Origin of the sequence: Massilia sp. CF038 (assembly GCF_900129765.1) — a bacterium.
GTDB lineage: Bacteria > Pseudomonadota > Gammaproteobacteria > Burkholderiales > Burkholderiaceae_D > Telluria_A.
On the sequence record NZ_FQWU01000001.1, the window covers coordinates 1249415 to 1306704 of the forward strand.

Here is a 57290-nt window from a genome sequence, read left to right on the forward strand (position 1 = left end):
ACCGAGTCGTCCGACGAAATGAAGATGAAGGGACGGGCGGCCGGCGCCAATGGCTGGCTGGTCAAGCCGTTCGACCCGCAACGTCTGATCGAGGTGGTCAAGAAAGTCATTGGTTAAGCCCAGTTGGGAGTACGCTAATGATGTATCGCGAAACTGACGGAGCCTCATCATGACGATCGATATAAGCCAGTTCTTCCAGGTCTTCTTTGATGAAGCCGAGGAGCTGCTGGCCGAAATGGAACGGCTGCTGCTGGCAGTGGACGTGGCCGCGCCGGATGCCGAAGACTTGAACGCCATCTTCCGCACGGCGCACTCGGTCAAGGGCGGCTCGTCGACCTTTGGCCTGAATGACATGACCGACGTGACCCACGTGCTCGAGTCGCTGCTGGACCGCATCCGCAAGGGCGAGATGGCGCTGACCGGCGTGCATGTGGACGCGTTTTTGGCGGCCAAGGACATCCTCAAGATGCAGCTGGACGGCCACCGCAACGGCGCCCATGTGAACCAGGATGCCGTGGCTGACGTGCGCATGATGCTGCAGGAGCTGTCGCAGGACGCCGTGCCGGTGGCCGCGCCGGTGGCGCCTTCGTTTGTGCAGACAGACGCGCCTGTCCATGTGGGCAAGGGCGGACGGCGCTTTCGCATCGAACTGCCGCCCGTGCCGCAGCGCGACATCAGCGCCTTGTCGGCCGAACTGGGGCTGCTGGGGCGTGTTTCGCTGGTGCCGCTGGGCGGCGAGCGGCACGCCATCATCGTTACCACCCACGAATCGCTGGAAGACATCATTGCGATTTGCTCGTTCGTGCTCGATCCCGAACAGCTGAAAGTATTCGAAGCACCGGCCCTCACGCCGGAGCAGCAAGCCATTGAAGACAAGGCCCGTGCCAAGGTCGAGAACGACCAGGGCTACGGCTTCTTCGACCCGATAGATGAACCGGTGCAGGATGACGTCAGCGACGACGAGCGTGGCTACGGCTTCTTCCAGCCGATCGAGCATATCCGCGCTGCAGCCGGCATCACCAGTACCCCGGTGGCGGTCAAGGCCGCGCCGGTGGCAGCGGCGCGCATCGAGCCGCTGGAAGTGACCGAAGACAAAAAAGGCAAGAAGGACGACAAGGCTGCTGCGGCTGCCGAATCGTCCTCGATCCGGGTGTCGATCGAGAAGGTCGACCAGTTGATCAATCTGATCGGCGAGCTTGTCATCACCCAGGCCATGATCGAACAGCGCAGCGACGGGCTTGACCCGATGGTGCACGAGCGCCTGCTCAATAGCGTCAGCCAGCTGACCCGCAACACGCGCGACCTGCAGGAAGCGGTCATGTCGATCCGCATGATGCCGATGGACTTCGTGTTCTCGCGCTTTCCGCGCATGGTGCGCGACCTGGCCGCCAAGCTGGGTAAAAAGGTCGACTTCATCACCAATGGCGCTGCCACGGAACTGGACAAGGGCTTGATCGAACGGATCGTCGATCCGCTCACCCACCTGGTGCGCAACAGCATTGACCATGGCATTGAAATGCCCGAAGCCCGGGTTGCCGCCGGCAAGACCGAAGCGGGGCGCCTGTTCCTGTCAGCCGGCCACCAGGGCGGCAATATCGTCATCGAAGTGTCGGACGACGGCGGTGGTTTGAACCGTGAACGGATCCTGGCCAAGGCCGCGCAAAACGGCCTGGCCGTGCACGAGAACATGAGCGACAGCGAAGTCTGGCAGCTCATTTTCGCGCCTGGTTTTTCGACTGCCGAAACCGTGACCGACGTGTCCGGGCGCGGCGTGGGCATGGATGTCGTCAAGCGCAACATCACTGCCATGGGCGGGTCGGTTGACATCCGTTCGGCCAAGGGCTTTGGCACCACCATTTCCATTTCACTGCCGCTGACCCTGGCCATCCTCGATGGCATGTCGATCCGCTGCGGCGAAGAGGTCTACATCCTGCCGCTCGGTTTTGTGGTCGAGTCGCTGCAGCCAGCGCCGGAAGACGTCAAGGAAATCAGCGGCAAGGGCCGCGTGATCAAGGTGCGCGGCGAGTACCTGCCGCTGGTGCCCCTGTACCAGATGTTCGAGATCACGCCGCGCTTTACCAACCCGTCCGAAGGCATTGTCGTGATCCTCGAAGCGGACGGACGCAAGGCTGGCCTGTTTGTCGACGACCTGGTCGGCCAGCAGCAGGTGGTGGTCAAGAACCTCGAATCGAACTACCGCAAGGTGACCGGCATTTCCGGCGCCACCATTCTGGGCGACGGCGGCGTGTCGCTCATTCTCGATGTGTCGGCCCTGATGCGCTCCTCGCGCCAGCTGGCTGACGACCCGATTTTTTCGTAACTGTATTGAACACATTTGAATAGGAATAATCATGTCCATGAACGCAGCAGCAAACAAATCGGGCGAAGGCAAGGATGCGGCCGGCCGCGAATTTCTGGCCTTTACTCTGGGCTCCGAAGAATACGGGATCGACATCCTGAAAGTGCAGGAGATCCGGGGCTACGAAGCCGTGACCCGCATCGCCAACGCGCCTGAATTCATCAAGGGCGTGATCAACCTGCGCGGCATCATCATTCCGGTGGTGGACATGCGCATCAAGTTCAAGCTCGGCACCCCCGTGTACGACCAGTTCACGGTCGTCATCATCCTGAACATCGGCGGGCGTATCATGGGCATGGTGGTCGACAGCGTCTCGGACGTGACCACCCTCACCAGCGACCAGATCAAGCCGGCGCCGGAAATGGGTACCGCGTTCAATTCGGACTACCTGGTTGGACTGGGAACGGTCGATGAGCGTATGCTGATCCTGATCGATATCGACAAACTGATGTCGTCCGGCGAGATGGGCCTGATCGACAAGCTGGCAGCTTAAAGCGCAGCGACTTCGTGGCATGTGCGATATCCGGGGGAGACAAAGATGAGCTTACGCGATTTTAAGATTGGGACCCGCCTGGCGATCGGTTTTGGCAGCATTCTGCTGATTCTGGTGGCCATGGTGGTGCTGACCAACGTACTCAATGGCCGCAACAAGAGCGAGCTGTTGGGCGGGTTGACGACGTCCAACGCCAAGAACCTGCATGCGGCCACCATGAAGAGTGCGATGCTCGAAACCGGGATCGCCATGCGTAACATCGGCCTGCAGTCGGACGTGGCGCTGATGCAGAAGGAGCAGGACAAGGTCAAGGCCCAGAGCAAGCGCTACGAAGAAGCACGCAACGCGCTGCAGGCCGTCGGCCTGAGCGACGAAGAAAAAAAGGTCCTGGCCGATGTGGCCGTCGTCGACAAGGAGCTTGACACCGCCTTCAAGGAAGCCATTGGCCAGGTACTGGCATTTAACACTGAAGGCGCCACCAAGATCATCGCGGGCCGCATCGATCCACTCAACCAGCAGACGCTGGCGCTGCTCAACAAGCTGGTCGACCTGCAGCAGTCGTCCCAGCGCAACTTCCTTGAAAGTTCGGTCAAGGCCGATTCGCGCCTGAAGACTCTTATGTACGGCCTGGGCGCGGTGGCGCTGGGGCTGGGCGTGGTGTTTGCCATCGTGATTACGCGCTCGATCGTGGCGCCCTTGCACGGCGCGGTGTCGGTGGCCAAAAAGGTCGCCGGCGGCGAACTGACCTCGCAAGTGCATGTGGAAGGGCAGGATGAAACGAGCGAACTGCTGCAGGCGCTCAAGGACATGAACGACAGCCTGGCGCGCACCGTCGGCGAAGTGCGCACCGGGACTGAAACCATTACCGTCGCGGCGCAGGAAATCGCCAGCGGCAATGCCGACCTGTCCTCGCGGACCGAGTCCCAAGCCAGCTCGCTGGAAGAGACAGCCAGTTCGATGGAAGAACTGACTAGCACCGTCAAGCAGAACGCCGACAATGCACGCCAGGCCAACCAGCTGGCGGTGTCGGCATCGTCGGTGGCACTGCAGGGCGGCACGGTGGTGGCCCAGGTGGTTGAAACCATGGGCTCGATCAAGGACAGTTCGCGCAAAATCGTCGACATCATCGGTGTCATCGACGGCATCGCCTTCCAGACCAACATCCTGGCCCTGAATGCGGCCGTGGAAGCGGCGCGTGCGGGCGAGCAGGGGCGCGGCTTTGCGGTGGTGGCCGCCGAAGTGCGCAACCTGGCGCAGCGCTCGGCCGGTGCCGCCAAAGAAATCAAGGCCCTGATCGGCGACTCGGTCGACAAGGTCGACAACGGCAGCAAGCTGGTGGACCAGGCTGGCCAGACCATGGAGCTGATCGTCACCTCGATCAAGCAGGTGGCCGACATCATGGGCGAAATCACCGCCGCTACTCAGGAACAGAGCAACGGCATTGAAGAAGTCAACCAGGCCATCACCCAGATGGACGAAATGACCCAGCAGAATGCGGCCCTGGTGGAGCAGGCCGCCGCTGCCGCCGAAAGCATGGAAGAACAGGCCGGCATGCTTGCTGCCGCCGTGAGCATCTTCAAGCTCAATGGCGACGAGAACAAGGTCCAGCGCGCAGCGCCGGCAGCGCGTGCCGTGCGGGCAGCACCGCCGGTGAAAGCGGCGCCAGCGCGGGTGGCGGTGGAAGCGCCGGCTGCAGGCAAAGCGCCCAAGAAGATCGCTGCGGCAGCGGCAGAGGACTGGGAAGAGTTCTAAGCAGTCCGGCGCAAGCCGGCCAGCGGATCCGACAGCATAACCTTAGGAACCAACGTGGCGCTACAGAAATCCGAGTCGAACAAAGAATTCAATTTCACGCGCAGTGACTTTGAACGGGTGCGGGCGCTGATTTACCAGAAGGCCGGCATCTCGCTGGCCGAGAGCAAGCAGGAAATGGTGTACAGCCGCCTGGCGCGGCGCCTGCGCGCCACCGGCATCGATTCGTTCGGGCGCTACCTCGACGACCTCGAAGCAGGGCGCCTGGGCGAAGAGTGGGAGTCGTTCACCAATGCCCTGACCACCAACCTGACCTCGTTCTTCCGCGAAGCGCATCATTTTCCGCTGCTGGCCGAGCACCTGAAGAAGCTGCGCGAGACGCCCATTACGATCTGGTGCTCGGCCAGTTCCACGGGCGAGGAACCGTATTCGATCGCGATGACCGCCTGCGAAGCGTTCAACACGCTCACCCCACCAGTGCAGATCGTGGCCACCGACATTGACACCAACGTGCTGGCCACGGGCGCGAACGGCGTGTATGGAATCGAGCGTATCGAAAAAATGGCCCCGGAACGGGCGCGCCGCTTTTTCCTGCGCGGGCGCGGCGACCAGGAAGGCATGGTCCGTGTGCGTCCCGAGCTGCGCCAGCTGGTGACCTTCCGCCAGCTCAATCTGCTGGGCGACAAGTGGCCGCTGACAGGCCAGTTTGATGTGATTTTCTGCCGTAACGTGATGATCTATTTCGACAAAGCGACCCAGCGCAAAATCCTGTCGCGCTTTGTGCCATTGATGAAACCGCACGCCCTGCTGTTTGCCGGCCATTCCGAGAACTTCCTGTACGTGTCCGAAGCGCTCAAATTGCGCGGCAAGACCGTGTACGAACTCGACGAACGCGGCGCAGCACGGCCTGCAGTCAAATGAGAACCGACTATGGCATCCGACAACGAACAATTCGCCACTAACGTTTATTACGACCGCACCTTCGATTGCGACGCGGCCAAGATCCTGCCGGGCGAGTACTATTACACGCCCAAGGACATGCTGATTGTGACGGTGCTTGGCTCGTGCGTATCGGCCTGCATTCGCGATCGCGTCTCGGGTCTGGGCGGGATGAACCACTTCATGCTGCCCGATGGTGGCGGTGACGCCAACAGCCCCGCCTCGGCTTCGGCGCGCTATGGTTCCTACGCCATGGAGATCCTGATTAACGATTTGCTCAAGTCCGGTGCCCGGCGCGAAAACATGGAAGCGAAAGTGTTCGGCGGCGGCGCCGTGCTGCGCGGTTTCACCGCCATCAACGTGGGCGAACGCAACGCCGCCTTCGTCATGAGCTATCTGAAAACCGAGAAGATCCGGGTGGTGGCCGAAGACCTGAACGATGTATTCCCGCGCAAGGTGTATTTTTTCCCGCGCACGGGCAAGGTACTGGTCAAGAAGCTGATGCAATCACATAACGACACGCTGGCCAAGCGTGAACTCGACTACGCCAGCCGCCTGAAAGAGCCGGTCGGTGGCGAGATCGACCTGTTCTGATCGGGGGATAACGTGAAAAAGATCAAGGTACTGATCGTGGACGACTCGGCGCTGATTCGCAGCGTCATGAGCGAAATTATCTCCAGCCAGGCCGACATGGAAGTGGTCGGCGTGGCGCCCGACCCGCTGGTAGCGCGTGAGCTGATCAAGCAGACCAACCCCGACGTGCTGACGCTGGACGTGGAAATGCCCAAGATGGACGGCCTCGACTTCCTGGAAAAGCTGATGCGCCTGCGCCCAATGCCGGTGCTGATGGTGTCATCGCTGACCGAGCGCGGGTCTGAAATTACCATGCGCGCGCTGGAACTGGGCGCAGTCGATTTTGTGACCAAACCGAAGATCTCGATCCAGAGCGGCATGCGCGAATACACCGAACTGATTGCCGATAAAATCCGCGCCGCCGCGCGCGCGCGCATCAAGGCGCGCACGGTGGGCCCGGCCGCGCCAGGCGCGCCAGTGCTGCCGGCGCTGCGCAGTCCTCTTACGTCGTCCGAAAAACTGATCATCATCGGCGCCTCCACCGGCGGCACCGAAGCGATCCGCGAATTTTTAATGCAGATGCCGTCGGACTGTCCGGGTATTCTGATTGCCCAGCACATGCCAGAAGGGTTCACCACCTCGTTTGCGCGCCGCCTCGATACGCTGTGCAAGATCAGCGTGCGTGAAGCGGCTGGCGACGAGCGCGTGCTGCCGGGTCACGCCTACATCGCGCCTGGCCACTCGCATCTGCTGCTAGCGCGTTCCGGCGCCAACTACGTCACCAAGATCGAGCAGACCGACCCGGTCAACCGGCACCGCCCGTCGGTGGACGTGCTGTTTCGCTCGGCGGCAGCGGCGGCCGGCAAAAACGCGGTGGGCGTGATCCTGACCGGCATGGGTAAAGACGGCGCGGCCGGTATGGTCGAAATGAAAACAGCGGGCGCTTACAACTTCGCGCAGGACGAGGCCAGCTGCGTGGTATTTGGCATGCCGCGCGAAGCCATTGCCCTGGGCGGCACCCACGAAGTGGGGCCATTGACGTCGCTGCCGGGCATGGTCCTTGGCTATCTGGCAACGCAAGGCAGCCGGGCGTTGCGTGTTTGAAGCGATTGCGTTGAATTCCGCGCCAACTTATTCGCTACAGGGCAACAAAAATGCTATCCTAAAGGCTGCTTCGCAAGTGGGGCAGTCACTTCAAACCACAGTACAGAATCAACGGAGTAATTCATGGCTGATCCAAAGATGCGTTTTTTAGTAGTCGACGATTTCTCGACCATGCGGCGCATTGTCCGCAACCTGCTCAAGGAACTGGGATACGCCAATGTCGATGAAGCAGAAGACGGCGTAATGGCCCTCGCCAAGCTGCGCAGCGAACAGTTCGACTTCGTCGTTTCCGACTGGAACATGCCCAACATGGACGGTCTGACAATGTTGCAAAACATTCGTGCCGATCCCGCACTGGCCAAGCTGCCGGTGCTGATGGTCACTGCCGAAGCGAAGAAAGAAAACATCATCGCAGCGGCCCAGGCGGGCGCCAACGGCTACGTGGTCAAGCCTTTCACGGCCGCCACGCTGGACGAAAAGCTGAACAAGATTTTCGAGAAACTCGAAAAAGTCGGAGCCTGAGATGGGCGACCAGAACACCGAGGTCGCGGTCCGCGCGGACGGCGCTTCGGCGGACATGGACACGCACGACGAATTCCTGAGCCGCATCGGGCACATGACGCGCGCGCTGCACGAGAGCTTGCGCGGGCTGGGCCTGGACAAGCTGATCGAAAAAGCGGCCAGCGACATCCCTGACGCGCGTGACCGGCTCGACTACGTTGCGCGCCTGTCCGAACAGGCCGCGCAAAAAGTGCTGAACGCGACCGACGCGGCCGGCCCCCTGCAAGACCGGATTGAAAGCGACGCGGGCGCCTTGAGCGCATCGTGGCAAACGCTGCTCGACCAGCCTGACACCACCGATGCGCAGTGGCGCGCCATGGCCATGCAGACCATGACTGCATTGCAGCAGGCGCGCACCGGTTCAGTCGAGACCAAGCGCCACCTGATGGACATTATGATGGCCCAGGACTTCCAGGATCTGACCGGGCAGGTGATCACCAAGGTGACCACCATCGCCCAGAACCTGGAGCAGCAGCTGGTGCAGATGCTGGTCGATTTCGCCCCCGCCGAAGTCAAGCGCGAGTACGACAGCGGCTTGCTCAACGGGCCGCAGATCAATCCCACTGGCGCCGACGTGGTCTCGAATCAGGGCCAGGTCGACGACCTGCTCGACAGCCTGGGGTTCTAATCCTGCCGCGCAGCGCACATGCTGGCTGCGCGCACCGCACCACAACCTGACACGAATATACAATGCACGAAACAAATTTCATCGTCCGCGAACCTCTGCTTGACCCCAAACAGCGCGTGATTGGCTACGAGCTGTCCTGGCACCTCGAACCGAATCAAGTGGTCACCGATGACGACCTCGAATCGCTGATCGGCTTCGTGGCCGAAAACGTCAACGATGAAGAACACGGCTGGCTGCTCAAGGACAAAATCCTGTTCCTCGATGCGGTGCCGAACATGCTCTCGACCGACGCCCTGTTCAACATGCCGCCCGAGCGCACCGTGCTGACCATGAAAGCGAAAGACCTGGCCGACCCCGACACCCTGTCGGCCGTGCAGGGCTTGCGCGCTGGCGGCGTGGGCATCTCGGTACGCGACGGCGACCTGGCCCACCTGGGCAGCAACCTGGCCATGAGCGCCTCGTACATCGAAGTGCGCTTTGCCGGTGCCGACGTGGCCGCGCAAGCGCGCACCTATGCCCAGGCCAAGCAATCGGCCGTGCGCATGGTGGGCCGTCCGGTGGCGACCTGGGAAGACTTTGACTCTTGCGCCGCGCTGGGGCTGGACGCGTTCGTGGGCAAGCTGCACCTGACCCCGCGCCCCGGCATTCCCGTCAAGGGCATGAACCCGGCCCAGACCATCATCCTGCAACTGATGCAGATGGTGCAAAAGAACGAAGACATCCCCAAGATCGAAAGCGTGCTCAAGCGCGATCCCGCGCTCTCGTACAAAATGCTGCGCTTCATCAATTCTGCCGGATTCGGCGCCACGCGCGAAATCCAGTCGCTCCGCCAGGCCATCACCATGATGGGTTACGCGCCCATGTACCGCTGGCTGACCCTGTTGCTGGCCACCGCCTCGACCTCGGGCTACTCCCCGGTGCTGATGGAAACAGCGGTGGTGCGCGGCCGCCTGACCGAGCTGCTTGGCATCAAAGTGCTGAAACGTGGAGAAGGTGAAAACCTGTTCGTGGCCGGCATGTTCTCCCTGCTGGACCGCCTGCTGGGCCTGCCGATGAAAGAAGTGCTCGACACCATCCAGTTGCCCGACGAAGTGGTCGAAGCATTGATGACACGCGGCGGCAAATACGGCCCCTTCCTGGCGCTGGCCGAAGCGTGCGAGCTCGACTCGAACCTGGTCGCCTCGCTGGCGAAGAGTCTGGAAATCGACCCGGTCGACGTCAACAAAGCGCACCTGTCGGCACTGGCCTGGGCCCAGAACGTCAGCACCTAAGCCCCCAAAAAGTTTTTTAATCGGGGTCAGACCTCAATACTGCAATTACTTGCAGTATTGAGGTCTGACCCCGATTTTATTTGGCGGTGGCGGATTGTGGCGGCGCTTATTCGGCGTCGGCTGGGTAGGTGACGCCGATCTGTTGGCGTATGGTGTCGAGCAATTGCATCAAGGATAGTGTATCGGCGTGCAGCATGTGCGGGCTTTCCAGCAGGCCCGCGCGCAGGCAGCGGCCCGCTTCGATCGCTTCGTGCACGTAGCCGTTGCCCAGGAAGGGCGTGGGAATCGTGCGTACGCTACCGTCGGCCAGTTTGACGGTGACGCTTTTGGCCAGGTGGAACATGGCGTCCATGCGCACACTGCCCAGGCTGCCGGAGACGGTCAGCTCGCACGGCGTGCGTGCGCGCAGCGAACAGCTGCAGATCGACAGCGCGCCGCTGGTGTGCTTCATGGAAAAGCCGGTGGTCAGGTCGATCCCGCCATCGCTCAGCACGGCCTGGGCTTGCACTGTGCTGACGGGACCGAGCAGGGCGCATGAAATCGAGAGCGGATAAATGCCCAGGTCCAGCAGCGCGCCGCCGCCCAGTTCGCGCTTGTTGACGCGGTGCTCGGGATCCTGCGTGGCCGCGAAACCAAAGTCGGCATGAACTTGGTGGACTGTGCCGATTTCGCCGGAGGCGACGATGCGCCTGACTTCCGCCAGCGCCGGCATGAAGCGCGTCCACATGGCCTCCATCAAGAACAGCTTCTTCTCGCGCGCCAGTTGCACCACGCGTTCGGCTTCGCGCAAATTCATGGTGAACGGTTTCTCGCACAGCACGGCCTTGCCGCCGTTCAGGGCCAGGATGGCGTTCTCGGCGTGCATGGGGTGCGGCGTGCCGATGTAGATGATGTCGACGTCGGGCGCAGCCGCCAGCGCCTCGTACGAGCCGTAGCAGGCCGGTGTGCCAAAGCCACTGCCGAACGCGCGCGCGCTGGCCATGCTGCGCGAGCCCACTGCGGCGAGCACCGCGCCTGGCGTGTCCATCAAGGCGGTGGCAAAGGCGCGCGCAATGCCGCCCGTGCCCAGAATGCCCCAGCGGACCGGTGGCGTGTCGTGTGCGTGCATTTACGGTTTCACTTTCAGATAGGCTTGCAGGGCGCGCACCACCAGCGCGTGGTCTTCGGGGCCGGGCAGGCCCGATACCGTGATCGTGCCAATCTGTCCGGTGCCGCGCAGCGTGAGCGGGAACGCGCCGCCGTGGGCGGCGTATTCGCGCGGATCGAGCGTGGGAATGGCGTCATAGTCGCCACCGCGGTTTTTTACTTCGGTATGAATGTAGAAGGAACTGTGGCCGCTGCGGTCGACCAGGTTGTTCTTGCGCCGGATCCAGTCCGCATGGTCGCTGCTGGTGCCCGGCATGCCGTGATAGAACAGCTGGGTGCCGTTGCGGCGAATGTCGACCGCCACCGACTGGCGTGCTTCACGGGCCAGCTCGATGATCTTCAGGCCGATCTCGAGCGCCATGTCGTTGCTGAAGCTGTCGAACTGCAGTGTGCTTTCCTGGCGCGCGATATCCGCCAGGGTGATCTCGGGTGCATCCATAATTTCTCGCGGCGCTTTCGTGGTCAGTTCCTTGAGTGCCGCTGTCACGTACAGCAGCGGCGCGTTCCAGTTGATCGCCACTTCATTGCTGGCGAAACTGCAGGCGTGGTCAAGGTAGGCCGTGGCGGCCAGGTTGGTTGGATAGGGCACAGGGCATTCTGCCTTGTCCTGCTGGCCAGGCTGCGGCCCGCCAGTGAGGAAGCCAGGCACCGGGGCCTCGATCCCGTCGGCCTGCGAGGGCCGGTGATGCGGATGCAGGGCAGGGCGGGTGCCAAAGCCGGTGACGAAGGAATAGCCTGTCGCATTGCGGCCCAACACGTAGTCCAGCGCCGACTGCGCTGCCGCCAGGTAGTCGCCATTGCCATTCATGCGGTAAGCCTGCAGCAGCATCATGGCCTGGTTCATGGCCACGGCATTGCTGCCCCATTCAAAATCCGGCTCGGTCATCGCTACGCGATAGCCGGACGCCTTCCATTGGCGGATCAGATTGGAAGCCAGACCGTCGATGCGTTTTTCGATCAGCTTGCGGTCAGCCAGCGGTGTCAGGCTGGCGCGGTGCTGGGCCAGCGAGATCCAGGCCAGCGAGCGCACGTCGCTCCAGGTGGGCACCGTGGCCGTGACCGATTCCGCCTTCATGCTGCGGTAGTAGCTGTCCTTGCCGCTGGTGATATACAGTTCGGCCGCGGCCCAGGCGCGTTCGTCCGCCACCTGGTCGTCGCCATATTCGCCAGTGACCACGTCAGACGGGTTCTTGAAGTAGCGCGCCGGATTGGCCTCGGCCCACTGCCATGCCGCTTCGGCCGCGGCCAGCATGCGTGCGGACAGGCCAGGGTGCTGCTTTTCGTAGGGGCGGAATACGCGGCTGGCGGCAGCCATGGTGGCGGCAAAGTCGAATGCTGCCGCTGTGCTTTTGGCCACCACGTAGCGCGGTGTTTTCATCGCGTCGACCGGCATCACCATGCCATCGAAGGTGAGGTTGGTCAGCTTGTGATAGACCCCGCCATCGTTCGGATCCTGCATCGCCAGCATCCACTCGAGATTCCACAGGGTCTCGTCGAGAATGTCGGGCAGAGCGTTGCCAGACTCGGGGATATTGGTGCCCAGTTTGTCGAAAAAGGCTGGGAAGTGTTCGTATGCCGCTAGCAGGGTGTATGTGGAGATGCCCGAGTTGGCGACATAGATATTGTAGTCGCCTGCATCGTACCAGCCCTTCGGTACCGCGATCACGGTGCCTGCCGGGCGTGCGCTGGATGCGGCCGAGGCGTGCACCACGGCCGCGCTGTTGGCGTGCCCTGCGGCGCGCGCGTACACGCCGGCGTGCGCCTGCGCCAATGCGGTGCCGGCCCGGTTGAAGTAGTAGGCCTTGAGCGCGGCAGTGGTCAGCGGCTGATAGACCTTGTCGCCGATGGTGAAGCGGTCAGACGGCGCCGCCCCGGCCACCTTGATGCGGTAGCTGCCAGGCGTCTTCAAGGCCGAGAAGTCGGCCAGGCGCACCGTCTCGCCGGACGGTGCCCACGCGGCCGGGGCGCGCAAGCTGCCCTTGAAGACTGGCTTGCCGCTGTCGGCGTCAATCACCTCGAAGGCGGTCGCTTCCAGCTGCGGCACCACTGCCAGCTTGCTGGAGAGGGGCAGAAAACCGAGCTGGTTGACCTTGATGGCAGGCGTTTGTGCATGGGCCGCCGCTGTTGCCAGCAGCAGCGCGATGGGCACCAGTCTCATGCCGGTACCGCCTTGGCCGGGCCGCTCGCATCATCCAGCGCTTCGTCGTGCGGGAATGGCGCGGTCCAGGTCGCGATGAACGACGGGATGGTGGCCACCATCACAAACACGAAATAGCTGACGTAACCCATGGCCTCTTGCAGGTGACCGCTAATGACGCCCGTGACCAGGCCGCACAGCCCCATCACACCGGTTCCGAAGGCATAGTGGGTGGTGGTGTATTTGCCCGGTGCCAGCTGCTGCATCAGGTAGATCATGAAGCCGACCGCGCCAAAGCCGAAGAAGAATTTTTCGATGACGACGCCCGCGCCAATCACCACCAGATTGGTGGGCAGGTACACGCTCATCAACAGGAAGGTCACGTTCGGGATGTTGATGGCGCAGCACAGGATGAACAGCGTGGCCTTGAGCCCGCGCCGCGCCACGAACCAGCCGCCCAGCAGGGAACCAAGCAGCACTGCCGCCAGGCCCCAGGTGCCATACACAATGCCCAGCAGTTCATTGGACAGCCCCAGGCCGCCCTTGGAAACCGGATCGACCATGAAGAAAGGACCGATTTTTTCCAGGAAGCCGACACTGAGGCGGAACAGGAAAGCAAAGGCCAGCATGCGCCACACGCCTGGTTTCTGGAACAGGGTGACAAAGGCGTCGAGCAGGATGCGGCCGCCTTCGGCCACGCTGGTGGGCGTATTTTCGGCGCGGGCGCCGTCCGGCATGGTGCGCGCATGCCAGGCCGCCATTACCAGCGTCAGGCCGCCGACCAGGAAGAAGATGATGCGCCATGAATCGATCCATTGCGGACCAAAGACAGTGGCATCATGGTGGAACACTTCCGTGTGCAAGCGTCCGCTCAGATACACCATGCCACCGGCGGCGACGATGGGGCCGACGTTCCACGACAGGCTCTGAATGCCGCAGTAAAGCGACTGGGCGCGCGCGTCGAGCGAGGTGACATACACGCCGTCGCTGGCGATATCCTGAGTGGCACCCACGAACGAGAGCAGGAAGAACACCACCATCAAAAAGGCCATGTAATTGGGTAGGGCCATGAGCAGGCCCACGCCGGCAAAACCTAAGCCGATCAGCACCTGGGCGCACAGCACGAAGAACTTCTTGGTGCGGTACATTTCGACAAACGGTGCGAACAGGGGCTTGATGGTGTAAGCCAGGATCAGAATGCTGGAGTATTGCGCCGCCTTGCCGTTGTCCATGCCCAGATTTTTGAACATGATGGCGGTCACGGTGGTCAGCATCACATAGCCAAGCGCCATCGTGAAGTAACCGGTCGGGACCCACAGCAGCGGGGATACCTTGCGCTCAAACGTGGACATGATTTGCTTCCGATCGGGTCTGGTTGGGTTGCATGGATGATGCCACAGGCACGCTCGAATCGAGATGGTCGGCCAGGATCGCGGCGGCGCCGGCCAGGGCGGGGCAGGCAGCCGTGATCAGCAAGGTGGGGATCTGTTTGGTAAAGCCGGAGAAGCGGCCCTTTTTCTCGAAGCGCGCGCGAAACGGCGATTGCTCGAAATAGTCACCCAGACGCGGCACCACACCACCGCCGATGTAAATGCCACCGGTGGCGCCCAGGGTCACGGCCAGGTTGGCCGCCACGGTGCCGAGCATGCCCGAGAAGCAGTCCAGCGTTTCGCGGCACAGCGCATCGCCCCCCTCGAGGGCGCGTTCGACGATGGCCGATGTCGACAAGGAGATGTCCGCCTGCAGCCCGCGGCTGTAGGCCAGGGCTTCGCGAATGAGAGCGATGCCGGGGCCCGACACCATGCGCTCGGCCGACACATGGTCGAAGCGCCGCCAGCAGTACTGCAGCACCGCCACCTCGCGTTCGTCCGAAGGCGAGAAGGCAACGTGGCCGCCTTCACTTTGCAGGGCCACCCAGCGTTCGCCAGCCGGCACCAGGCCCGACACGCCAAGGCCGGTGCCGGCGCCCACCAGGCCGATGGCGCCGTGGGGCCGGGCCTGGCCGCCGCCGATCTGGCGCAGTTCGGACGGCGCCAGGATGGGCAGCGCCATTGCCAGCGCGGTGAAGTCGTTTACCACCAGCAGGGTGTCAAGGCCCAGCTCACGCTGCGCCGCCGCGATGGAAAACGCCCAGTGATGATTAGTCATGCGGATGGCATCGCCGTCGACCGGGTTGGCAATGGCAATCACGGCGTGGCGGGCGCCGGCGCCGGGACCAGCCAGGTAAGCCCTGGCGGCATCTTCAAAGCGGGAATAGTCGGCGCAGGCCAGATTGTGCATGGCACTGATCCGTCCAGGCCCGTATTCAAGGGCGAAGCGGGCGTTGGTGCCGCCAATGTCAGCCAGCAGGCGTGGGCCGTCTGGGTAGGAACCGGAGATCATGAAGTGCTCCTTGTTTTACGCTGCGATTAACGCTGCGATGTAATCAGTTCGCGGTACCAGTGCGCGCTTTCTTTCGGGGTGCGCTGCTGGGTTGCATAGTCGACGTGGATGATGCCGAAGCGCTTGGCGTAGCCGGAGTTCCATTCGAAGTTGTCGAGCAGGCTCCAGAGGAAGTAGCCTTGCACGTTCACGCCCGCTTGCATGGCCGATTGAAGCGCTTCCAAATGGCTGCGCACAAAAGCGATGCGGGCATGATCAGGCGCGCCTGCTTCATCGGGATTGGCCATGCCGTTCTCGGTGATGTAGATTGGCGGCAGATCGTACTCGGCATTCAGCTTGAGCAGCAGCTCGGTCAAGCCTTGTGGGTAGATTTCCCAGCCCATGTCGGTGAAGCCATGCTTGCCCGGCGCCGGTAGCGGCGGGTTGGCGGCGCTGCACCAGGAACGGAAGTAGTAATTACAGCCGAGGAAATCGATACGCTGACAAATGATGCCCATGTCGCTGTCGTGCACCACTGGCGCATCGGCGCCATGCGCGCGCAGCGCCAGTTCGGGGTAGCGGCCCTTGAAGATGGGGTCCATGAACCACTGCACCGAGCGCGCATACTCCAGTTCCGCCATGTCGCGGTCGGCCTGCGAATCGGTGGCCGGATCGGCCGTCCATTGATTGAGCACGATCCCCAGCGCGGCCGAGACTTTGGCAGCGCGCATGGCCGACATGGCCAGGCCGTGCGACAGCAGCAGGTGGTGCGACACCTGAATGGCCTGCTTTGCGTTGGCCACGCCAGGTGCGAACTGCGCATTGCCGTAGCCCAGATTGGCGGTGCACCAGGGTTCATTGTGGGTGGCGATGGTGGCCACCCGGTTGCCGAAGCGGCGCGCCACTTCAGCGGCATAGTCGGCAAAGCGGTGTGCGGTGTCGCGATTGAGCCAGCCGCCGTCGTCCTGCAGACCTTGCGGCAGATCCCAGTGGTACAGCGTGACATGGGCCTTGATGTTCTTCGCTTCCAGTTCGCTCAGCAAGCGATCGTAGAAAGCAAAGCCGGCTTCATTCCAGGCGCCTTTGCCGGTTGGCTGAACGCGTGCCCAGGCGATGGAAAAGCGGTAAGCGTCCACCCCGAGGGAGGCGATCAGGCCAACGTCCTCGCGGTAGCGGTGATAGTGGTCGCAAGCGACGGTGCCGTCGCTGGCATCCTTGATATTGCCAGGCTTGCTGCAGAAGGTATCCCAGATCGAGGGGCCCTTGCCATCGGTCGCCCAGGCGCCTTCAATCTGAAACGCGCTGGTGGCGACGCCCCACGTGAAGTCCGCAGGGAAGTGAGTCGATTGTGTCATGTGGGGCTCTGCAAAGGATGGAAAAAGCGGGACAGGCGCGCTGGCGCCTGCCCCGGTACCGGCTTAGAAGTCGAAGCCGGTGTTCACACCGATAGTACGCGGTGGTTTGTATTGCGACAACCATGGACCGAAGCCATTGAACGCCGAGGTCTTGACCTTCTCGTCGCTGGCATTACGCACATAGGCGTCAGCGTACCAGCCGCGGGCGGACTGGTAGCGCAGGCCCAGATCGGCCGTACCGTAGGCTTTCTGACGGTCTGCCTCACCCAGATTGAATACCGACAGTTCGGCTTCGGTCTCGTAGTGCGCCGTGATGCGTGGGGTCAGCGTGCCGTCCGACAGGTGGAAGGTGTGCTGGTACTGGACCGTGGTCGAGAACTTCGGCGCATGCGGCAGCTTGTGGCCGGTGACATCGAGGCAGGTGGCGATGCTGGTATCGACCGTGCAAGTTGGCAGCGTGTAGTCGTTGGAACCGGCAATCAGTGCACCGAGCTTGGTCTTCAGGAAGGCCAGGGTCACCGAAACGCGATCGTCCGGCGTGATGCGGGCGGCGATTTCGGACTCGAAGCCGTAGACCTTGGCGCCATCGGCGTTTTCGATCGCCAGACCACGGCTGCCATCAGGGAAGCTGACCGGCGAATTGAACTGGAAGTCCTTGAAGTTCGAGTAGAACAAGGCGTTATTGACCTTGATCTTGCCGCCTGCGAAGGAGTGCTTCGAACCGATCTCGTAGTTGGTCAGCGTTTCAGGCGCATACGGCAAGCCGCGATCCTGCACACCGCCCGACTTGTAGCCGGTAGCGACGCTGGCGTAAGCCATCGTATCCTTGTCGAACTCGTAGTTGGCGCGAATCAGACCGGTGACCTTGCTGCCCTTGAAGACGCCATCGTTACCTGGCACGTCAGCTTCAAAGCCCTGGCCTGGTACGCGTGGATCCATGGATGGATTGAGCGGCAGTTGCGGCACACCCGGGGTATTGCGCCAGGTGTAGGCACGGCCGCCGACGTTCTCGCGGCGGTCCTGGGTGTAGCGCACGCCCCCGGTCAGATGGAAAGCGTCGCTGACGTTCCAGGTGGCCTGGCCGAAGGCCGCTTTCGAGTCCACGGTTTCTTCAGGCTGGATGAAGGAACCCTGCCAGCCCACGGTACCATCCTGGGTGCCGTTGAAGATCGGGATGTCGAAACGGATGTCGTTCTTTTCAGCCGCGTAGTACAGGCCGAGCTGCCAGTCGATGTCCTTCTTGCCGACCGATTGCAGTTCCAGTTCATGACTGTGGCTGCGGTAGTTCGAATCGGTGGTGGTGTGTTCCTGCCAGGTCGCGCCGGAGCGGATGCTGGTTGGTACACGCGCGCCGCCGTCCTGGTCGAAGCGCATCGAACCCTGGTACTTGGAGAAGCCGGCGATGTAATGCAGGGCCATGTCCGGAGCGACCTGGTATTCCAGGCGGCTGCGCACATTGTGGCTGTCGCGGTTGATCCATGGGGCGCTGTCCGACAAGATCGACCAGAAGTCCTGGCCAGCCCGTGGTACTTGCATCAAGTTGGCGCTTGGGGTGCCGCGGTCAGCAAATTTTTCGTAAGCGACGTTCCACTTCAACTGCGGCGTGATGTGCCACAGCAGGCTGGCGCGGAAGGCAGTCTGGTTCTGGGCGCTGTACTTCTGGTTGCCGACCGCGAACTGGTTCGGATTGATCGGACGGAAGGTCGCAATATCACCACCGGCAGCCACGTAAGCGGCTTGCTGGTCGGCGATCGCCACGCCAGGGAACTTCTGATAGTCGACGTAGCCGTCATGCTGCTCGTGGACGATACCGATGCGCAGGGCAGCGGTGTCGGACAACGGCATATTGAAGGCAGCGCGCGCGCCATAGCGGTTGTAGTCGCCAATGCCCGCTTCCACGGTGCCGGCGCGGCTGTTCAATTCAGGCTTGACGGTCTGGATGTTGACTGCGCCCACGGTGGAATTGCGGCCCCACAGGGTGCCTTGCGGGCCGCGCAGCACCTCGATTGCCTCGATGTCGAACATCAGCGCGGTGGCGCCTTCGGCACGTGGCGAATACACATTGTCGACGAAGGAAGCGACTTCCGGATCGGCGTACTGGGTCTTGGCGCTGTCGTTACCGATGCCGCGCAAAGTCATGGTGGTCACGCCGTGGTCGCCCTGGGCGGTGGCCTGGAAGCCTGGTACCAGCGAGACCACGTCAAGCATGGTTTGTACATGGTTGTCCTGCAGGGTGGCCGCATTGAGCGAGGTAATCGCGATTGGCGTTTTTTGCAGGCTGGTGGTGCGTTTGGTCGCGGTGACGACCACTTCAGGAATCAGGCCCGAGTCGCTGTTGGCGACTGCCTTCTCGGCTGCCGGGGCAGCAGTGGTCTGGGCATGCGCGCCATTGATCGAGGCGAGCAGGGTGAGGATCGCCAACTGGATCTGGGCGCCCGGACGGCGGAACGGCTTTGCTGCAGATGATTTCATGCTGTCTCCAAAGGGAAGTGTGAAGTTATTGCTTTTATAGTTTTCTACGAAATCGATTTCACGTCTTGTGAAAACGTTTTCATGGTACATTTCAGTGCAAGAGAAAGTCAAACGAAATATTGTGGTGCTGTAAAATTTACCACATTCACCATAGTGGGGCAGAGTTTATGAAAACTTTTCAAAATGTGTTGATCGTCGGTGGCGGCACCGCAGGCTGGCTCACTGCCTGTTTTCTGGCCAAGACGCTGGGGGCGGCACGCCCCGGCGGCGTACGCATAACCCTGGTCGAGTCGCCCCAGATCGGCATCATTGGCGTGGGCGAGGGTACTTTTCCTTCGATTCGCGGGACTTTGTCGGCGATTGGCGTTGACGAAGCGCGCTTTGTACGCGAATGCCACGCCACCTTCAAGCAAGGCGTCAAGTTTGCCAACTGGGTACGCCCGGCTGGCAGCTTTGGCAGCGACCATTACTTCCATCCGTTCAGCCACCCCAGCCAGCGCCAGGGCAGCGCCGAGCTGCTGCCGTACTGGCTGCGCGGCCTGGCGGGAGAGGGCGTCCCGTTCGCGCAGGCCGCGACCATGCAGAAGCGCGTGGCCGACGCCGCCCGCGCGCCCAAGCGCACCAGCGATGGCGACTATCTGGGGCCAATGAACTACGCCTACCACTTCGATGCCGGGCGCTTTGCCAAGCTGCTGGCTGAACATGGCGTGACCCTGGGCGTGCAGCACGTGCTGGGCAACGTGGGCCAGGTCGAGTTGAATGATGACGGCGCCATCGCACGCGTGCACACGGAAGAACACGGCGCACTGGAAGCGGACCTGTACATCGACTGCACCGGCTTTCGCGCCAGCCTGATTGGCCAGGCGCTCGGTTCACCGCTGCGCAAGCTGGACGACGTGCTGTTCGTCGACCACGCGCTGGCCATGCAAGTGCCGTATCCGGCTGCGGACACGCCGATCCCGTCATACACCATCTCCACCGCGCATGAAGCGGGATGGACCTGGGATATCGGCCTGCAGGAGCGGCGCGGCATCGGCTACGTCTATTCCAGCCGGCATACCAGCGACGAACGCGCTGAAGAAGTACTGCGCGCCTACGTGGGCCCGGCAGCCGCTGGCCTGACACCGCGCAAGCTCGAGCTGCAGCTGGGCTACCGCGAAGTGCAGTGGGTGAAAAACTGCGTGGCCGTGGGCTTGTCGGGCGGCTTCCTGGAGCCGCTGGAGTCATCCGGCATCGGTCTGATTGAAACGGCGGCCTACCTGATCGGCTTCCTGTTCCCGTTCAATGGCCAGACCGAGCCCGTGGCGCGCACCTTCAATGACTTGATGCGTCAGCGTTACGAGCGCGTGGTCGACTTCATCAAGCTGCACTACTGCCTGACCCAGCGCACCGATTCGGCCTTTTGGCGCGAGAACGCCGATGCTGCATCGATTCCTGCATCGCTGCAGGCCAAGCTGGCCATGTGGCAGGGCAGGCCGCCGCACCGGCTTGATTTTGTGACCGATCTGGAGATGTATCCACCGTCGAGCTGGCAGTACGTGCTGTACGGGATGGAGTTCCACAGCGCGCTGCACGCCAGCGCCGCCAACGCCGCGCTGGACGGACAGGCGCGTGACGAATTCAAGACCATCGCCATGCTGGCCGAGCGGGCCCTGGCCGACCTGCCGCCGCACCGCGATTTGGTCGATCATATGTGTGCCCGCGCCAGCGCGCGGTGATATAGTTCAGGCGATGAAAACAGAGAGCACCACCACCACATTGCAGCAGGTTGCCGACGCTGCCGGCGTCTCGCCGGCCACCGTGTCGCGCTTCCTGAACGGGACTGCCAAAGTCTCCGGCGTCAAGCGCCAGGCGCTCGAGCGCGTGATCGAAGAGCTGCAGTACAAGCCGAACCGGCTGGCGCAAAGCCTGAAGATGGGCACCACGCGCACCATTGGCGTGCTGACCCAGTCGCTCGAAAGCGGCTACTTCAACAAGACCATGACCGGGATTGAAGACGTGATGAAGGCCGCCGGTTATGCAATGCTCATCATGAGCGGGCACTGGCATGCTGACGAAGAAGCGGACCGGGTCGAACTGCTGATCGGGCGGCGCGTGGACGGCGTGGTGATCCTGACCGGGAACATGACCGACGGGCAGATCCTGAAGTTCTCCAAACAGGTGCCCATTATCGCGTTCGGGCGCAAACTCGAAGGCGAACGCGCGCGCGGCTTCTGTCTCGACAACTACGCGGCCGCGTGTGAAGCGATGGATTTGCTGGTGGAGCAGGGGCACCGCCGGATTGCTTTCGTGGCCGGCCCGCAGGAACAGGAAGATGCGCGCGCGCGTCTGGCTGGCTACCGCGACACGCTGAGTCGGCACCGGATCCCGTACGATCCCGCACTGGTGGTCGATGGCGACTTCCAGGAGTCGGCCGGTCTGCTGGCGGTGGACCAGTTGCTGGCATCGAAGCAGCGCTTCACCGCCATCTTCGCCGCCAACGACCTGATGGCCTACGGCGCCCGGCTGGCGTTGTACCGGCGCAGCATCCGGGTACCGGACGACATCTCGATCATCGGCTTCGACGACCTGCACAGTTCAATGTACACGACCCCACCGCTGACGACGGTGCGCCAGCCCCTGTACGAAGTAGGTACCTGCATCGGCAACATGCTGCTGCCCCTGATGGGCCAGCGCAGCGAACCGGCCCACATCCCGGCGCTGAGCCTGGTCGTGCGCGAATCGGTCCGCCGCATCGCCTGATTAAAATCAAACCGGGGTCAGACCTCATTTTTGCAATGGCCTCGGGCGGAGGTCTGACCCCAGTTTGACAAATATCAAGCCGCTTGCCGCGGTCCCCTCGTGGCGGCCGAAAGTTGCAAAAATGAGGTCTGACCCCAGCCCGGGCATGTTGCAGAAATGAGGTCTGACCCCAGTGTTGAAACGGGGGGGCGGGGCGTTAGATGCCTTAGATTTCGAGGTTGTCGATCAGGCGGGTGGTGCCGAGCTTGGCGGCGGCCAGCACGACCAGCGGCGTGCCTTGCGCCAGGTCGCCGGCCGACGGCGGCTGCAGGTCGCTTTGCTTGCGGATCGAGATGTAGTCCGGCTTCCAGCCGCGACCGGCAAGTTCCGTCATCGCTTTGTGTTCGAGCTGGAACACGTCGAGGTGGCCGGCACGCACTTCGTCAGCCACGGCGTTCAAGCTGCGGTACAGGGCCGGCGCTTCGGCGCGCTCGGCTTCCGACAAGTACATATTGCGCGACGACAGGGCCAGGCCATCGTCGGCGCGCCAGGTTTCGGCGGCAATGATTTGGGTCGGCAAGGCAAACTGGCGGCTCATGTTGCGAACCATCATGAGCTGCTGGTAATCCTTTTTGCCGAACACGGCCACCTTCGGCTGCACGCACGAGAACAGCTTGAGTACGATGGTGGTGACGCCGGTGAAGAAGCCGGGACGAAACTCGCCTTCCAGGGTGTTGCCCAGGTCGTCAGGCGGACGCACGCGGAACTCTTGCGGTTCCGGATACAGATCCTTTTCCGTCGGTGCAAACAGCACGTACACGCCTTCTTTTTCCAGCTTTTCCACATCAGCCTGGAAGGTGCGCGGGTATTTGTCGAAGTCTTCGTTGGGACCGAACTGCAGACGGTTGACGAAGATCGACGCTACCACCGGGTCGCCATGCTTGCGCGCCAGGCGCATCAGCGACAAATGCCCTTCGTGCAGATTGCCCATGGTGGGCACGAAGGCGGTGCGCAGTTGGCCACTGAGCTGGTCGCGCAGTTCTTCGACAGAGGAAATGATTTTCATGGGGGTCCTGAGGTTATGCGGGCGAGTAGGCCAGGCGCACGTAAATGGGCGCGAATGGCTCTGCCTGGGTAATTTCAATGAGGGTTTCTTTGGCCAGTTCGAGCATGGCGACGAAGTGCACGACCACGATCGGCACGCCGCCCTGGCCTTCAAACAGGTCGGCAAACTCGACAAAACGCGACGATTGCAGCTGGCGCAAGATGGCGGTCATGTGTTCGCGCACCGACAATTCCTGGCGGCTGATGCGGTGGTGCTGGGTCAGGCGCGCACGGCCCAGCACGTCCAGCCAAGCACGCTGCAGGTCGCTTACGTCCACGTCTGGCCAGGTGGGAATATTGCTTTGCTCGACAAACAGGGCAGGGCGCACGAAATCGCGGTCCACTTGCGGCACGGCATTCAGATCATAGGCGGCGACCTTGATCTGCTCGTATTCCAGCAGGCGGCGCACCAGCTCGGCACGGGGGTCGCCCGCTTCTTCGTCGTCGCTCTTGCGCTGCGGTAGCAGCATGCGTGATTTGATTTCAATCAGCATGGCGGCCATCAAGAGATATTCGGCAGCCAGTTCCAGATTGTGCAGGCGGATCTGGTCGACATACTTCAGATATTGCAGGGTGACCTGCGCCATCGGGATGTCGAGAATGTTGAAGTTTTGCTTGCGGATCAGGTAGAGCAGCAAGTCCAGCGGCCCTTCGAAGGCGTCGAGAAAGATCTCGAGCGCATCCGGTGGAATGTACAGGTCGGTCGGCATGCGCAGCAGCGGCTCGCCGTACAGGCGGGCGATGGCGGCAGCGTCGGCTGGCGCACTGGCAGGCGCCGCGGTGTCGGCGGGCGCGCTGTCTGCGGCTGGGGTGTCGGTGGCAGCGGCGTCATCGACGATCTGGTCGTCTGCCGTGCCTGCCACCTCATCTGGCAACATGATCGATCAACCGTGGGCGGATCAGAGTTTGTTCTGGTACACGTAAGCTTGCTGGCGCACGCGCGATTCGGCGGTGCGGTCCTGTTCCGCCAGCGGGGTTGGGGCTTTGTCCCACAGCAGGGAGCGGCCCACGCGCTGGCCTTCTTCGATGCCGGGATTCTTGGCCTTGAGCTCGGCGATGAACTTGGTGTGCTCGGATTCGTACAGGGAATGCTGTTTGGAGAATTTCATGATGTGAAATAGTAAGGCGGACACTGCTATTTTACCGCGTGCGCGCGGGGGCGGGGCTCCGGCCAGTCCGGCGCCGCGCAGAGCGGCACCGGCCAGGTCGGCTTAGTCCGGGTGCAGGGCGTTGAGCTGACGGGCGATGATGTCGTGGTTCAACCACAGCACCGGGCCAATCTGTTCGGCAGCGCCATGGAACATCAGCGGGCCGGCGCCTTCCAGCACCAGCGAGCTGAGGTGGTCGGTGATCAGGGCCTTTTTGTCCTTGTGCATCTTGGTGATCTCTTCGGACAAGCCGATCATCACGTCTGCCAGGGCCGGAGTGTTGTCCATCGGCCAGGCGCCAAAGTTGCGGAAGGCAGCGCTGGTATCGTTGTTGTTATAGGACTCGATCAAGTCCAGCAGGGTTTGCAGCTGCACGCCATCTTCCAGCAAGGCCTGGCAGGCATCCCATTGCTGCTGGGCCCACTTGCCGCCGTTTTCACGCTTCAAGGCATTCAGCAGCGGGAACAGGGGCAATTCCACGCCGACAAAAATGTCCGACGAGTTGGTGCGGATTTCCGGGCAGTTGAAGACGGTGGCATACACGCCCTGCGCCCAGGCGGCCGAGGCCACGCTTTCCAGGCGCATCTTGGCGTAGCCCTGGGTGTAGTTGGTGTAGGTTTGCCACTGGTATTTGCCATCGATCAGGATCTCGGTGCCGTGGTAGCCGTACGCCGTGTAACGCGCGCTGCCGCCAGTGGCGGTGACGCGTGCGCGGATTGCGGCGCTCGCGCTGATCAGGTAGCCCAGGGTGTTGGCGGTGACTTCGTCGAAGTTCATCAAAATCAGCTTGCCCAGGTCGCTGTCGAGCAGGGCGCGCGAGGACATAAAGCGCTCGCCACGGCCCTTGTAGATGCGGTTGGCAATGGCCAGGAAGGCCTTGATCTTCGGAATGCCGCCCGCCATGGTGTGCGCGAAGAACACGTTGGCGCCGTCCGGGATCAGCTTGTCGATCTCGGCCATGACGATGGCGGCGGAGTCCGTGAAGCGCTTGACGCCAGCTGCGCGGCAGGCTTCGATCTTGGCCCAGTCCAGCTTGTCTTCTTGCCAGCTTTTGAGGGTAATTCCAGACAGCATTTCAGTCGGGTTCTGTTCGCCAGCGGGGGCGTCCATGTCGAAACCGGCCATCATCGGCACATTGATGATCTTGCCGCCGAGCTTTTCTTCTGCTTCGGCCAGCTCTTCCGCATTCAGGCCGCGCAAGGCATTGTTCTCGTCGCGACGGCCGACGGTGATGCCGACAATGGTCATGCCAGCAGCGCGTGCCTCATCGATCAGACCGTTGACGTAACCACGGCCGAACAGTTCGCCGAAGAGGACAAAGACATCACCCTTCTTGAACAGGTTGGTTTTAGGAATGTGCCGAAGGGAAGTCAATTCGCTCATAGTGGATTTACCGCTCTGTAAGTGTTGGGATCGGGTGCCGGGCCCCGTCTTGTTGTTGTCTGTTATTTCGGTCAAACGCGACATTATAGCGCTGCCGCGTCCGTGAAAACCAGTTTGGCGCGCTAGTGGCGCAGGATGCGGCGCATGACCAGCGGCGCCGGTTCGGCCGGGTTGGCGTGGGAATATTCCAGTTCTTCGGCCAGTTCGAACGCATAGGCCGCGTACAGGTCCAACAGTTTGGGCTGATCGCCACGCACCGCCAGGCGCAATTCCTGCACGGCACTGGCCAGGCTGTGGTGAATCACCGCTTCCAGCAAGTGCTGCGACAGGTTGTTGCCGCGGCAATGGGGCAGTACGCCCATGCGCAGGATTTCCCATACATCCTGGTCCAGGTCGTGCGGGGCCCAGCGTACCGAGCCGACGGCTTCGCCGCCCTGCATCAATATAAAGGCGCCGCCGCGGCGCAGGTGAGCGTCCACCTGTTCGGCGGTTTCTACGTGGCCACTGGAAGTGTCGCTGACCTTGCCGGCCCACGCGGCGCGCGTGAGGGCGGCAATCAAATGGGCGTCGTCAGCGCTGGCTTCCCGGACCACGATGTTCATCGGCCGGCCTTAACGGATGCGCATGCCCGGCTGCGCGCCTGGCCACGGTTCCAGCACGTACAGGCCTGGATTGGCTTTTTCGTCGGCAGCCGAGGCGCACAGCACCATGCCTTCGGACACGCCAAACTTCATCTTGCGCGGGGCCAGGTTGGCGACCAGCACGGTCAACTTGCCGATCAGCTGCTCTGGCTGGTAAGCCGACTTGATGCCCGAGAAAACATTGCGGTGGCGGCCTTCGCCCACGTCCAGGGTCAGGCGCAGCAGCTTGTCGGAACCGTCCACCTGCTCGCAATTGACGATTTTGGCAATGCGCAGATCGATTTTGGTGAAGTCGTCGATCTTGATTTCGGGCGCCAACTCTTCGATGTCGCCCTTGGGCGGCGCGTCCAGGGCAGGGGCGGGCGCGGCGGCGGTTGGAGCGGCTGGGGCAGCGGCCACGACCGGCTTGTCGAACAAGTCTTCCACCATCTTGGCGTCGACCCGGGTCATCAGGTGGCTGTAGGCGCCGATGGTGCGGCCCAGCATGGTTTCGTAGACGGCAGCACCCTTGGTGTCGCTCCACGAAATTTGCTCGTCGTGCAGGAATTCGCTGACGCGGCTGGCCACTTGCGGCAACACGGGTGACAACAGAATGGTGAGCTGGCGGAACAGAATCAATGCGGCGGTGCAGACATCATGCAGTTCGGCCGTCTTGGCTTCATCCTTGGCCAGGATCCATGGCTTGTTTTCATCAACGTACTGGTTGGTGATGTCGGCAATTTCCATGATTTCGCGCAGCGCCTTGCCGAATTCGCGATTTTCGAAGTTGGCGGCAATGCTGGCCTGGCGCTCGGCGCCATCCACGGTCAAGGCGCGGCTGATCCATTGCTGGGCGCTTGGCGACAGCGTGGTGGCCAGCTTGCCGTCGAACTTCTTGGCGATGAAGCCGGCGCAGCGGCTGGCGATGTTAACGTACTTGCCGATCAGGTCGCTGTTGACGCGCGCCACGAAGTCGTCGCCGTTGAAGTCCAGGTCTTCGACCTTCGAATTGAGCTTGAAGGCAATGTAATAGCGCAGCCACTCCGGATTCATTTTCAGATCCAGGTAGCGCAGCGGCGAAATACCCGTGCCGCGCGACTTCGACATTTTTTCGTTGTTGACCGTCAGGTGGCCATGCACATTGACCTTCAGTTTGTCGATGATCGGGTGCTGGGCAAAATTCAGCATCGCCGGCCAGAACAGCAGGTGGAAGGACACAATATCCTTGCCGATGAAGTGCACTTGTTCGGTGGCCGGATCGTTCAGCAGGGCGTTGAAATCCATCCCTTTCTTGTCGCAATAATTCTTCAGGCTGGCCAGGTAGCCAACCGGCGCGTCCAGCCAGACATAGAAGAACTTGCCCGGCGCATCGGGAATCGGAATGCCGAAGTAGGGCGCGTCGCGCGAAATATCCCAGTCAGCCAGTTTTTCACCCGCTTCACCCAGCCATTCCGAGACCTTGTTGACCATTTCCGATTGCAGGCGGCCCGGCGTGTTCAGCCATTCCTTCAGGAAGGTGAAGCAGCGCGGGTCGGACAGGGCGAAGAAATACTGCTCGGACGGCTTCAGGATCGGCGTGGACCCGGTAAACACCGAGAATGGGTTCACCAGTTCGGTTGGCTGATAGGCCGCACCGCACACTTCGCAATTGTCGCCGTACTGGTCCTTGGCGCCGCATTTCGGGCACTCGCCCTTGATGTTGCGGTCCGCCAAAAACATGCCCTTGACCGGGTCGAAGAAGCGGTCGACCGTCTTGGTGACGATCAGGCCCGTATCGCGCAGCTTGCGGTAAATGCCCTGCGACAGCTCGACGTTTTCCGGCGAATCGGTGGAGTACCAGTTGTCAAACGCAATATGGAAGCCGTCCAGGTATTGCTGGCGGCCAGCGGCGATCTTGGCCACGAATTCTTGCGGCGTGATGCCTTCCTTTTCGGCAGCGATCATGATCGGCGTGCCGTGGGTGTCGTCGGCGCACACAAAATGGACTTCACGCTGGCCACCGGCATCGCGCTGCATTCGCTGAAAACGTACCCAGATATCGGCCTGGATGTATTCCATCATGTGGCCGATGTGGAAGGCTGCGTTGGCGTAGGGCAGGGCGGTGGTGACGAACAGCTTGCGGGTCATGGTTGCGCTTTTTGGTGAGTATTGGAAAAAGAGTAAAGCATTTTACCAGCGCTTGGGGCGCATGGGCACCGCCAGCGGGCAGGCAGGCCGCCGTTTTGACCTTTTGGCAAGGCTGGCCGGGGCGATTTGCGCTAAACTTCGGGATCACATACGGAGATTTTCATGCGCATCACAGTAGAAGACGTCAAAGCGGCACTAGCGGCAGTCATCGATCCGAATACCCAGAAAGACCTCGTTTCCACCCGTTCCATCAAGAATGTCAAAGTCGACGGCGACAACATCGCGCTCGACGTGGAACTGGGTTACCCGGCAAAAAGCCAGTTTGATCTGCTGCGCGCGGCCGTGGTGGCCAAACTGCAAACACTGCCTGGCGCCGGCACCATCACGGTCAATGTGACCTCGAACATCATTTCCCACACGGTGCAGCGCGGCTTGAAGATCATGCCGAACGTGAAGAACATCATTGCAGTGGCGTCCGGCAAGGGCGGCGTTGGCAAGTCGACCACGGCAGTGAACCTGGCGCTGGCCCTGGCTGCCGAGGGCGCCAGCGTGGGCGTGCTGGACGCCGATATTTACGGGCCGTCCCAGCCGATGATGCTTGGTATCAGCGGGCGCCCGGAAACCACCGACGGCAAAACCATGGAACCGATGGAAAACCACGGCCTGCAAGTGTCGTCGATCGGTTTCATGATCGATCCGGACGAGCCCATGGTCTGGCGCGGCCCCATGGTCACCCAGGCGCTGCAGCAATTGCTGGAGCAAACCAACTGGCGCGACCTGGATTACCTGATTGTCGATATGCCGCCTGGCACCGGCGACATTCAGCTGACCTTGTCGCAAAAAGTGCCTGTGACCGGCGCCGTGATCGTGACCACCCCGCAAGACATTGCCTTGCTGGACGCGCGCAAGGGCCTGAAAATGTTTGAGAAGGTCGGCATTCCTATCCTGGGCGTGGTGGAAAACATGAGCACCCACATCTGCTCGAACTGCGGCCACACCGAAGCCATCTTCGGCCACGGCGGCGGCGCCAAAATGTGCGCCGACTTTGGTGTTGATTTCCTGGGTGCCTTGCCATTGACCATGGCGATTCGCGAACAGACCGATTCCGGCAAGCCAACCGTGGTTGCCGAACCCGATGGCGCCGTGGCTCAGATCTACAAAGAAATTGCGCGCAAAGTGGCGATCAAGATCGCCGACAAGGCCAAGGACATGAGCAGCAAGTTCCCGACCATCGTGGTCAAAAACGATTAAATTCCCGCCTCGCTTTGCCGGCCCATGGTGGCCGGCAATGTCTTTCTTCCCGCCCGTGTTGAATGGTGCTGCCTTGTCAGGAAGCCCATAGGTACGGCATCTTCGTCAATGTTTGATGTCGAGTTCGCCAGCACCCTTGTGCATGTGGCAGCGCTTTGCACGCCCGTGTGTGGCGCCAATTGAACACAGCACAAATATAGTGCCTGTTCACAAGTTAGTTTCCATGCGGCATGTGAAATACTGAATGCAAGAAAGTGACCGACGGAACTTTTTTGCTGAGCTGCAATCCAAGCTCATGTGAACACACTTGGGAAGAGACATCATGATGACATTGACACGCCGTACTGTATTCGCCACCGCTGCTGCCTTGCTGGGCGCTGCTCCCTTTGCTGGCGCCGCCACCTTGTCGGTGGGGCCAGGCATGACTTACGCCACGCCCTGCCGCGCCTTTGCTGCCGCCGCTGCCGGCGACACCGTGGAGATTGCCGCTGCCACATACACCGGTGACGTGTGCGGGATCTATGCGCACAATCTGACCATTCGCGGCATTAATGGCCGCCCAAAAATTAATGCCGGTGGTAAGAATGCAATGGGCAAGGCAATCTGGGTTGTTGTCGGCAACAACATCACGATCGACAACGTGGAAATGTTTGGTGCCAAGGTGCCCGATTTGAACGGTGCCGCGCTGCGTCTGGAAGGCACGGGCTTCACGATGCGCAACAGCTTCTTGCACGATAACGAAAACGGCATTCTGTCGGGTGCGAACTTGAACAGCGATGTGCTGATTGAAAACACCGAGTTCGGCCACAATGGTTACGGCACCGGCCAGACCCACAATCTGTACATCGGCAATGTGCGCACGCTGACTTTCCGCTACAACTTTTCGCACGATGCGGTGGTCGGGCACAACCTGAAGTCGCGCGCCCGCACCAACCATATTCTGTACAACCGTTTCTCGAGCCTGGCGCCGGGTCAGGTGGGCACCACGGCTGCCGGTCAGCCCAGTTACGAGATCGATCTGCCAAATGCAGGCGAGTCTTACATCATCGGTAATGTGATTCAGCAGCCAGCAGCGCACCAGAATCCGAGCATGGTGGCCTATGGGGAAGAGGGTGCCAGCAATCCCAGTCACAACCTGTACGTGGTCAATAATACCTTCCTGAACGACGATACCGTGCGCGGTACCTTTGTGATGGTCGGCGGCAGCGTGACCAAGCCGATCCTGCTGCAAAATAATATTTTCTCGGGCACGGGTACGCTGAGCAACCAGGTCGCGGCCGTCGCCAAGACCAACTACCGCTCGATTGCGCCTGGCTTCGTCAACCGCGCCGCCTTCGACCTGCGTCCGACCGCCAATGCACTGGTGATCGATGCCGGTTCTGCGCCTGGTTTGTCAGCGACTGGCGTGGACATGGCGCCGTTGGCCGAGTACAAGCACATCGCGCTGGGGATGGCGCGCCCACTGTCGGGGCAGCTCGATATTGGTGCGTACGAGGGCGTGTCCAGCGCACCTTGATGTTGCTGCGTTGACCCGCGAAAAAGCCGCCTCGAAGTTTGAGGCGGCTTTTTTATTCACGCTACGCTGCCGTTCAGGCCTGTCCTTTCCAGTAACGTTCGGCCAGCGCGAAGGCAGCGCCGCCGACCTGTTCGCCCAGTGCCCGTCCGGCCACGTCGGCATCGTGGAAATGAATGCCGCCGTACACGCGCGAGGTCCCCGCTTCGCAAGCGGCCAGGGTGAAGCTGGGCCAGGCCAGGGTCACGGTGCCGGTCGGCACGGTCGGCTCGATGCTGGACGAGGCAGCAGGGATGACCAGGCTGTGGTTGAAGGCATCGCTGCCGGTATAGCGCTTGAGCACTTCCGCTGCCGCTGCACTCAATGTGCTGTGGCCAGACACATAGTCGGGGAAAGGCAGGGTGGGGTTGCTGAGCGGCTGGTAGGGCATCCATTCCTGGCCCAGGATCTGGTTCAGGCCGGCAAGTGGCCCGCCCAGGCCATAGGCGCGAATGCGCTGGCCGCACAGCACCCATCGCACTGCACTAAGTGGCCTGGCTGAATCGTAGGAGCGCTTGGCGTCCCAGGCGGCAATGGCTGCATCGGACTGGGCATTGGTCAGGGCGAACAGTAGTTTGATGTCGCCGTCTTCGTTCAGATGGTCGCGCGTAGAAACGAATGCGGCAAAGTGCGACCAGGTGGCAGCCGGCGTTTCGCCGCTGATGCCGCTACGCCAGAAGTCCACCATGACCTTCTGTTCTTCGGTCAGGGCAGCCTGGATGTTGACGATATCACGCGCCTGGTCGGTAAATGCGGAAGTGCCGAACTGGGCCGGTGGGGCTGGGCGGAACTGGGCCCCGCTGGTCAGCGCGAAGGGGCGCACCTGGCCCCAGAACGGCAGCAGGAAGGTCTGGGTGCGCAGCACACCGCCGGCATCCAGATATGTCAGCGGCTGCCAGTGGCCCGGATCAGGAATGTAGGCGCGCTCGGTGGCATGCGTCACCAGCAGGGCGGGATTGCGCGCCGCGTAGCCGCTGTAATCGGCAAACGGGACGCCGCCCGGCGTCAGCGTGCCCAGCTGGTTGGAGCCATCGGTGTACGCGTAGTCCAGCAGCACGCGTGCCGTCAGGCCGCCTATCCCTTCCGGCGTGAGCGGGTCGAGCGAGGCGCGCGCCGGGTTGTAGGCCAGCAGCGCCATGTGGGCGTCGAAGGCAGCTCGCTGCGTTGGAAATTGATCAAGCAGCACGGCATAGGCGGCGTAGCTGACGGCACGCAGCTGGTTTGCTGCCGTGCGTTCTTGCGCCGGGCGGCGCAATTGCGCGGCGTGGCGTGTGCTCAGTGCAATGGCGTCATAGGCGGCCCAGGCGTTATACATGGCCGTATGCAAGATGGCCAGCGTGCGCGCTGCCAGCGGTGCCGAATTGCGCGCCGCCGTCAATGCAGCCAGCGCGACCGTGTTCCAGCCGAAGGCAACTTTGCTGCGGGTCGGTTCCGGTGGTGTTGGCGGGGTGGGTGGCGGTGGCGGATTGGGGCCAGGGCGCGGCCGGTAGTGGCCACCGCTACCGCCACAGGCAGTCAGGGCGGCGCCCAGTGCGGCGCCCGATCCAAGCTTGATGAAATTTCGGCGTTCCATGTCATTCTCGATATAGAAGTACTTCCTGCCGGGAAGCTGTCGGATGCCGATACGCATCGCACGCTCGGCACGGGTCAAGATGCAAAACTCCGAGATTCAGTATCGGGAAGGCGGAACGCGTCAGTGTTGAGGCGGCTCACGGCCATTGACGTTGTTGGGAACTTTGTGCTGGTGCTGAGAACGGCAGGCAAGAAGGTCCGCTCGCGCAGCAATGCCGGCCGGGCCGCCCGGCACGGCGGCGAGGCTGTAAAATAGATCTCTTTTTCACCACGAACATCGCCATGACCGACGTCCGCACCCGTTTTGCCCCGAGCCCGACCGGCTACCTTCACCTGGGTGGCGCTCGCACCGCCCTTTACAGCTGGGCGTATGCCCGCCATTTCGGCGGCACCTTTGTCTTGCGCATCGAAGATACCGACCTGGAACGTTCCACCCCGGAAGCGGTGCAAGCCATTATTGAGGGCATGCAGTGGTTGGGTCTGTCGCATGACGAAGGCCCGTTCTACCAGATGCAGCGCATGGACCGTTACCGCGAAGTCGTGGCGCAGATGCTCGCTGCCGGCACCGCTTATCTGTGCTACTCCTCCAAGGAAGAAGTGCAAGCCATGCGTGATCGCTTTACCGAACTGGGCGAAAAGCCGCGCTACGATGGCACCTGGCGTCCGGAGCCGGGCAAGACCTTGCCGCCAGTGCCAGCCGATCGCACACCCGTGGTGCGCTTCAAGAATCCCCAGGACGGCGACGTCACTTGGGACGATGTGGTCAAGGGCACCATCACCATTGCCAACCGCGAGCTGGACGACCTGATCATTGCTCGCCCGGACGGCACCCCGACCTACAACTTCTGCGTGGCCGTTGACGACTGGGACATGCGCATTACCCACGTGCTGCGCGGCGATGACCACGTGAACAACACGCCACGCCAGATTAATATCCTGCGTGCCATTGGCGCGCCACTGCCGCAGTACGGCCACCTGCCCATGATCCTGGGCCCCGATGGCGCCAAACTGTCCAAGCGCACGCACGCAGCCAGCGTGATGGAGTTTTCCACCATGGGCTATCTGCCGGAAACCATGCTCAACTACCTGGCGCGCCTGGGCTGGAGCCACGGCAATGAAGAAGTGTTTTCGATGGAGCAGTTCTGCGCCTGGTTCGATACTGACCACCTGACCTCGTCGGCCGCGCAAATGAACATGGAAAAGCTGGCCTGGCTGAACAACCATTACATCAAGCTGGCCGACAACGCGCGTCTGGCCACGCTGGCCCAGCCCTTGATGGCCGCGCAGGGCGCCGACTTTGCCGGCGGCCCCGACCTGGCTGCCGCGTTGGGCCTGATGAAAGAGCGTGCCAACACGGTCAACGAACTGGCGGACGCGGCCATGCTGTTCTTCCGCACGCCCCAGCCTGATCCGGCCCTGCTGGCGCAGCACCTGACCGATGCCGTCAAGCCGGCCCTGGCCCAGTTTGCCGAGCGCTGCGCCACGGTCGACATGAGCAAGGAAGCCCTGGGCGCCATGATCAAGGAAGTACTGGCAGCCCACGGCCTGAAAATGCCGCAACTGGCCATGCCCTTGCGCCTGGTATTGACGGGGCAGTTGCAAACCCCGGCCATTGACGCTGTCATCGCCCTGTTGGGACGTGAGATGGTTTTGGCCCGGATCCAAAAATTTCTATAAATTTCTTTGATTAACCCTTTGCATATTCGGTGGACTCCGCTATAATTTTGCTTCTTCGCGGAACGGGGGTATAGCTCAGCTGGGAGAGCGCTTGCATGGCATGCAAGAGGTCAGCGGTTCGATCCCGCTTACCTCCACCAACTCGAAGAAGCAGTAACCGTAATCAGTACCGGGTCCCCATCGTCTAGAGGCCTAGGACATCACCCTTTCACGGTGAGTACGGGGGTTCGAATCCCCCTGGGGACGCCAAGAATTGGCAGTGGAAGTTTAGTACCGCTAAACACCCTGATACGTCAGGGTTTTTTATTGGTGCAGCAGGTTAGGTCAGGATGTAGAATGCATCCAGGACAGATTACTGTCCCCATCGTCTAGAGGCCTAGGACATCACCCTTTCACGGTGAGTACGGGGGTTCGAATCCCCCTGGGGACGCCAGTTGGAACAAAAAGCCGCTTTCGAGCGGCTTTTTGCATTGTGGCGCCTACCACGGCCGATAGGCAAAGCCTGGCGGCATGGCAAACATGCCGGGCAGGGCGAACGGCTGGGGCAGGGGAATGCCATAGCCTTGCTGCCCCGGCAGCATGGCGCCCAAATTGGCCGGCACCGTTTGCTGCTGCAGCCCGACCGCCAGCACGGCATCGGGCAAGCCCAGGCCCACCCGGCTCGGATCGGCCAGACTGACCCGGCGCGCACTCATGCGTATCAACTGGAACAAGCGTTCGACCCGGTCCGCGTTGCGCGCCTGGAATACGGTCTGGAATTCCGGATGGTGGGCCAGCACCAGCGCGGCCAGGCCGGTGATATGGGGCGCTGCCATCGAAGTGCCGTCCCAGGCCGCATAGTTATTTGGCGGCACCGAGGACGCGATGGCCACACCTGGCCCGCACACTGCCACCTGCGGACCGTAGCAGCTGAAGCTGGCCGTAAAGTAGCCGCCCGCATCCACGTTTTGCGTCAGGGTCTGGGCATGGTAGCTGTCGGGCGGGAATTCATCGAGCTTGCCGATAGCCGCCACCGCCAGCACATTGGGCGATGAAGCCGGGTACTGCACCGGACCGCCCGAATTGCCGGCCGCGACAATACAGGCAATGCCGGCCCGGCGCGCACGCTGGATTTGCTGCTCCAGCGCTTCGGACACCTCGGCCCCGCCCAGGCTCAGGTTGACCACATCGATCTGGTGTTCAATGCAGTATTCCAGTGCGTCGATCAGCTGGCTGACTTGCCCGCCCGGGAACAGCTTGCAGGCATGCAGCTCGGCGTCAGGCGCGAAGCCGCGAATACCGTAAGCCAGTTCGGCACCGCCAATGACGCCCGCGCAGTGCGAGCCGTGGCCGAGCGTGTCGTCGTTCCAGGTATCGGGCGAGGTTTTTTTATTGACGATATCGAAGCCGTTGTGCACGCGCCTGAGTTCCTCATGCGTGGTGGCGATGCCGGAATCGATGACCGCAATCTTGATGCCCTGGCCGCGGTAGGTGGCTGGCAACTGGTCCATGCGCATGGCCTTCTGGCCCCAGCCCACGGTCTTTTGCTGCGGGAAGCCGGCCAGCGAGGGCCAGTCGGCCAGGGCGCGCAGGGTCACCACGTTGGGCTCGTCGGGCGAGATGTCGGGGTCGCGCTGGTAGAAGCTCCAGTAGTCCGACTTGGGCTTGACATACAGACTACGTACCGAGCTTGCCGTTTCTCCGAACAACGACAAGGTGACCTGTCCGCTGGCATCGGTTGCCGCAGTCGCTGGCAGCATGCTGCCAAAGAGCGACACTTCGGCGTTCGCCACCGGCGCGCCATCCTTGCTCACCACCTTGATAACGGCAGTCAGCGCGGGCCCGCTGCTGGGCGTGACGCTGGTGACAAAGCTGGGCTGCAGATGTGACGCGTCCATCAGGCCCAGGTGCTGATCGCGCTCGACCAGCAGACGGCCCTGGCCCTGCTGGTGCAGCACGCCTGCCTTTTGCTCGGTCATGCGGGCGACCAGTATTCCCTGGCTGCCGCCCATGCCATTAGCCAAAGCGCCCACCACATTTTTGGGGCCGACCGTATCGACGACGTCAATGTCGGGACTGTTGCGCAGCGCTTGTTCCACCGTGGACAGCGACAGCGGCGACAAGCCCAGCGGCGCCAGCCCCTCGGGATGGCGCGGTGCGATCAGAAATTGTTTTTTGCGTTCGCCGATCTGCTTGCCGCCGGCCGCGGCAGTGCCGCTTTCGGGTGTCGCGGGGGACGCCGCTGGTGCGGCGGCGCGCGCTTCAGGAGCGGCAGCGCGTGCTTCAGCAGGCGCGCGGTTGGGACCGCGCCGTTCACTGGCGCCATTTTCAGCGCCATCAGGATTGACATCGAGAGGACCGCCTGGTCCGCTATCGGGTGTTTTAGGCATGTGGATTCCTTTCCGACCGATGCAGAAAGCCGGCAGTCTTGTCCAGCAGCGACAAGGGCCGGTCCCGCTCGATCAGCAGATGAGGTGAGTTACGGAAGCGCTGCTCGAAGTCGGCCGCCAGTTCAGGCTCGACGGCAAGCACCGCCGTGTGTGGCTGTTGTGGCGGCCCGATGGTGTCGACCACCTCCAGGTTGGGATCGTCTTGCAGCGCATTGAGAAAATCGGTCAGCGTGTCGCCTTCGTGGCGTGCACGGACAATGAAGCGGGTGCGTTCCATCGCGTTCTCCATGGTGGGGCTCCCGCGCTTGCGCGCGCAGGTGCGGGAGCCGTTCTGCTAGCCCTGTGGCCGGGCTATTGGATTAGTGAATTGTCGGCTGCTGGTATTGCTGCATGCCTTGTTGCGGGTAGTAGCCGTTGCCTGCCATTTGCGCCTGCTGCTGTGCCAGTTGCGCTTGCTGGGCGTAGGCTTGCGAGATCGGGTCGGCGCCAAACGGCAGCATGCGGCCAATGCCGCCCGCCACCCCCCCAATGGTGCTGCCCAGGCCGGAGTTGCCAAACAGCCCGCCAATGGCGCCGCCCAGCGGCTGGCCCACCTGGCCGATCAGGTTGCCAAACCAGCCTTGCGGGGCCATCTGGCCTTGCTGGGCTTGAACTTGCGGTTGCTGCCCAATGGATTGCATCAGCAGTGCCATCTGTTGCTGCTGTTGCTGCAGTTGCTGCTGCACCTGGGCCAGATGCTGAAATACCTGCGCATGCTGCTGCATGATTTGCTGCAGCTGTGGCGCTTGCATCGTTTGCGCCTGCGGGTCGGCGCTGAAAGGCAGATAACGGCTCAGCCCGCCGGCAACACCGCCAATCGCGCTGCCCAGTCCGGCATTACCGAACAGGCCGCCAATGGCGCCACCGAGCGGCTGGCCGACCTGCCCAATCAGATTGCCCACCCAGCCTTGCGGATTGAGCTGCTGGGCCTGCGCCATTTGCTCGAGCTGCGCTTGCTGCTGCAACTGGGCTTGTTGCACTGGATCGGCGCCGAATGGCAGCATGCGGCCGATGCCGCCGGCAATGCCGCCGATCGTGCTGCCCAGGCCGCTGTGGCCGAACTGGCCGCCGATCATGCCACCAAGGGGGCGTCCCACCTGGCCGATCAGGTTGCCGAACCAGCCCTGTGGATTGTATTGCTGCGCTTGCTGCATTTGTGCCAGCTGGGCTTGCTGCATCTGTGCTTGTTGCACAGGATCGGCTGCGAACGGCAGGAAGCCGCCACCGATGCCGCCAGCTGCCTGGCCAATCTGGCGGCCCAGGTTGGCGTTGCCCAGCAGGCCACCCACGCCACGGCCAATCAAGCCGCCCAGTGGGGCGCCCAGCAGGCTGCCAAAGAAGCCTTGAGGCGCATATTGTTGTTCCATTCCATACGGTACGTTTTGAAATTCATTCATCACAATCTCCTTGTTGTTGCTATTGCGGCGAGCGGACGGCCAGGTCGCCGTTCGGCCTTCAAGAGGCATTCTTGATTGTTGACAGGCCGGCCGAACGCCCTGCGGCGCTCTGGCCATTCCGGTACGCAAAACGATGTGCACCACAGCGCAGCGGCAAGGAGCGCCGCACGCGGTACGCGAATCCAGCACGCATGCTTGGCCGCTCGGGAATGTAGATGTTGCAAAACAGAACGGCCTTCGCACTGGTAGCCTTTGGACCGGGGCGCTTTCGTTAAAGTTTTGATATTTGAGGTGGCTATTTGAAGTTGAGTGTCAGTGTGTTGCCGGGTGCGATAAAATGACGGCCCGCCCGTTCCTGCCTGACTCGCCATGTCCCAGCCACTGCCGCCCGCCACCACGCTCGCCATTTTTTGCAAGGTGGTCGACAACTATGGCGACATCGGCATCTGCTGGCGCATGGCGCGCCAGTTCGCCGCCGAGCATGGGGTGGACGTCACCCTCTGGGTGGACGATCTGGCCAGCTTTCAGCGCATCTGTCCACAAGTGCGCAGCACGGCGCCCAGCCAGCAGATTGCAGGCGTAACGGTGCGCCACTGGCATGACCAGGCAGCGCAGTTCACGCCAGCCGAGGTGGCCGACATCGTGATTGAGTTTTTCGCCTGTGACATCCCGCCTGGCTATGTTGCGGCCATGGCGCAGCGCGCCCAGCGTCCCGTCTGGCTCAATTACGAGGGCTTGAGCGCCGAAGAATGGGTGGAGGGTTGCCATACGCTGCCGTCACCCCATCCGCGCCTGCCCTTGACCAAGCATTTCTTTTTCCCCGGCTTCACCGAGCGCACCGGCGGCTTGCTGCGCGAAACGGATCTGGCGCAAGCGCGCCAGCAGTTCCAGGCCGATCGCGCTGCCCAGCACGCCTTCCTGGCGCCGTTTGGCGTGCGTGCCGAAGAGATGGCGGCGCTGAAAGTGTCGCTGTTCTGCTACCCCTCCGCCCCGGTTGCGGACCTGCTGGCAGCATGGCAGGGCGGGGCGGCGCCGGTGCTGTGTCTGGTGCCGGAAGGCGTGGCGACCCAGGCAGTGGCAGATTTCCTGGAGCAGGCGCCTGTGGCTGGCGCCAGCCGCACCCGGGGTGCGCTGACGCTGCGCGTGCTGCCCTTTGTGCCCCAGCCCGACTACGACCGTCTGCTGTGGGCCTGCGATCTTAATTTTGTGCGCGGCGAAGATTCCTGGGTACGCGCCCAGTGGGCCGCGCGCCCCTTCGTCTGGCACATTTATGAGCAGGACGAGAATTTGCACCACAAGAAGCTGCGCGCTTTCCTGCAGCGGTTCGCGGGCGGCGCCGCGCTGGACGCGTTTTCGCTGCTGTGGAACGGGGCCGGGCAGGGCGCGCAGGATTGCGCCAGCCTGTGGCCGGCCCTGCAGGCGGCATTGCCCGCGCTGGCCGTGCGCGCCCAGGCCTGGGAAACGGCCCAGCTGGCGCACGGCGATGTGTGCAGCAATCTCCTGGCCTTTGCTGCTGTTGTTTCGTCCGTGAATCCAGAAAACTCGGGTATAATGCCCGGTTAATTTCACAGATATTTTTTCGATCAAACGTGAGCTTGCGGCGCTTTTCGCCACGAGGCGACCGCTGATTTTCATGCAACCCACTTATTACGTACATTTATGAAACCTGCAAAAGAAATTCGTGTTGGCAACATCATCATGGTTGACAGCAAGCCATTCATCGTTCTGCGTTCGGATGTCAACGGTTCGAGCCGCACGGGCTTCACCTACAAATGGAAGATGAAAAATCTTCTGACCAACAGCCCGCTGGAAAACGTGTTCCGCGGCGACGACAAGTTCGACGTGGTTGTGCTCGACAAGAAGCCAGTGACCTACTCGTACTTCGCCGATCCGCTGTTCGTCTTCATGGATGGTGAATACAACCAGTACGAAATCGAAGAAGAAAACCTGGGCGATGCTTTGCATTACCTGAAGGACGGCATGGAATGCGAAGCTGTGTTCTACGACGGCAAGGCGATCTCGGTTGAACTGCCAACCACCATCGCCCGCAAAGTGGCGTACTCGGAACCAGCCGTCAAGGGCAACACGTCGGGCAACGTCCTGAAAGAAGCCAAGCTGGAAAACGCCATCGAAGCCCACGCCCACACCGTGCAAGTACCGCTGTTCGTGAGCACCGACGACGTCATCGAAATCGATACCCGTACCAACGAGTACAAGCGCGTGGTCCGCAACTAAGTTTGCACCGCCCAATAAAAAAGCACGCTTCGGCGTGCTTTTTTTTGCTTATTTCGGCTTGTTGGCCTTTTTGGCGCGGGTAAAGGCAGGGCCCCACAGCGGGTGGCCATGCTCGCCCGGCAGCAGATCGAAGGCAGGATCGAGCTTGAAGGCCTTGTCGAACTGCTGGCGGCACAGGATCTGGCGCGCCGTCACGCAATAGCTGAAGGCGGTGTACTTGGCGGCGGCAACCTGATTCGCCTTGGCGCCGCCAGCGATGTCGGCCGAGCCCAGGCGCTTGATGGCTTCGTTGTACTGGCCCTTGTTGTACATGGCAATGCCTTCGCGCAGCGCCACTTCGTCGGCCGTTGGTGCTGGTGGCGGCGGCGGGGTGACCACGGGCGGCGGCGCTGGACGCGCTGGCGCCGGCTTGGGCGCGGCTGGCTGCGGTGTCGGCTTGTTGAACTGGCTGAGGGTGTCGCAGCCGGCCAGCAAGGTCAGCGTCAGGAGGGAAAGTGAAAGTCGTTTCATGGCCACGATCATAATATTTTTATTTGGAATCTGCTGTGAAATCGTGCTCAATCGTGCCGGTCTTGTTCTTGGCCAGGTTTACTTCCATGTCGAAGTCAGGGAAACCCGGGTTGACCAGGCGGATCTTGTGCTTGCCTGCTGGCAGGGCGATTTTTTTCAGGGGCGGGCTTACGCCGTGCTCCTTGCCATCAACGTAGATGGTGCCCCAGGGCTTGATGGCCAGGCGATAACTGGCCGTATCGGGTTCGGCCGGTTTTTCTTCCACCACCACCGCACTGGCGGCAGCCGCCTCGGCTTCCACGGCGGCCGTGACGGCAGCAACCTGGGCATCGGTGACGGCAGGCTCGGGCGCGGCGGACGCGTCCGGCGGCAAGGCCGGCAGTGGCTCGGCGGCCTGCACCACGGGCGGTGGGGTTGGGTCCGGGCGCTTGATCAAGGTCTTGGCGCCAAAGCCGGCAATGGCCAGCAGCGCACAGCCCAGCGCGATATGCGACAGCCAGCGCGGTGCAGGTGCGGCCAGGCCCTTGGCTGGCGGCCCCGCCTTGGCTGCGGTCCCCTTGGCGGCTGCGCCCGGCGGCGCCTTGCCGTTGCTGGCAGCGCTGCTGTTGCCAGAACTACGCCCGGAACTGCTGCCGGAACGTTTGCGTTCCGGACCGGTCACAGTATTGAGGAAAGGCGTCGGCAGTGTTTGATCGATCGAGGCAAAGCGCTGGGTCGCGCCCACGGGCCGCGCACGTGGCGTGCCAGCGGACGGAATGCCCAGCAGTTCGCGGAAGGCGTCAATGGTTTGCGGGCGTTCGTTGGCCATCACGGCCAGGCCCTTGTCAATGGCAGTCAAAAATTCGCGGCTGTAGCCTTCCAGGTTGCGCTCGGCCAGCGGCAGCATGGGGTCTTTGACCATGCGCGCGATCGAGGTCGCTGGCGGCTCTTTGCAGATCGCAAAGTAAATCACGGCCGAGAGGGCGTAAATGTCGGTGTAGGCGCCCTGGTCCAGCGAGGCGTCACCGGCATACTGTTCCACCGGTGCGTAACCGGGCTTCAGAATCACGGTCAGGCCGCGCGTGCGGTCGCCAATGATCTGGCGCGCCGAACCAAAGTCGAGCAGCACGGCATCGCCGCTTTCTTGCACAATGATATTGTCCGGCGACACGTCGCGGTGCAGGATGCGCATGGTGTACAGCATTTCCAGCGCTTCCAGGATCTGCTTGAGCATCTTGCGGCACCAGGCTTCATTGACCAGGTGCGGGGCGCTGTTGACGATATCCTTGACGGTACGGCCATCGTAATACTGCATGGCCGTGTAGGCCGTGTGGTTCTGTTCCCAGAAGCGGTACACCTTGACCAGCGACGGATGGTCAAACTGGGCCAGGAAGCGCGCTTCGTTAATAAAGCTTTTCAGGCCGACGTCGAAGGTTTCGCGGTGCCGTTCGGCGCGCACGCGAATGCCGTGGTCCGAGCCGCGCGCGGCCAGCACGCCCGGCATGTATTCCTTGATCGCCACCGAGCGCTGCAGGGAATGGTCGAACGCAATGTAGACGATGCCAAAGCCGCCTTCGCCCAGAATGCCGGTGATTTCGAAGTCGTGCAGCCGCGTGCCGATTGGCAGGCAGTTCTCGGAACCTTTGACCACCAGCGCGTTCATGCGCCCGCCTTGTGCACGAGAATGGCATAGGCGGAATAATTGTCGCGCACCTTGCCGCTGTTTTTAATGTTGTCGTCGGCCAGGCGGCACATGCGCGCCAGCCAGTCGGCACTGTTGCTGGACTGCGCCAGGGTGCGCTCCATATCAGCCTCCATCACCCACTCCCACAAGCCGTCGCTGCACAGCAGCAGGGCGTCGCCCGGCAGCAACTGGACCGCGCCAGCGAGCAGTTCCACGCCAGTATCGCCTTCGGCGCCAATGGCAGCAAACAGGATGTTGCGTTGCGGGTGCAGGCGCAATTGTTCGGCACGGGCATAGCCGGCGTCGATGAGTTGCTGGGTCATGCTGTGGTCTTTGCTCATGGCATGCAGGCGCGCTGCGCGGAACAGATACACGCGGGTGTCGCCCAGGTGGCCCCACAAGGCTTCGCCGCGTGCGCGGTCCACCAGCAAGGCGGCCACGGTGGTGCTCATGTCGGCCAGGCGTGGCTCGTGCTTTTTACGGCGCGCCACATCGCTGCTGGCGCTGGCGGCGTAGGCCAGCATGGCTTCCGGCCCGAAGGCCGGGTTCTGGCGGAAGCGGGTCAGGATGGCGTCGACCACGACCTTGGAGGCGATTTCGCCGCCCTCGTGGCCGCCGGCACCATCTGCCACCACGAAGCAGGCCAGCGGGTCGGCAAAGGCTTCGCCCACCGTATCCTGGTTGCTGGGACGCTTGCCGATTTCGTTAATCCGCGTCCACGACAGATCCACTGGTACTTGATCAACCATGATTGTGACCCACGATGCGGTGCACTTCCTTTTCGTACGCGTCCAGGAAGTCGGGCCCGAACAGGGTCTTGAACTGGTCTTTCGATTCGCCCGCCACGCAATGGTGCTGCTGGCGGTACAAATCCCACAGTGCCGCTTTGCGGCGGAAGGGAATGGCCGACTGCAAGGGTGTGGTTTTCAGGGCCGACTCGATGCGCTCGGGGCGCAGGCGGCGGATCACCTTGTCCATGCTGGCCTTGGTGCCGGCCACCACGCCGTTCTGATGGCCGCGCAAATCGCGATGCGCATCGTCCAATGCTTCCAGCGGCTCCATGAAGCCGGGCATCTTCTTGCGCAGCATCTGAGTCAGCACGGTCTGGCTGTCAGGGAAAAACTTCATGGGGTTGTTGTTGCGCAGGACTACGACGGTGACGTCGGCCTTGACTTCCTGCTTGACCAGCGAGCGCAGGGCCAGCAAGTCGATGGTCCCCTGGATACAATTATTCATCATCTTGCCGAGCAATTCCATCAACTCTGGCGTCAATGTACCGATTGCTTCAGCAGGCAGGCCGGCGCCACGCAGGAAGGCCTGTTTCAATGCTTCGCTATCATCGGTGATGACTACATTGTTCATTAGCATGGGATCCCGAAAAAATAATGTTTATCCGCAGCAATAATGCCAGAATTGTCGACGCCGGTCACCCCTCACGCACACCTTATTTCACTGTTGTGTAACGATCTGCGACACAAACCCACGGCGCGATGGCTTTGTGGTACGGAATAGCAGACCGAAATTGAACAACGTGCAATGAAACAGCGGCGGCTTACATGCATTGTATGCAAATAAATACGCTGTGGCACGTGTGATTGCAAGAAATGTGGATGGATGCAGTGATCTCCCGGACAGGCGCAGGCATTCCCTGTCGACGAGTATAGGCGATGTTATCGCAGCAATGTTGAATTTTGTACTGCGGGCCAGCCTAAACGTCGATGAAACGCATCTTGAAACTGCGCCCTTTGATGTTGCCAAAATCCGGTCCCAGCGTATTGCCGGCATTCAGGCGTTTGAAGGCGGCCTCGGCGACGTGACGATCCAGCGCCACATACGTCATGAACTCGAAGACATTGATCTTGCCCACTTGTTCCTTGCTGAGGCGGGCATCGCCCGTGAGTGCGCCCAGCAAGTCGCCCGGACGCAGCTTGTCCTTCTTGCCGCCCATGATGCACAAGGTCACCATCGGCGCAGGCGCGGCCTCGGCCTCGGCGCCGCCCAGTTCCTCGAGCGGATGCCAGCTGACCGGGGCGTTCTGGTATTCCTCGATCAGGCGTACCCATTTTTTTTCGTTCGGCGCGCACAGCGACAGGGCCAGGCCCGATTCGCCGGCGCGGCCCGTACGGCCCACGCGGTGGATGTGGACCTCGGTGTCTTTCGACACGTCGACGTTGATCACCGCACCCAGGTTGGCAATATCGAGCCCGCGCGCGGCGACGTCAGTCGCGACCAGCACCGAGCAGCTGCGGTTGGAAAACAGCACCAGGATTTCATCACGCTCGCGCTGTTCCAGTTCCCCGTACAGGGCCAGCGCCGAAAAGCCTTGCGCGCGCAGGCTTTCGGCCAGCTCGCGGCAATGTACCTTGGTATTGCAGAAGGCCAGGGCGGACACCGGCTTGAAATGCTTGAGCAGACGGCCAACAGCGGCATCGCGCTCGTCAAAGCCCACTTCGTAGAAGCGCTGCTCGATCTGCTCGCCCGTGTGCTGGGCTTCCACAATCACTTCGACCGGGTTATGCAGGAAATGTTCGGTGGCCTGGCGAATATCGTCCGGATAGGTGGCCGAGAACAGCAAGGTCTGGCGTCGTTTCGGGCAGGCCGAGACAATGCCCGCGATCTCGTCGTAGAAGCCCATGTCCGTCATGCGGTCCGCTTCGTCCAGCACCAGGGTTTGCACCTTGTCCAGATTGATGGTGCCGCGGCCTAGGTGATCACGGATGCGGCCCGGTGTGCCCACCACGATGTGGGCGCCATGCTCGAGCGAGGCCACTTGCGGGCGCATCGGTGCGCCGCCGGTCAGGGTCAGCACCTTGATGTTGCCTTCGCCGCGCGCCAGGCGGCGCAATTCATTGGCGACCTGGTCGGCCAGTTCACGCGTCGGACACAGCACCAGGCCTTGCACGGCAAACCAGGCCGGATTGAGCTTGTGCAAAATGCCGATGCCGAAGGCGGCCGTCTTGCCGCTGCCGGTTTTCGCTTGCGCAATCAGATCGCGCCCTTCCAGCACATGCGGCAGGCTCTGGGCCTGGATCGGCGTCATCTGGTGGTAGCCGAGGCTGTCCAGATTGGCGAGGAAGGAAGCCGTCAGCGGCAGGTTGGCAAAGGGTTGTGGATGCATGGTGCTAGCCGTCAAAAAGAGGGGACGGCCAAGTCTAACAGGCTCGTCAGGCGGCAGCCCAGATGGGCAGGCCGGTCAGGTCGGTATTTTCGTCGCGCCGCCACACGGGCAGGCCGGACGCATCGGTTTCTTCCAGCAATTCCAGCTGGTGCTGCTTGACTGTCACCTTGCGCTGGCGCGGCACAGTCGTGCGGCGCGCTTCGGCGGGCGGATGCATCAGCGGTGCGGCTGGTCCGAATCCCGGCAGGTCGAAGGTCGCGTTATCTTTTTTGTCTCTCATTTTACTGCGCCGGAAAAACAAAAGCCCGGCTGCAAGAGTCGGGCTCAGTTTGAAAAATTCTGGTTGCGGGGACAGGATTTGAACCTGTGACCTTCGGGTTATGAGCCCGACGAGCTGCCAGACTGCTCCACCCCGCGTCTGAGGCGCATATTGTATAGAAGTGCAGGGAATCGTGCAATGCTTATCGCGCGGGCAAGTGAACCCCTACATCGTCCTCGCGAAGGCGGGGACCTATATCAACCTGAGTGAATGCGGTAATGGTCTATAGGTCCCCGCCTTCGCGAGGACGAGGTCACAGGCTGCGCTGGCGTCAGAGTGAAATCAGCTCGGCCTAGCGCGGCATACAAGGGATCCGACGAATCGCTGGAGCGCCGACGCACAACAACATCGTCCTCGCGGAGGCGGGGACCCATAGACCATTGCCGGATTCACTCAGGTTGCTATGGGGCCTGCGCATGCGCAGGCACCTTCGCGAGGACGACGTTACAGGGCGCGCAGGCGCCAGAGCGAGGTCAGCTCGGCTGAGCGGGCCGCGTGCAGCGGGTCGGACGGGTCGCTGGCGCGCGGATGCACGGGACGCACATCGTGCCGTTCAATGAGCTGCAGCCCGCCAGCAGCGATCCACGCGTCCAGATCGCTGCGCGGGCGCAGGCCCAGATGTTCGGCCAGGTCCGACAGAATCAGCCAGGCTTCGCCGCCGGGCGCCAGGTGCGCTGCCACGCGGCTCAGAAAACCCCGCAGCATGCGGCTGTCGGGATCGTAAATCGCATACTCAATCGATGAACTAGGGCGGCCCGGCAGCCACGGCGGATTGCACACCACCAGGTCGGCGCGGCGCTCGGGGAACAGGTCGGCCTTCATCAGCTCGACATGCTGGTCCAGCTGCAAGCGCTGCAAATTCTCGCGCGCGCACGACAGGGCGCGCGGATCGAGGTCGGTGGCTACGATGTGCGCCAGCCCGCGCCGCGCCAGCAGCGCCGCCAGCACGCCGGTGCCAGTGCCAATGTCGAACGCCACCTTGGCGCCTGGCGGCAAGGGCGCGTTGGCCACCAGTTCCAGGTATTCGCCGCGAATCGGCGAAAACACGCCGTAGTGGGGATGGATTTTTTCGCCCAGGGCCGCGATCGGCACGCCGTTGCGGCGCCACTCGTGCGCGCCGATCAGTCCCAGTAACTCGCGCAGCGAGGCGACAAACGGCGTCTCGCCGCGGCCGTAGGCTTCGTTGCAGGCCAGCGCCACATCCGGGGCGCGCCGCAGCGGAATGCGGTAATCGGCATCGAACGGAATGAGCAGCATGGCCAGAGTGCGCGCGCGCTGCGACTGGGCCTGGCGGTGCAGATGGAATGCTTCGGCCGGCGAGGAAGGCACCCGGGCCGGCTTGCCGCGCCGGCCTTTGTCGGCCTTGCCGCCTTTGTGGTCGGCGCGCCGTGCCAGCGCCTGCAGCAACTGGCGCGCATTTTGAAAGTCGCCGCGCCACAGCAAGGCCGTGCCTTCGCAGGCCAGGCGGTAGGCCAGATCGGCCGGGGTCTGGTCGTCGGCGATGACCACTTTTTTGGGTGCTGGCATCCCGCTTTCAGAGCGCCAGCGGGCCGAGCGCTCGACGCCGTCCTCGGTCCAGTGGATGTGGGCAGGGGCGTCGGCGGCGGGCAGTGGGTGCATGTATTGTGTCGAAAAGCGCTAAGGATGGGCGTGCGCAGGCGGCACGCGAATGCGCCCATTATACTTGGCAGGAATGGCGCGTCGCGCCAGGGGAAGCTTACGCCGCTTCGCTCAGGTCGGACACGCCGGTCGCCGCGGCCACATCCGCCTTGGCATAGGCGCTGGCGGCAGCCTTGGCGCGCTCCACCGGCGTCGCTTCCGGGTCGTCGGCACGTGCGCGTGGCGCCAGCAGGGCAGCGCGGTCCACCAGGCGCTGCAGGCGCAAAGTCATGCTGCCGGTGCTCGGGCCGTCGGAGACGTCGGTGCGCAGTTCGCGGCTAAGCAGCTTGAACAGGTCGTTCAAACTGCCGGGGAATTTAATGGCAGGCAGCGGTTTGCCCGTCAGGACCAGCATGTCGGGCGGCTCGATCGTGATTGGCTCGGGCAAGGGCGCCGCACCAGGCTGGGCCTGCGCTTCATACTTGACCGCCACTTCAAAATCGAAGGTCTGGCCATCGTCGGTAACGATCTGGCCACTGCCGCTGAAGCTGATGCTTTGGTTGAGAGCGAACGCTTCGGGGCGTGCAGTATCGTTCTGGCTGTCGACGGCACTGAGCGTGCGCACCGACCGGAACGACGCCAGGTTATAGGAGACAGAAGCGGTCTGGGCACCATCGCCAAACAGATTTTGCGCAATCGCGCTGACAAAGCTTTGCGCCGAATCGCTGACCGACGCGCTGGCGCTGCCTGGCGCCTGCAAGCCAAGCACTGACAAACTTACAACATCGTCCTGCAGCGCCACGGGATCCACGGTCGGCAGACGGGCTGCCACCTTGCCCGTTGCCGACACCGACTGCGCACCCGCACTCGCGCCGCCAACCTGCACGCTGGCAGGAAGTACGGGTTGGGCGGGAGGGCGTGAGCCCAGCGTAGAGTTCGGTGACATGGCAATCTGGCTGCGAAAGTGTGGGTAACACTGCAACTAACGGCATGCCTTGACCAAACTTTAGCTATTTTTTGAATATTTTTTAGTGATGGTGGGTCCAGCTGCCGTCTGCCGAGGTCAGGAAGGACTCAACTGCGTCCTTGTTTCCCGTAGCATAACGTTTTGGCTCGCCGCAGGCGCACAAGCCCTGATAAGGCTGGATATGGGAGCAGGCAGAGACCTTTTGCAGGAAGACTTTGACCGGTTGTTCGCACTTGGCGCACTTGAAGGTGAGGATACGGGCTGGTTTGGACATGGCAATCTCGGTGCGGGGAAAAGCGCGCATTTTAGCACCGCCCCGGCGCCGTCAACCCCGTTGGCGCGGCTGCGTTAACAGGGTATGGACCCCGTGGTCCGCTTCTCTGAATGGGAAAATGCAATGTGCAAGCAAGTGCAGCAGCAACCGAGCAAAGAAAGCGTGCGCAACTGGTTGCGCGCGCGCCAGGAACAAAAAGGCCCCCCACCGGACGGCCAGCAGATTCGCCGCGAGCTGGGCTGGGGCCTGGTGCGCCCCTTGCGGCGCCGCTGAGCGGCGCTTCTCTATTATTGTACGGTCACGCTGCTGCTGCCGCCCCCGGCAGGCTGCACCAGGATGCGGGTGGCAATCCGTTCCGTCATCTCCTGCACATGCGAGATCACGCCCACTTTGCGCCCCATCGACTGCAAGCCGTCCAGCGCGTCCATGGCCACGCGCAGGGTGTCGGCATCCAGACTGCCGAAACCTTCATCAATAAACAGCGACTCGACCCGTACCCGGTTCGATGACAGCGAGGCCAGGCCCAGCGCCAGCGCCAGCGACACCAGGAATGATTCGCCGCCCGAGAGCGAATTGACGGAGCGGATTTCGTCGCCCATATCCTGGTCGCGCACCAGCAAGCCGAGTGATGGTCCGCTGCTGGCGGTTACGCGTTCAAGTCGGTAGCGGCGCGCCAGCAGCGCCAGATGGCTGTTGGCGTAACCGAGCAGCACGTCCAGTGTGAACTGCTGCGCGTAGTTGCGGAATTTTTTGCCATCGGCCGAGCCAATCAATTCGTTCAAGCGCCCCCAGCGCAATTCGCTGACTTGCTGACGCTCGATCTCGGCCGTGAGCGCCTGCGCGTTCTCGCGCCGCACATTGTCCTGTGCCAGTTGCAGACGCAAGGCGCTTGCTGCGTCGGCGGCCAGTGCGCGCTCGGCCAGGTGCGCTGCGAGGGCAGCGTCGACGCTGGCGGCATCGTGTTCGGGCGCAGTTTGCTGGTGCAAGACGCGCTGGTTGCGCCGTTCCGTCAGCACGGTTGCAGCGTTGGCGACCGTCGTATCAAGCTCCTGCAAGGCGCTGCGCTCGCGCGCGATCACGCTGCGCTCTTCGGCCAGCAGGGTCGCCAGGTGGGCAGCGTCACTGACCGGATTGCCGGGCGCGGCCAGCCACGCTGTGATCTGGTGCTGGGCCGCCTGCGCTTGCTCTTCAATGGCGCCGATGCGCAATGCCGCCTGGGCCGCAGCCTCGCTTGCGCGGGTGAGACCTTGGGCGGCGTCCGCGCTGGCCGTTTCCTCTTGCGCCAGTTTGGCGCGGGCGCTGGTGACAGCGGCCGTCAGTGCCTGTTCGACGTCGGCCACCGCGCGGCCATCCCACAGCGCCGCACGCTGCTGCGATTTGGTGCCAATGTCGGCGTCGATGCGGGCAAATTCGGCGCTGGCCGTCTCCAGTGCATTCTGTGCCAGCACCGCCACTTGCACGGCGCTGGCGTGCGCCGCTTCCAGGCGGACCAGCTGCGCAGCCCCTTGTTCCTGGCGCGCCGCATGTTCGCGCCAGCTGCGCACTTCAAATGCGCGCGCCTGGTGAAACGCGTCCGCTCCGGCCTGCCATTGTGCGCGCCAGCCGCTTGCAAACGCGGCATCGAGCTCGTTCAGCAACGCCGCCAATGTATCTTGCGCCTGGCCGTGACTGGCGCTCAAGGTCAGGTGGCGCGCAGTGGCCGCGTCCAGCTTGGTACGCGCTGTGCCAGCCTGCTGCGATGCGATGGCATGCTGGGCCGCGGTCGCATCGCAGGCCTGCTGGGCGGTGTCGCGTGCGGCGCCGGCCTGGCGCAGGGCCTGTTCCGCCACTTCCAGCGCCAGCGCTGATTCACGCAGCGTGGCCAGCGCGCGCACGAACCAGCTGCTGCGCTGGGTTTCCTCGGGCGCCTCAGCGGCAACAGGCAGCGTGGCCCACTGGGCGCGCAGCGCGGTCAAGGTCGCCGTGATGGCCGTGGTGTCGCGGATGCAGCTGGCCAGCTGCTGGTCGCTGCCATCGGCCACGGCGCGCTGGGTCGCCTGCGTGGTCCGATTGTCCTGGGCCCGAACGCGTGCCTGGTCAAGCTCGGCGCGCAATGTGGACAGCAGCGTGGCCAGGACCGCGTCCTGGTGCTGATAAGGATGGTCGGCGCTGCCGCAGACGGGGCAGGGAGCGCCGTCCGCCAATGTGGCGCGCAACGACGCGACGCTCTCGGCGCAAGCCAGTTCGGTGGCCTTGAGGGACCGTTCCGCCTGCGCCAGCGCCCCCTCCAGCGGGCCGGCTTGCGCCGATGCCGCATCCAGCTTGGCCAGTGCATCTTGCCTGGCGGCCTCCAACGCCATTACCTGCGCTTGCAGTTCGCGCGCACGCACGTCGGCCGCCACCAGCGCGTTCCAGACTGACTGACCTTCGCCCAGCGCCTCGCGACGCTGGTCCAGGCTCTGGCGCTGCTGGCCCAACTGCGCCTGGTCGATGCGGGCCAGTGCCGCGATGGCGTCCTGGCGTGCTGCTTCGCGCTCGCCCATCTGTGCGGCGGCCGCGGCCAGTGCCGTCGCCGCTTCCTGCTCGCTGCGCGCTGCTGCATCGCGCACCTGCGCCGCTTCGTGCATGGCCTCCTCGGCGGCAGCTGCGCTGGCTTCGGCCTGCAGTGCCTGCCGCAGCAGCGTATCCCAGCGTGGCCACGACGCCGCCAGATCGTGCCAGCTTGCGTGGTCCGCCAGCCAGTGGCCGTTCTGTGCGTGCTCGGCCTGGATGTTCTTTAATTGCGCGGCCGCGCTGTCGCGTGCCATGCTGGCATGGTTCAGGGCGGCTTGCGCTTGCTGACGGTTGGCCGCTGCCTGTTGATGCGACGGCATCAGGGCGGCAATGCTGGCATCGAGTGCCTTGGCCTGGTTCAGGTGTGGCGTGGCGCTCGCCACGTCCGCTTCGGCCGCTTGCAGCTGCATGCGTGCCGCCGCAAGCGCGGCCGCCGACTGCTGCTGCACGGCTTGGGCGCGCTGCACGGCGGCGCCGGCCACTACGCCGGTCTGCACCGCCGCCGCGCGTTCACGTGTCAGCCGTTCACGCTCCGCTTGCAGCGCGCGTGCCGGTTCTGCGGCATCGAGCAGGGCCAAATGGGCGCGCCGGTCCGCGGCCGCTTCGCCTGCGGCCAGCGCCAGCGTCAATGCCTGCTCGGCCTGGGCTTCGATGGCGGCCAGCTTGGCGGCCTCCTGATGCCAGCGCTGCTCTTGTTCGAGCGCCATCTTGCGGCTATCGGCCAGCGCCAGGGCGGCATCGGCGGCGGCGCATTGCGCCTCCACGGTGGCGCGTGCCTCGGCGGGCATGGGCGCATGGTCGGCCAGGCGCGCGCTTAACTGCTGCATGGCCGCCTGCTCCTGCTTGAAGCGCTCGAAGGCGCGCCGCGAAATGGCGCTGTAGACGGTGCTGCCGGTGAGGGTTTCAAGCAGTTCGCCGCGCTCGTTCTCTTCGGTTTTCAAGAACGCGGAAAATTCATTTTGCGCCAGCAGTACGGCGCGGGTGAACTGTTCGAAGTTCAAGCCGACGCGCTGCACGATTTCCTGCGCTACCTCGGTGTTGGTGCCGCCAAGCGCAATCTGGTCGTGCAGGCGCAGCAGGGTCATGGACTGCTTTTGCAGTGCCCCGCCAGCCTTGCCGCGCGATCGGCGCACACTCCAGCGGGCCCGGTAGCGCAGTGCGTCGTTGCCGATGAAATCAACTTCTGCGAAGGCGTCGGCAGCGCCGCGCCGCAGCAGGGTGCGCGGATCCTGCACCGACACGGTTTCGCTGCCCACGTCCGGCAGAACGCTGCCGGCGCGTTTGCTCTTGAGCAGACGCGGGGTGGCGTCGTACAGTGCCACGCACAGCGCATCGAGCAGCGTGCTTTTTCCAGCGCCGGTGGGGCCGCTGATCGCGAACAGGCCGGATGAGGCCAGCGGCTCCTGTTCAAAGTCGATGCAAAATTCACCCGCCAGCGAAGCGAGATTCTTGCCGCTGATTTTCAGGATCTTCATGCGCCTTCACCGGGCAGCATCAATTCCGCAAAGGCACTGAGTTGATCATCGGGGGCATCTTCGCCAAATTTTTGCAGATACAGGCGGCGAAAGATATCGTCCGGCTGCAACTGGGCCAACTGATCGAGCGACAGCGCAGCTGCCTCGCCGGTGGCGCCTTCCAGTTTGCGGGTGGGTTCAATTTTCGCCAGCCGTACCGGCTTGCCGGCCAGCGCAGCCTCGATCCGCCCGCGCAGACCGGGTTCCGGCGCATCGAGCAGCACGCGTACCTCAAGAAACGGCTGCGTGTGCAGCGGCCGCTCGGGCAATTCAAGGGCGCCCAGCGCCGTGAGTACCTCATCGAGCGGCGCCGGTTTGGGCGGCACCCGCAGCAGTTCGATTGCGCGCGGCACCAGCAGCGGCGTGACTGTCTGCGCGCGAGCACCATCCAGGTCCACCCGCAGTACCTGGTGCTGATAGCCCACCTCGGAAAATGACAGAGGCAGCGGGCTGCCGCAGTAGCGTATGTGTTCCTTCTGTCCCACGCGCTGCGACAAATGCAAGTGGCCCAGGGCGGTGTAGGCGATGGCAGGGTCGAAGACCGCCGCTGGCAGTGCCTCGGTGCCGCCGATGACAATCCGGCGCTCGGAATCGAGCGAGGCGGCGCCGTCGACCATATGGCAGTGGCCCATGGCGACAATGGCCTGTCCCTCGGTGCAGCGCGCCGCGGCCAGGGCAAAGGCCTGACCGTAAAGCAGGGCGATCCCGGCCAGATAAGGATCGGCGGCCGGCGCTTCGCCCTCGGCCGCTTCGCTGCGCGGTACATCGCCGGGCCGCAGGAAAGGCACGGCCAGGCACCAGGCCTTGAGCGCGCCGTCGCGGTCATGCAGCGGCACCAGCAGGCGCTCGAGATCGATGCCGCCATCGTCGTTGCGGACCACATGGCCGATGACGCGGGTGCCATGCGCTTCCAGCAGCGGCCCGGGTGCCTCCAGCCGGCCCGGTGAATCGTGGTTGCCTGCAATGATGACAATGTCGAGCTCGGGCGCGCGCGCACGCGCCTGCTGCAAAAAGCGGTATAGCTGTTTCTGAGCGGCAGCTGATGGATTGGCGGTATCAAACACATCTCCCGCGATCAACAGCGCATCGGCCTGTTCGGAAACGATGGTGTCGAGCAACCAGTCGAGAAAGCACTGGTGTTCATAGGCGCGGTCGAACTGGTGCAGAGTCTGGCCGAGGTGCCAGTCGGAGGTGTGAATCAGACGCATGAATCGCCGGGAAAGAAAAACCAGCCGCCACTATACCTCGAAACTTTTCCCCAGCGCGCCCAGACCCGGGTTTGAAGGAGCTCAGGCGGTGGTGCGGTAGGTGTTGCGGCCGGCTTGCTTGGCCTGGTAGAGCAGGCGGTCGGCGTCGCGGATCAGGGCGTCGGGGTCGATCGGACCGTCGCTGAAGTAGGCCAGGCCGATGCTGGCCGAGATCTGCACCGTGACGTCGTTTAACTGGAACGGCGCCTGCATGGCGCTGACGATTTTTTCGGCCAGGATGGTGGCGTCTTCGCGCCGGCCCAGCTTTTCCATCACGATTGTAAATTCGTCGCCGCCCAGCCGGGCGATGGTGTCGCTGGCGCGCAGGGTATGCGTCAGGCGCGCCGAGAAGGCTTTGAGCAGGGCGTCGCCCACCTGGTGGCCATGGGTGTCGTTGACGGGCTTGAAGTGGTCAATGTCCATGTACATCAGGGCCATCAGGCGCGCTTCGTCGGCGTTTTCCTGCATGGCCAGCGTCAGCTTTTGCATGAAACCGGCCCGGTTGGCCAGCCCGGTCAGGGGGTCGACCTGGGCCAGCTTCAACAGCCGCTTCTTTTCGCGCTTTTGCGAGGTGATGTCCTGGCGCATGACGTGAAAACCCGTCACGCTGGCGCCGTCGTCGCTGATCTGCGGGATGTAAGTCACTTCCATGGTGCGTTCGACGCCGTCGTGTTCATCCTGCTCTTCGTACATCAGCGTTTCGCCCGCCAGCGCGCGCTTGATGTAATGCGCCAGCGTGGCGTAGCGCGCCGGCCCGATGGTGGCAAGGATGCTCTGGCCAACCACACTGTCGCCACCGCGCCCGAATTCGCGGTCGTAGGCGCGGTTCAGGAAGCGGTACACCTGGTCGGCATCGATGTAAGCGACCATGGTCGGCAAGGTGTCGGCAATGGTGCGCAGGCGCGCTTCGCTTTCGCGCAGCGCCAGTTCGGCTTCGCGCAGGGTGGTGATGTCGTCAATGGTGCCAATGAAACCTTCGATGCGGCCGTTGATGCGGATGGCTGCGATCTTGGTCGAGGCCCAGATCAACTTGCCGTCGGTGTGGCGGCAGCGCGTGATCTTGACGAAGGGTTCATCATGGCGGCGCTGGTGTTCGAACACGATCGGCATGTAGTCAACTTCGTCGTTCTGGAACGGTGCCAGCCAGCCGCGCCCGAGCGCCTGCTCGCGCGTGAGCCCGGTGATGGTTTCGAAGCGCTTGTTGACATAGGTGCAGTTGCCCCACATGTCGGCGCGCACCAGGCCCAGTGGCGAGGCGTTGGTCACCGCCGTCAGGTGCGCTTCACTGGCGCGCAGCGATTGTTCCTGTTCTCGCCGCAGGCTGATGTCTTCGGCAATCCAGAGCATGAATTCGGTCTTGCCATTGCCGTCGTAGAGCGGCACGGCCACCGCGTGCAAGTAGCGCCGGCTGCCGTCGGGCCGTTCGATGAGCATCTCGGGCTGGTCGATCACGCGCGGATTGAGCAGCATCTCGCGCTCGTCCAGCGGGTTGCACAGGGCGTAATCGGGCGGAAAGGCCTGGCTGTATGGTTTGTCCATGACGTGCGCTGCGCTGTAGCCGGTCACGTCTTCGGCGGCCTTGTTCCACACGATGGCCACGCCGGCGTCGGCGCCGCGCACGGCGCGCGCATAGATCAGCAAGGGCAGGTGCTCGATCAGCGACTGCAGGAAACTGCGGTTGTTGTGGATCTCGATCTCGGCCCGCTTGCGCGCGCTGATGTCGCGCGAGGTGACGGCCACGCCGTCTTGCAGCGGGACGATCTGGTGGTGGATCCAGCGCGGCGCGTCGCCGTCGAGGCGCACTTCGATTTCTTCTTCCAGCGGCTCGCCAGCCGCCAGCGCCGCGCAATAACGCTCGAAGAAACCTGCTGTGCGAAAGCGCGGCATCAGGGAAAATGCGGCCTGGCCCAGCAGCGCTTCGCGGGTGCGCCCGAACATGGCGGCGGCCTTGTGGTTCAGATCCTCGATGATGAAGTCCTGCGGCGCGCCGTCTGCATCGCGGCTGGCCTTGAGTATCATGAAGCCATCAAGACTGCCGTCGGCCGCCGCGCGCAGCGTTGCCTGGGCGCGCCGCGCAAGGTGCACGCTGCGCCGCAGCCGGGTGCTTTGCCGCATCAGGATTGCAATCACGGTGCTGATCAAGATGGTGGCAATGGCGGCCATGGCCAGATACTGGGTCCGGTGGCGCTGGTAGCGCGCCATGGCGCCTTGCGCCTCGATACCGACAATCGTCGTCAGCCCGTAACGGGGCATCTCGCTGGCGCTGTAAATGCGGGCCACGCCGTCGAGCGGCACCACCGGCAGCATCTCCGACGAGGAACCGCCTTTGCTGCGCTGCGGCTCGAACTTGACCCGGTCGCTCACGAACAGACGCTCGCCAGCGCGACCGACCGACAGCCCGTCCAGGGGATTCATGAGGAGCAGGGCGCCGTTGTCGTCCAGGTTCAGACGGTCGTAGTCGTCCACGAACAGGTCGGGTTCGATGCGGATCACGATGGCGCCGTCAAAGCGCTGCTGGCGGTCGTGCAGGCGGCGCGCCACCTGAATTTGCCAGCGTCCGCTGCGGGCATCAGTGACCACGGTGGAGAACACGGCCAGATCGTTATTATTGGCTGCCAGGGTCTGGAAAAACGATTGGCGGCTGACGTCTGCGGGACCGAAGCCGTTGACGGCATCGATCTGGCCTCCGTTGCGGTCAAAGCGCGCCATGGGAAGGCCCAGGCGCGCCGGCAGCACGCTGTCGAGCAGGCCGCCGCGCCGTTCGAATTCGGCCAGACTCCAGGGCCGCGTGCCGGCAGCGGGGGCGGCGCCCTCATGCCGCAGCCGGTACAACTGGGTGGCATGGTCGGCCTGGCGCAGCACATGGCTGACATGGGCCGACAGTACGCGCGCCAGCGATTCGCTGCGCGCCACCGCTTCGGCATGGCTGGCCTGGCGCTCGGCGCTGGTTTCGATCAGCACCGCGCTCCACATGGAGATGAGCAGGGCCAGCGCGAACGCCGGCAGCAAGACCACCCGCGACAGGCGTCTTCCCAGTTTGCCCAAGCTGCCCGCAATCTTCATCGGCTGCGCTGACCTTTTGTCTGACTCACAATAAAACTATTCTGCACGCAAAAGCTCTTGTTTTTTCATCTTGAAAAAAATAATCCCCCGCCCGTGCCGCAGGGGCCATTGGCCCTCTAAAATGGGGGGATGACCGAATTG

At 62.7% G+C, this 57290-nt stretch carries 47 protein-coding genes and 4 tRNA genes (2 of these 51 running past the window's edge); 22 read left to right on the forward strand and 29 right to left on the reverse strand.

All coding sequences use genetic code 11. The features are described 5' to 3' along the window. The 10 genes from BUC24_RS05825 to BUC24_RS05870 form a co-directional block, all read left to right on the forward strand. Positions 1–117 carry the 3' end of a response regulator gene (locus BUC24_RS05825; protein ID WP_073213150.1) on the forward strand. 249 nt of this gene lie to the left of the window's left edge, so only the last 117 of its 366 coding nucleotides appear in the window; its start codon lies beyond the left edge, outside the window; its stop codon occupies positions 115–117. 52 nt (positions 118–169) lie between these two features. Further along, the gene (gene cheA, locus BUC24_RS05830) at positions 170–2320 is read left to right on the forward strand and encodes a chemotaxis protein CheA (protein WP_073213151.1); all 2151 of its coding nucleotides are present in this window, start codon (positions 170–172) and stop codon (positions 2318–2320) included. A 31-nt stretch (positions 2321–2351) separates the two neighbouring features. Next, on the forward strand, positions 2352–2852 hold the full coding sequence (locus tag BUC24_RS05835) for a chemotaxis protein CheW (RefSeq protein ID WP_073213152.1): 501 nt from the start codon (positions 2352–2354) through the stop codon (positions 2850–2852). A gap of 45 nt (positions 2853–2897) precedes the next feature. Continuing rightward, positions 2898–4604, forward strand: a complete 1707-nt coding sequence (locus BUC24_RS05840) for a methyl-accepting chemotaxis protein (protein WP_073213153.1) — start codon at positions 2898–2900, stop codon at positions 4602–4604. A 54-nt stretch (positions 4605–4658) separates the two neighbouring features. Further along, positions 4659–5522, forward strand: a complete 864-nt coding sequence (locus BUC24_RS05845) for a CheR family methyltransferase (protein ID WP_073213154.1) — start codon at positions 4659–4661, stop codon at positions 5520–5522. A gap of 9 nt (positions 5523–5531) precedes the next feature. Further along, a complete protein-coding gene (cheD, locus tag BUC24_RS05850) occupies positions 5532–6134 on the forward strand; it encodes a chemoreceptor glutamine deamidase CheD (RefSeq protein WP_073213155.1) in 603 nt (200 codons plus the stop codon). A gap of 12 nt (positions 6135–6146) precedes the next feature. Then, positions 6147–7217 carry a protein-glutamate methylesterase/protein-glutamine glutaminase gene (locus BUC24_RS05855; RefSeq protein ID WP_073213156.1) on the forward strand — a complete coding sequence of 357 codons (1071 nt, stop codon included), beginning with the start codon at positions 6147–6149 and terminating at the stop codon, positions 7215–7217. Positions 7218–7340: 123 nt separating this feature from the next. Next, entirely contained in the window at positions 7341–7739 is a 399-nt protein-coding gene (gene cheY / locus BUC24_RS05860; RefSeq protein ID WP_026172309.1) for a chemotaxis response regulator CheY, read from the forward strand. A gap of 1 nt (position 7740) precedes the next feature. Beyond that, entirely contained in the window at positions 7741–8406 is a 666-nt protein-coding gene (gene cheZ, locus BUC24_RS05865) for a protein phosphatase CheZ (RefSeq protein WP_073213157.1), read from the forward strand. Between the two features lie 62 nt (positions 8407–8468). Next, positions 8469–9677, forward strand: a complete 1209-nt coding sequence (locus tag BUC24_RS05870) for an EAL and HDOD domain-containing protein (RefSeq protein WP_073213158.1) — start codon at positions 8469–8471, stop codon at positions 9675–9677. Between the two features lie 106 nt (positions 9678–9783). Here BUC24_RS05870 and BUC24_RS05875 read toward each other — a convergent pair whose 3' ends face one another. The 6 genes from BUC24_RS05875 to BUC24_RS05900 all read right to left on the reverse strand — a co-directional run bounded on the left by BUC24_RS05875 (position 9784) and on the right by BUC24_RS05900 (position 19148). Beyond that, positions 9784–10785 (reverse strand): Gfo/Idh/MocA family protein, encoded by a 1002-nt coding sequence (locus BUC24_RS05875; protein ID WP_073213159.1) that lies wholly within the window; start codon positions 10783–10785, stop codon positions 9784–9786. Continuing rightward, a complete protein-coding gene (locus BUC24_RS05880) occupies positions 10786–12981 on the reverse strand; it encodes a heme-degrading domain-containing protein (RefSeq protein WP_073213160.1) in 2196 nt (731 codons plus the stop codon). Continuing rightward, positions 12978–14312 (reverse strand): MFS transporter, encoded by a 1335-nt coding sequence (locus BUC24_RS05885; protein WP_073213161.1) that lies wholly within the window; start codon positions 14310–14312, stop codon positions 12978–12980. Before BUC24_RS05885 ends, BUC24_RS05880 begins: the two co-directional genes overlap by 4 nt. Then, positions 14299–15342, reverse strand: a complete 1044-nt coding sequence (locus tag BUC24_RS05890) for a glucokinase (RefSeq protein WP_073213162.1) — start codon at positions 15340–15342, stop codon at positions 14299–14301. Before BUC24_RS05890 ends, BUC24_RS05885 begins: the two co-directional genes overlap by 14 nt. A 26-nt stretch (positions 15343–15368) precedes the next feature. Continuing rightward, positions 15369–16676 (reverse strand): GH1 family beta-glucosidase, encoded by a 1308-nt coding sequence (locus BUC24_RS05895; protein WP_073213163.1) that lies wholly within the window; start codon positions 16674–16676, stop codon positions 15369–15371. Between the two features lie 63 nt (positions 16677–16739). Then, positions 16740–19148, reverse strand: coding sequence for a TonB-dependent receptor (locus tag BUC24_RS05900; protein ID WP_073213164.1), 2409 nt, complete (start codon positions 19146–19148; stop codon positions 16740–16742). 167 nt (positions 19149–19315) lie between these two features. Between BUC24_RS05900 and BUC24_RS05905 the strand changes: the two genes are divergently transcribed. Then, complete coding sequence (locus BUC24_RS05905; protein WP_073213165.1) at positions 19316–20866, forward strand: tryptophan halogenase family protein; 1551 nt, start codon at positions 19316–19318, stop codon at positions 20864–20866. Between the two features lie 13 nt (positions 20867–20879). Beyond that, entirely contained in the window at positions 20880–21890 is a 1011-nt protein-coding gene (locus tag BUC24_RS05910; RefSeq protein WP_073213166.1) for a LacI family DNA-binding transcriptional regulator, read from the forward strand. 205 nt (positions 21891–22095) lie between these two features. Here BUC24_RS05910 and panC read toward each other — a convergent pair whose 3' ends face one another. The 6 genes from panC to metG form a co-directional block, all read right to left on the reverse strand. Further along, entirely contained in the window at positions 22096–22935 is an 840-nt protein-coding gene (panC, locus tag BUC24_RS05915) for a pantoate--beta-alanine ligase (protein WP_073213167.1), read from the reverse strand. A gap of 13 nt (positions 22936–22948) precedes the next feature. Continuing rightward, positions 22949–23851 carry a segregation and condensation protein A gene (locus BUC24_RS05920; protein WP_073213168.1) on the reverse strand — a complete coding sequence of 301 codons (903 nt, stop codon included), beginning with the start codon at positions 23849–23851 and terminating at the stop codon, positions 22949–22951. A 21-nt stretch (positions 23852–23872) separates the two neighbouring features. After that, positions 23873–24082 (reverse strand): DUF3460 family protein, encoded by a 210-nt coding sequence (locus BUC24_RS05925; protein ID WP_073213169.1) that lies wholly within the window; start codon positions 24080–24082, stop codon positions 23873–23875. Between the two features lie 102 nt (positions 24083–24184). Beyond that, on the reverse strand, positions 24185–25504 hold the full coding sequence (locus BUC24_RS05930; protein WP_073213170.1) for an enoyl ACP reductase FabMG family protein: 1320 nt from the start codon (positions 25502–25504) through the stop codon (positions 24185–24187). A 122-nt stretch (positions 25505–25626) separates the two neighbouring features. Beyond that, entirely contained in the window at positions 25627–26106 is a 480-nt protein-coding gene (locus tag BUC24_RS05935; protein ID WP_073213171.1) for a GNAT family N-acetyltransferase, read from the reverse strand. 9 nt (positions 26107–26115) lie between these two features. Next, complete coding sequence (gene metG / locus BUC24_RS05940) at positions 26116–28251, reverse strand: methionine--tRNA ligase (protein ID WP_073213172.1); 2136 nt, start codon at positions 28249–28251, stop codon at positions 26116–26118. Between the two features lie 162 nt (positions 28252–28413). Here metG and apbC point away from each other — a divergent pair, with 162 nt between their 5' ends. Both apbC and BUC24_RS05950 read left to right on the forward strand, forming a co-directional pair. Beyond that, complete coding sequence (gene apbC / locus BUC24_RS05945) at positions 28414–29502, forward strand: iron-sulfur cluster carrier protein ApbC (RefSeq protein WP_073213173.1); 1089 nt, start codon at positions 28414–28416, stop codon at positions 29500–29502. 322 nt (positions 29503–29824) lie between these two features. Continuing rightward, the gene (locus tag BUC24_RS05950) at positions 29825–31018 is read left to right on the forward strand and encodes a right-handed parallel beta-helix repeat-containing protein (RefSeq protein WP_229448048.1); all 1194 of its coding nucleotides are present in this window, start codon (positions 29825–29827) and stop codon (positions 31016–31018) included. 73 nt (positions 31019–31091) lie between these two features. Here BUC24_RS05950 and BUC24_RS05955 read toward each other — a convergent pair whose 3' ends face one another. Then, a complete protein-coding gene (locus tag BUC24_RS05955) occupies positions 31092–32627 on the reverse strand; it encodes a vanadium-dependent haloperoxidase (protein WP_073213174.1) in 1536 nt (511 codons plus the stop codon). Between the two features lie 281 nt (positions 32628–32908). Here BUC24_RS05955 and gltX point away from each other — a divergent pair, with 281 nt between their 5' ends. The 4 genes from gltX to BUC24_RS05975 all read left to right on the forward strand — a co-directional run bounded on the left by gltX (position 32909) and on the right by BUC24_RS05975 (position 34736). Then, entirely contained in the window at positions 32909–34303 is a 1395-nt protein-coding gene (gene gltX / locus BUC24_RS05960; RefSeq protein WP_073213175.1) for a glutamate--tRNA ligase, read from the forward strand. Between the two features lie 64 nt (positions 34304–34367). After that, a tRNA-Ala gene (locus BUC24_RS05965) sits at positions 34368–34443 on the forward strand. A 33-nt stretch (positions 34444–34476) separates the two neighbouring features. After that, positions 34477–34552, forward strand: a tRNA-Glu gene (locus tag BUC24_RS05970). Between the two features lie 108 nt (positions 34553–34660). Further along, positions 34661–34736: transfer RNA gene (locus BUC24_RS05975), tRNA-Glu, on the forward strand. Positions 34737–34782: 46 nt separating this feature from the next. Here BUC24_RS05975 and BUC24_RS05980 read toward each other — a convergent pair. The 3 genes from BUC24_RS05980 to BUC24_RS05990 all read right to left on the reverse strand — a co-directional run bounded on the left by BUC24_RS05980 (position 34783) and on the right by BUC24_RS05990 (position 38108). Further along, positions 34783–36672 carry a S8 family serine peptidase gene (locus tag BUC24_RS05980; protein ID WP_073213176.1) on the reverse strand — a complete coding sequence of 630 codons (1890 nt, stop codon included), beginning with the start codon at positions 36670–36672 and terminating at the stop codon, positions 34783–34785. Next, positions 36665–36949, reverse strand: a complete 285-nt coding sequence (locus BUC24_RS05985; RefSeq protein WP_083598726.1) for a hypothetical protein — start codon at positions 36947–36949, stop codon at positions 36665–36667. The genes BUC24_RS05980 and BUC24_RS05985 overlap by 8 nt, the downstream gene beginning before the upstream one ends. Before the next feature lie 82 nt (positions 36950–37031). Beyond that, on the reverse strand, positions 37032–38108 hold the full coding sequence (locus BUC24_RS05990) for a hypothetical protein (protein WP_178372481.1): 1077 nt from the start codon (positions 38106–38108) through the stop codon (positions 37032–37034). A gap of 369 nt (positions 38109–38477) precedes the next feature. Between BUC24_RS05990 and earP the strand changes: the two genes are divergently transcribed. Together earP and BUC24_RS06000 are read left to right on the forward strand one after the other, a co-directional pair. Continuing rightward, on the forward strand, positions 38478–39671 hold the full coding sequence (gene earP / locus BUC24_RS05995; protein WP_073213178.1) for an elongation factor P maturation arginine rhamnosyltransferase EarP: 1194 nt from the start codon (positions 38478–38480) through the stop codon (positions 39669–39671). Between the two features lie 96 nt (positions 39672–39767). Beyond that, the gene (locus BUC24_RS06000) at positions 39768–40343 is read left to right on the forward strand and encodes an elongation factor P (protein WP_018059372.1); all 576 of its coding nucleotides are present in this window, start codon (positions 39768–39770) and stop codon (positions 40341–40343) included. A gap of 48 nt (positions 40344–40391) precedes the next feature. Here BUC24_RS06000 and BUC24_RS06005 read toward each other — a convergent pair whose 3' ends face one another. The 10 genes from BUC24_RS06005 to BUC24_RS06050 form a co-directional block, all read right to left on the reverse strand. Next, complete coding sequence (locus BUC24_RS06005; protein WP_229448052.1) at positions 40392–40853, reverse strand: TssQ family T6SS-associated lipoprotein; 462 nt, start codon at positions 40851–40853, stop codon at positions 40392–40394. Between the two features lie 19 nt (positions 40854–40872). Then, entirely contained in the window at positions 40873–42495 is a 1623-nt protein-coding gene (locus tag BUC24_RS06010) for a serine/threonine-protein kinase (protein WP_073213180.1), read from the reverse strand. Beyond that, entirely contained in the window at positions 42492–43265 is a 774-nt protein-coding gene (locus BUC24_RS06015) for a PP2C family protein-serine/threonine phosphatase (protein WP_073213181.1), read from the reverse strand. The genes BUC24_RS06010 and BUC24_RS06015 overlap by 4 nt, the downstream gene beginning before the upstream one ends. Then, a complete protein-coding gene (gene tagH, locus BUC24_RS06020) occupies positions 43258–43878 on the reverse strand; it encodes a type VI secretion system-associated FHA domain protein TagH (protein WP_073213182.1) in 621 nt (206 codons plus the stop codon). Before tagH ends, BUC24_RS06015 begins: the two co-directional genes overlap by 8 nt. A 346-nt stretch (positions 43879–44224) precedes the next feature. After that, a complete protein-coding gene (gene dbpA, locus BUC24_RS06025; protein ID WP_073213183.1) occupies positions 44225–45634 on the reverse strand; it encodes an ATP-dependent RNA helicase DbpA in 1410 nt (469 codons plus the stop codon). A 46-nt stretch (positions 45635–45680) separates the two neighbouring features. Beyond that, positions 45681–45914, reverse strand: a complete 234-nt coding sequence (locus BUC24_RS06030) for a hypothetical protein (protein ID WP_073213184.1) — start codon at positions 45912–45914, stop codon at positions 45681–45683. A 60-nt stretch (positions 45915–45974) separates the two neighbouring features. Then, positions 45975–46051 (reverse strand) — tRNA-Met (locus tag BUC24_RS06035). A 346-nt stretch (positions 46052–46397) separates the two neighbouring features. Next, positions 46398–47573 carry a methyltransferase gene (locus tag BUC24_RS06040; RefSeq protein WP_073213185.1) on the reverse strand — a complete coding sequence of 392 codons (1176 nt, stop codon included), beginning with the start codon at positions 47571–47573 and terminating at the stop codon, positions 46398–46400. 97 nt (positions 47574–47670) lie between these two features. After that, the gene (locus tag BUC24_RS06045; protein WP_143167399.1) at positions 47671–48498 is read right to left on the reverse strand and encodes a hypothetical protein; all 828 of its coding nucleotides are present in this window, start codon (positions 48496–48498) and stop codon (positions 47671–47673) included. An 82-nt stretch (positions 48499–48580) separates the two neighbouring features. Beyond that, the gene (locus BUC24_RS06050; RefSeq protein WP_073214845.1) at positions 48581–48793 is read right to left on the reverse strand and encodes a hypothetical protein; all 213 of its coding nucleotides are present in this window, start codon (positions 48791–48793) and stop codon (positions 48581–48583) included. 123 nt (positions 48794–48916) lie between these two features. Here BUC24_RS06050 and BUC24_RS26870 point away from each other — a divergent pair, with 123 nt between their 5' ends. Beyond that, positions 48917–49066: a hypothetical protein gene (locus tag BUC24_RS26870; protein WP_178372482.1), complete on the forward strand. Its 150-nt coding sequence runs from the start codon at positions 48917–48919 to the stop codon at positions 49064–49066. A 14-nt stretch (positions 49067–49080) separates the two neighbouring features. Here the strand turns inward: BUC24_RS26870 and BUC24_RS06055 are convergent, their stop codons facing one another. From BUC24_RS06055 to BUC24_RS06065, 3 genes are all read right to left on the reverse strand, one after another. Further along, a complete protein-coding gene (locus BUC24_RS06055) occupies positions 49081–52800 on the reverse strand; it encodes an AAA family ATPase (protein WP_073213187.1) in 3720 nt (1239 codons plus the stop codon). Continuing rightward, positions 52797–54047: an exonuclease SbcCD subunit D C-terminal domain-containing protein gene (locus BUC24_RS06060; RefSeq protein WP_073213188.1), complete on the reverse strand. Its 1251-nt coding sequence runs from the start codon at positions 54045–54047 to the stop codon at positions 52797–52799. The genes BUC24_RS06055 and BUC24_RS06060 overlap by 4 nt, the downstream gene beginning before the upstream one ends. A gap of 81 nt (positions 54048–54128) precedes the next feature. After that, complete coding sequence (locus BUC24_RS06065) at positions 54129–57149, reverse strand: PAS domain S-box protein (protein ID WP_073213189.1); 3021 nt, start codon at positions 57147–57149, stop codon at positions 54129–54131. A gap of 129 nt (positions 57150–57278) precedes the next feature. Between BUC24_RS06065 and BUC24_RS06070 the strand changes: the two genes are divergently transcribed. Then, positions 57279–57290 carry the beginning of a winged helix-turn-helix domain-containing protein gene (locus BUC24_RS06070; protein ID WP_073213190.1) on the forward strand. Its footprint extends 1227 nt past the window's final position, so 12 of the gene's 1239 nt are visible here — the first part of the coding sequence; it begins with the start codon at positions 57279–57281; its stop codon lies beyond the right edge, outside the window.

What these genes read in the sequence shown, in the direction of transcription:
- cheA (WP_073213151.1), top strand. Translation starts at nt 170, where the DNA reads ATGACGATCGATATAAGCCAGTTCTTCCAGGTCTTCTTTGATGAAGCC.
- BUC24_RS05835 (WP_073213152.1), top strand. Translation starts at nt 2,352, where the DNA reads ATGTCCATGAACGCAGCAGCAAACAAATCGGGCGAAGGCAAGGATGCG.
- BUC24_RS05840 (WP_073213153.1), top strand. Translation starts at nt 2,898, where the DNA reads ATGAGCTTACGCGATTTTAAGATTGGGACCCGCCTGGCGATCGGTTTT.
- cheD (WP_073213155.1), top strand. Translation starts at nt 5,532, where the DNA reads ATGGCATCCGACAACGAACAATTCGCCACTAACGTTTATTACGACCGC.
- cheY (WP_026172309.1), top strand. Translation starts at nt 7,341, where the DNA reads ATGGCTGATCCAAAGATGCGTTTTTTAGTAGTCGACGATTTCTCGACC.
- cheZ (WP_073213157.1), top strand. Translation starts at nt 7,741, where the DNA reads ATGGGCGACCAGAACACCGAGGTCGCGGTCCGCGCGGACGGCGCTTCG.
- BUC24_RS05870 (WP_073213158.1), top strand. Translation starts at nt 8,469, where the DNA reads ATGCACGAAACAAATTTCATCGTCCGCGAACCTCTGCTTGACCCCAAA.
- BUC24_RS05875 (WP_073213159.1), bottom strand. Translation starts at nt 10,785, where the DNA reads ATGCACGCACACGACACGCCACCGGTCCGCTGGGGCATTCTGGGCACG.
- BUC24_RS05880 (WP_073213160.1), bottom strand. Translation starts at nt 12,981, where the DNA reads ATGAGACTGGTGCCCATCGCGCTGCTGCTGGCAACAGCGGCGGCCCAT.
- BUC24_RS05885 (WP_073213161.1), bottom strand. Translation starts at nt 14,312, where the DNA reads ATGTCCACGTTTGAGCGCAAGGTATCCCCGCTGCTGTGGGTCCCGACC.
- BUC24_RS05890 (WP_073213162.1), bottom strand. Translation starts at nt 15,342, where the DNA reads ATGATCTCCGGTTCCTACCCAGACGGCCCACGCCTGCTGGCTGACATT.
- BUC24_RS05895 (WP_073213163.1), bottom strand. Translation starts at nt 16,676, where the DNA reads ATGACACAATCGACTCACTTCCCTGCGGACTTCACGTGGGGCGTCGCC.
- BUC24_RS05900 (WP_073213164.1), bottom strand. Translation starts at nt 19,148, where the DNA reads ATGAAATCATCTGCAGCAAAGCCGTTCCGCCGTCCGGGCGCCCAGATC.
- BUC24_RS05905 (WP_073213165.1), top strand. Translation starts at nt 19,316, where the DNA reads ATGAAAACTTTTCAAAATGTGTTGATCGTCGGTGGCGGCACCGCAGGC.
- BUC24_RS05910 (WP_073213166.1), top strand. Translation starts at nt 20,880, where the DNA reads ATGAAAACAGAGAGCACCACCACCACATTGCAGCAGGTTGCCGACGCT.
- panC (WP_073213167.1), bottom strand. Translation starts at nt 22,935, where the DNA reads ATGAAAATCATTTCCTCTGTCGAAGAACTGCGCGACCAGCTCAGTGGC.
- BUC24_RS05920 (WP_073213168.1), bottom strand. Translation starts at nt 23,851, where the DNA reads ATGTTGCCAGATGAGGTGGCAGGCACGGCAGACGACCAGATCGTCGAT.
- BUC24_RS05925 (WP_073213169.1), bottom strand. Translation starts at nt 24,082, where the DNA reads ATGAAATTCTCCAAACAGCATTCCCTGTACGAATCCGAGCACACCAAG.
- BUC24_RS05930 (WP_073213170.1), bottom strand. Translation starts at nt 25,504, where the DNA reads ATGAGCGAATTGACTTCCCTTCGGCACATTCCTAAAACCAACCTGTTC.
- BUC24_RS05935 (WP_073213171.1), bottom strand. Translation starts at nt 26,106, where the DNA reads ATGAACATCGTGGTCCGGGAAGCCAGCGCTGACGACGCCCATTTGATT.
- metG (WP_073213172.1), bottom strand. Translation starts at nt 28,251, where the DNA reads ATGACCCGCAAGCTGTTCGTCACCACCGCCCTGCCCTACGCCAACGCA.
- apbC (WP_073213173.1), top strand. Translation starts at nt 28,414, where the DNA reads ATGCGCATCACAGTAGAAGACGTCAAAGCGGCACTAGCGGCAGTCATC.
- BUC24_RS05950 (WP_229448048.1), top strand. Translation starts at nt 29,825, where the DNA reads ATGATGACATTGACACGCCGTACTGTATTCGCCACCGCTGCTGCCTTG.
- BUC24_RS05955 (WP_073213174.1), bottom strand. Translation starts at nt 32,627, where the DNA reads ATGGAACGCCGAAATTTCATCAAGCTTGGATCGGGCGCCGCACTGGGC.
- gltX (WP_073213175.1), top strand. Translation starts at nt 32,909, where the DNA reads ATGACCGACGTCCGCACCCGTTTTGCCCCGAGCCCGACCGGCTACCTT.
- BUC24_RS05980 (WP_073213176.1), bottom strand. Translation starts at nt 36,672, where the DNA reads ATGCCTAAAACACCCGATAGCGGACCAGGCGGTCCTCTCGATGTCAAT.
- BUC24_RS05985 (WP_083598726.1), bottom strand. Translation starts at nt 36,949, where the DNA reads ATGGAACGCACCCGCTTCATTGTCCGTGCACGCCACGAAGGCGACACG.
- BUC24_RS05990 (WP_178372481.1), bottom strand. Translation starts at nt 38,108, where the DNA reads ATGAATGAATTTCAAAACGTACCGTATGGAATGGAACAACAATATGCG.
- earP (WP_073213178.1), top strand. Translation starts at nt 38,478, where the DNA reads ATGTCCCAGCCACTGCCGCCCGCCACCACGCTCGCCATTTTTTGCAAG.
- BUC24_RS06000 (WP_018059372.1), top strand. Translation starts at nt 39,768, where the DNA reads ATGAAACCTGCAAAAGAAATTCGTGTTGGCAACATCATCATGGTTGAC.
- BUC24_RS06005 (WP_229448052.1), bottom strand. Translation starts at nt 40,853, where the DNA reads ATGAAACGACTTTCACTTTCCCTCCTGACGCTGACCTTGCTGGCCGGC.
- BUC24_RS06010 (WP_073213180.1), bottom strand. Translation starts at nt 42,495, where the DNA reads ATGAACGCGCTGGTGGTCAAAGGTTCCGAGAACTGCCTGCCAATCGGC.
- BUC24_RS06015 (WP_073213181.1), bottom strand. Translation starts at nt 43,265, where the DNA reads ATGGTTGATCAAGTACCAGTGGATCTGTCGTGGACGCGGATTAACGAA.
- tagH (WP_073213182.1), bottom strand. Translation starts at nt 43,878, where the DNA reads ATGAACAATGTAGTCATCACCGATGATAGCGAAGCATTGAAACAGGCC.
- dbpA (WP_073213183.1), bottom strand. Translation starts at nt 45,634, where the DNA reads ATGCATCCACAACCCTTTGCCAACCTGCCGCTGACGGCTTCCTTCCTC.
- BUC24_RS06030 (WP_073213184.1), bottom strand. Translation starts at nt 45,914, where the DNA reads ATGAGAGACAAAAAAGATAACGCGACCTTCGACCTGCCGGGATTCGGA.
- BUC24_RS06040 (WP_073213185.1), bottom strand. Translation starts at nt 47,573, where the DNA reads ATGCACCCACTGCCCGCCGCCGACGCCCCTGCCCACATCCACTGGACC.
- BUC24_RS06045 (WP_143167399.1), bottom strand. Translation starts at nt 48,498, where the DNA reads ATGTCACCGAACTCTACGCTGGGCTCACGCCCTCCCGCCCAACCCGTA.
- BUC24_RS06050 (WP_073214845.1), bottom strand. Translation starts at nt 48,793, where the DNA reads ATGTCCAAACCAGCCCGTATCCTCACCTTCAAGTGCGCCAAGTGCGAA.
- BUC24_RS26870 (WP_178372482.1), top strand. Translation starts at nt 48,917, where the DNA reads ATGTGCAAGCAAGTGCAGCAGCAACCGAGCAAAGAAAGCGTGCGCAAC.
- BUC24_RS06055 (WP_073213187.1), bottom strand. Translation starts at nt 52,800, where the DNA reads ATGAAGATCCTGAAAATCAGCGGCAAGAATCTCGCTTCGCTGGCGGGT.
- BUC24_RS06060 (WP_073213188.1), bottom strand. Translation starts at nt 54,047, where the DNA reads ATGCGTCTGATTCACACCTCCGACTGGCACCTCGGCCAGACTCTGCAC.
- BUC24_RS06065 (WP_073213189.1), bottom strand. Translation starts at nt 57,149, where the DNA reads ATGAAGATTGCGGGCAGCTTGGGCAAACTGGGAAGACGCCTGTCGCGG.